The organism is Streptosporangium album (assembly GCF_014203795.1).
GTDB lineage: Bacteria > Actinomycetota > Actinomycetes > Streptosporangiales > Streptosporangiaceae > Streptosporangium > Streptosporangium album.
Window position 1 is genome coordinate 1 of the sequence record NZ_JACHJU010000009.1, and the last position, 57,671, is coordinate 57,671.

The window sequence follows — 57,671 nt, forward strand, 5'->3', positions numbered from 1 at the left end:
GGCCAGACCGTTGTGGAAACGGGCCGAGACGGTCGCCGGATCGGTCCGCTCGCGCAGATCGTCGACGACGGCCCGGACGAGGTCGCCGGCCTGGATCACCAGGAGCTCTCCGGCCTCGCGGAGCCGGACCGGATAGGCGGACTTCTCGGTGGGATCGGCCCGTTGCTCCAGCGCGCTCGCGGCCTGCCCCTCGTAGGTGACGGTGTCCGAGAGCCCCAGGATCGCCGCGACGGCGTCGAACAGCCGCCCGGCGCTGGAGGTGAGAGGGGAGTTGACACCGGACCTGGCCACGGCCAGCACCTCGTCCCAGTCCCGGTGGCGGGAGATCACCGCGAGATCGCCGGGGGGCGCGCCTCCGTAGACCGCGTCCAGGTGGGCGGCGGCCATCCGCCAGGGGTGCCTGATCGCCGCCGTGCCACCGGGCAGCGGCACCGGAGCCAGGCAGCCGGCACGGGTGAAGCCGGTCAGGTCGGCCACGAGCAGCTCGCCGCCCCAGAAGGTGCCGTCGGCGCCGTAGCCGAGGCCGTCGAAGGCCACCCCGATGACGGGGCCGGCCTCCCGGTTGTCCGCCAGGCAGGAGGCGATGTGCGCGTGGTGGTGCTGGACCCCCACCAGGTCGACTCCGTCCATGTCGCGGGCGTACTTGGTGGACAGGTACTCCGGGTGGAGATCATGCGCGACGACCCTCGGCGTGATGCCGAACAGGCGCCGGAAGTGGTCGATCCCCTCGGCGAAGGAGCACAGGGTCTCGTAGTTCTCCAGATCGCCGATGTGGTGGGAGACGAAGGCGCGTTCCCCCTTCGCCAGGCAGAAGGTGTTCTTCAGCTCCGCGCCGCACGCGAGCACGGCCCGCCGTACGGGATGGGGGAGCCGCAGGGGTTCGGGGGCGTATCCGCGTGATCTCCGCAGCGGGAGCCCCTCTCCCCGTGTCGCGAGGACCACCGAGTCGTCGGTACGGACGTGGATCGGGCGGTCGTGGGTGAGGAAGCGGTCGGCGATGCCGGCGAGCCGGGTGAACGCGTCGCGGTCGCGGTAGGCGATGGGTTCGTCGGAGAGGTTCCCGCTGGTGAGCACGTACGGCCCGGTGATCTCCCCGGCGAGCAGGTGGTGCACCGGCGTGTACGGCAGCATGACGCCGAGACGGCGCTCGCCCGGCGACACGGCCTCGGCTATCGGGGCGTCCGGGCGGCGGGGCAGCAGCACGATCGGCCGGCGGGGGCCGGTGAGCAGCCGTTCGGCATCGCCGTCCAGCTCGCACAGCGCGCGCGCGGCGTCGAGGTCGGCGACCATGACGGCGAACGGCCGGTCCTCGCGGTGCTTGCGTGACCGCAGGGTCCGTACGGCCTCCTCGTCACCCGCGTCGACCGCCAGGTGGTAGCCGCCCAGGCCCTTGACCGCCAGGACGCCACCCGAGCGCACCAGCGCGGCCGCGAGCGCGATCGGATCACCGTCACCGTCACCGTCGGTGTCGCCGGGACCGGCCAGCCGCAGCGTCGGGCCGCAGGCCGGGCAGCAGGTCGGCTGGGCGTGGAACCTGCGGTCGTCCGGGTCGAGGTATTCGCGCGTGCACTCCTCGCACATGGCGAACCCGGCCATCGTCGTGGCCGGCCGGTCGTAGGGGACGTCCTGGACGATGGTGAACCTCGGCCCGCAGTTGGTGCAGTTGACGAAGGCGTGGCGGTAGCGGCGGCCGGCCGGATCGAACAGCTCGGCCAGGCAGTCGGCGCAGGTCGCGACATCAGGGGAGATCAGCGCGGCCCGCCCGCCTCCGTCCCTGCTGCCGGTGATGCGGAAGCCGCGGTCTCCGCGTGCGGGCACGGCGGTGGCGGTGACACGGTGGACCACCGCCAGCGGCGGCGCCTGCCCCCGCAGCTCCTCCTCGAAGCGCGCGACGTTCTCCCGCGTGCCCTCGGCCTCGATGAACACGCCCGCCCCGTCGTTGCCCACCCACCCCGACAGCGACAGGCGCCGGGCCAGGGAATGGACATGGGGGCGGAAGCCCACCCCCTGCACGATCCCCTCGACCCGGATCATGATCCGTGTCCGGGGCTCGGTCCGGGCCCGTCCGCTGCTCATGGCCTCATGCTCTCCAGGCCTCCCGGCGGGCCGGTGGTGGACGCGCTTGATTTCGGAGAGAAGGTTACGTCCATGATCAGACCTTTACTCCGGTTTGCAGCTCCTTAGGTGTCGGCTTTGTCGTTACTCATCGTAATCTGGCGACTACCGTAAATAACGGAGTGTCCATATGTCAGTGACATCGACCATGCAACTAGCCGTCGGTGAGGCATTCGATCGGCGTGATCGCGCCGGCCGTGCCCTCGCGGACGACTCCGAGCGCATCGCGCGGGCATGCCACGCCATGGCCGCCCGGTTCCGCCTCGGCGGAAAACTGATCGTCTTCGGCAACGGCGGCGGTGGTGCGGACGCGGCCCACATCGCGGTGGAATTCATGCACCCGGTCATCATGGGCAAAAGGGCGCTGCCCGCACTCGCGCTGAGCAACGACGCCGCGACGGTCACCGGAGTGGGCAACCGCCAAGGGCTCGCCGAGACCTTCGCCCATCAGCTCCACCGTTGGGCGGACCCGGCGGACATGGCGCTGGGCGTCTCCCGCGACGGCCGCTGCGCGAGTGTCCTGCGGGGCCTGGAGATGGCCAAGACACTGGGCCTGTTCACCCTCGCGCTGACCGGCGGCGACGGGGGCCCCGTCGCACTGAGCCCGGCGGTCGACCACGTCCTGATCGCCGCCTCGGACGATCCCGCCGTGGTGAAGGAGATCCACGTGACCACCTACCACGTGCTGTGGGAACTGGTGCACGTGTTCTTCGAGCTGCCCGGCTCGCTCGGCGGCGAGCCGGCGAACGGGGTGACCGCGTGAGCGGGCCCGCGGACTGTTCCGCGGACGCGTGCGTCACCTGCTCCGACGAGGCCATACCGCTGACGGTGATCCGGCTGGTCGAGCCGGGAATGGCAGTGGCCGGCACCGGTGGTGTCGACCAGGAAGTGAGCGTGGCGCTGGTCGACGCGGCCGTGGGCGACGTCGTCCTCGTGCACGCCAAGGAGGCCATCGCGGTGATCGAGAGGGGAGCCGGTGATGAGCACGCTTGAGGAACCGCCCGCCGAGGGGGTGCGGGAGCTGTATCCCTTCCTCTACGAGGGGCGTAACGACATCCAGTCGGTGCTGGCCGAGGCCCGCCGCTCCACCGAGGACAAGGCGGCCGAGATCGTACGGCTGCGCTGGCAGGTGGCCGAGGCGTCGGCCGACGCGCTCATGGAGTGCGCCGGGGAGATGGCGCTGCGGTTCGCCTCGGGCGGGCGGCTGTTCGCCTTCGGCAACGGCGGGAGCAGCACCGACGCACAGGAGGTGGCGACCGCCTTCCTGCATCCGCCCTACGGCCTCTCCCTGCCTGCTCTCTCCCTGACCAGCGACGTCGCCGTGGTCACCGCCCTCTCCAACGACGTGGGATTCGAGGTCGTCTTCGCCCGTCAGCTCGCGGCGCTGGGACGGCACGGTGACATCGCCGTCGGTCTGTCGACGAGCGGGGACTCCTCCAACGTCATCCAGGCCTTCGAGGAGGCGACGCGCCGGGGCATGCTCACCATCGGCCTGGCGGGGGACAAGGGGGGCAGGCTGGCCGAACTCGACCTGATCGACTACCTCTTCGTCATCCCGTCGTCGTCCGTGCACCGGATCCAGGAGGCCCAGACGACGGTCTACCACGTTCTGTGGGAGCTCACCCAGCACGCCCTCGGCGCAGCACAGGTCCACGACCCCGGGTGACCCGCCACCGTCCCCGCGTCATGACCCTCAACGCACAGCTCCCCCGCACCGACAACGATCCATCGCCATCGACGAGGAGTGGGGAGGCGGCATGACAGCGCCGACGGAGACAGCGGGCGGTACGCCGCAGGAGCAGGAAGAACCGGTCGTCCACATTCTCTGGATCAACGGCGGGCTGAGCTGTGACGGCGATTCCGTCGCACTGACCGCGGCCACCCAGCCGAGCATCGAGGAGATCCTGCTGGGCGCCCTTCCAGGGCTGCCCAAGGTCGAGGTGCACTGGCCGCTGCTCGCCTTCGAGTCCGGGCCGGCGCAGGGCGCGGACGTGTTCATCGAGTGGTTCTTCAAGGCCGACCGCGGGGAGCTGGATCCCTTCGTGCTGGTGGTGGAGGGCTCGATCCCGAACGAGGCGATCAAGCAGGAGGGCTACTGGTGCGGGTTCGGCAACAACCCCGATACCGGCCAGCCGATGACCACGAGCGAGTGGCTGGACCGGCTGGCGCCCAAGGCGACGGCGGTGCTGGCGGCCGGCACGTGCGCCACCTACGGCGGGATCCACGCGATGGCCGGCAACCCGACCGGCGCCATGGGGGTGGCCGACTACCTGGGCTGGGACTGGCGGTCGAAGGCCGGGCTGCCGATCGTCAACGTGCCGGGATGCCCGGTCCAGCCGGACAACCTGTCGGAGACGATCCTGTACCTGCTGTACCAGGTCGCCGGGCAGGCACCGATGATCCCGCTGGACGAGGCACTGCGCCCGACGTGGCTGTTCGGCCAGACGGTGCACGAGGGCTGCGACCGGGCCGGCTACTACGAGCAGGGACAGTTCGCCACCGAGTACGGCTCGCCCCAGTGCCTGGTGAAGATCGGCTGCTGGGGGCCGGTGGTCAAGTGCAACGTGCCCAAACGCGGCTGGATGAACGGTATCGGCGGCTGCCCGAACGTGGGCGGCATCTGCATCGCGTGCACGATGCCCGGCTTCCCGGACAAGTTCATGCCGTTCATGGACGAGCCGCCGGGAGCCCGGGTGTCCTCGACGGTCAGCGGCGCCTACGGCAGCGTGATCCGCACCCTGCGCGGCATCACCCTCAGAACGGTCGACAAGGAGCCGAAGTGGCGCAAGAAGGGCCGCGAGCTGCTCACCGGATACAAGGCGTCCTGGAGCTGAGATGAAGACCTCACGGAAATCGAAGCAGGAAGCCCAGAAAGGGCAGCCGCGCGAGCTGGTCGAGATGTCGTGGGATCCCATCACGCGGATCGTCGGCAGCCTGGGCATCTACTGCAAGATCGATTTCAAGAACCGGGAGGTGGCCGAGTGCTACAGCACCTCGTCGATCTTCCGCGGCTACAGCATCTTCATGAAGGGCAAGGACCCGCGCGACGCGCACTTCATCACCAGCCGGATCTGCGGGATCTGCGGCGACAACCACGCCACCTGCTCGGTCTACGCGCAGAACATGGCCTACGGCGCCCGCCCGCCGGCCCTGGGGGAGTGGATCCTCAACTGCGGCGAGGCGGCCGAGTACATGTTCGACCACAACATCTACCAGGAGAACCTGGTGGGGGTCGACTACTGCGAGAAGATGGTCCGCGAGACCAACCCCGGCGTGCTGGCCAAGGCCGAGCGTACCGAGGCCCCGCACGCCGCTGACCACGGTTACAAGACGATCGCCGACATCATGCGCTCGCTGAATCCCCTCGAGGGCGAGTTCTACCGCGAGGCGCTGGCGGTCAGCCGTACCACCAGGGAGATGTTCTGCCTGATGGAGGGGCGGCATGTGCACCCCTCCACGCTGTATCCCGGCGGGGTCGGCACGGTCGCGACGGTGCAGCTGTTCACCGACTACATGACCCGGCTGATGCGCTACATCGAGTTCATGAAGCGCGTCGTGCCGATGCACGACGACCTGTTCGACTTCTTCTACGACGCGCTGCCCGGCTACGAGGAGGTCGGCCGCAGGCGCGTGCTGCTGGGATGCTGGGGCAGCTTCCAGGACCCGCAGCACTGCGACTTCACCTACGAGAACATGAGCGCCTGGGGGCGCGAGATGTTCGTCACCCCCGGCGTGATCGTCGACGGCAGGCTCGTCACCAACGACCTGGTCGACATCAACCTCGGCATCCGGATCCTGCTGGGCAGCTCCTACTACGACGACTGGCAGGGCCAGGAGCCGTTCGTCACCCACGACCCGCTGGGCAACCCGGTCGACATGCGCCACCCGTGGAACCAGCACACCATCCCGCACCCGCAGAAGCGCGACTTCGACGACAAGTACAGCTGGGTGATGTCGCCGCGCTGGTTCGACGGCAAGGACATGCTCGCCCTGGACACCGGCGGCGGGCCGATCGCCCGGCTGTGGTCGACCGCGCTGTCGGGCAAGGTGGACATCGGCTACATCAGGGCGACCGGTCACAGCGTGCAGATCAACCTGCCGAAGACGGCCACCAAGCCGGAGAAGACGTTCGAGTGGAAGATCCCCGAGCGCAACGGCGAGCTGATGTCCAACGCGCTGGAGCGCAACCGGGCCCGCACCTACTTCCAGGCCTACGCGGCGGCGTGCGCGCTGTACTTCGCCGAGCAGGGGCTGGCCGAGGTGCGCGCGGGACGCACCCAGACCTGGACGCCGTTCACGGTCCCGGAGGAGGCGATCAGCTGCGGGTTCACCGAGGCGGTGCGGGGCGTGCTCTCGCACCACATGGTGATCAGGGACGGGAAGATCGCCAACTACCATCCGTACCCCCCGACACCGTGGAACGCCAGCGTCCGCGACGTCAACGGCGTGCCGGGACCGTACGAGGACGCGGTGCAGAACACCCCGATCTTCGAGGAGAACCCGCCGGAGAAGTTCAAGGGCATCGACATCATGCGCGCCGTGCGCAGCTTCGACCCGTGCCTGCCGTGCGGAGTCCACATGTACCTCGGCGACGGCAAGGAACTACGCAAGCTGCACACCCCCCATGCCGCCGGCACCCTGTGACCATCCGGCAGCCGGGGAGCCGACCGCTCCCCGGCCGCCGAGGACGTGAGGAAAGGTAGGTCGGGCACGATGCCGCACGCCCATGACGTCCAGGCGGCCGGGAGCCGCGTCGAGGCGCTGCTCGCCGAGCTCGCCACGCTCAGCGACCCCGTGGCGCGGGCCAAGACCGAGGAGCTCGTCCGGGTGCTGGTCGAGCTCTACGGAGCGGGCCTGGAGCGCGTCGTCGAGATCGTCACCGAGGCCGAGGCGGCGCAGGTGCTCCACAGCCTGGCCGCCGACGACCTCGTCTCGGGCCTGCTCGTCCTGCACGACCTGCACCCGCTGACCACGGCGGAGCGCGTCCACGAGGCACTCGACACCGTGCGGCCTCAGCTCGGCCTGCACGAGGGCGGGGTCGAGCTGCTCGGCGTGGAGGCGGACGGAGTCGTACGGCTGCGCCTCGCGGGCACCTGCCACGGCTGCCCCTCCTCGCAGCTCACCGCCACCCACGCCATCGAAGGCGCCGTGCTGCGGGCCGCGCCGGAGGTGTCCCGGGTGGTCGTCGAGGGAGTGGCCGACGACCGGGCGCCGCTGCTGCAGATCCAGCACCGCCCGCCTCCCGGCCCGTGCCCGCTGCCGGGGACACTGCCGGAGAGGGTCTCATGACGGCCACCGGTCTGCGCCGGTTCCGCGAGCCCCGGCAGGCGGACGTGACGCGGTGCGAGATGTGCGGCGAGCCGCTGGGCGAGGTGCACGGCCACGTGGTGAACATCGAGAGCCGGGCACTCCTGTGCACCTGCCGCCCCTGCCACCTGCTGTTCCCCCACGACGCCGGAGCCCGCTACCGCGCGATGCCGGACCGCTACCTGCACGCCCCGTCGTTCCGGCTGACCGAGACCGACTGGGAGGAGCTGCAGATCCCGGTCCGCACGGCATTCTTCTTCCACAACTCCACCCTCGGCCAGACCGTCGCCCTCTACCCGAGCCCCGCCGGGGCGACCGAGTCACTCCTCCCGCTGGCGACCTGGGAACGCGTCCTGGCGGCCAATCCGGCGCTGGCCGTCGTCCGGCCGGACGTCGAGGCGCTCCTGGTGGACCGCCACCCCGGAGGCGGCTCCGCGTGCTACCTGGTGCCGGTCGCCGCCTGCTACGAGCTCGTCGGCCTGGTACGGCTGCACTGGAAGGGCTTCGACGGCGGGCAGAAGGCGTGGGAGGCCATCGACGGCTTCTTCGCGGAGCTGCGCCGGCGCAGCCACGTCGTCCCGCCCGGGGCCGCCGAAGGAGACGACGATGGCCGATGAGCTCACCTTCACCTGCGTGGGCGCGCGGGCGGAGCCGCACGCGGCCTTCCCCACCCTGGTCTTCCGGCTGCGGATCACCGAACCGTCCCCCAGCGGGCTGCACGCCATCGCGCTGCGGTGCCAGATCCGGGTGGAACCCCATCTGCGGCGCTACGTCCCGGCCGAGGCGGAGCTGCTCGGCGACCTCTTCGGAGATCCCTCGCGCTGGGGCGACACGCTCAAACCCCTGCAGTTCGCCGCCGTCTCCATCACGGTCCCCGCGTTCCGGACGAGCACCGAGATCGACCTGCCCGTGCCCTGCAGCTACGACCTGGAGGTGGCCGCGGGCAAGTATTTCGCCGCGCTCGACGAGGGCGAGGTCCCGCTGCTCATGCTCTTCAGCGGGACGGTGTTCGCCAGGACGTACAACGGTTTCGCCGTGGGACAGGTCCCGTGGCACTGCGAGACCCGCCATGGGCTCCCGGTGACCGTCTGGCGGGAGCTGATGGACCGCTACTTCCCCGGGAGCGGATGGCTGCGGCTGCGCCGGGACACGCTGCGGGCCCTGCACCGCTTCAAGTCCGAGCGCGCCGCGGCCACCTGGGACGAGACCGTGGAACTACTCCTCAAGGAGAACCTGCGATGAGCGTGCCGATGGAGATCGCCCGCAGGGTGGCGGACGCGGTCCTGTACGAGGGCTACCTGCTCTACCCTTACCGGGCCTCGGCGGCCAAGAACCGGGTGCGCTGGCAGTTCGGGGTGCTGGTGCCCCCGGCGTTCACCGCCACCGCCGAACCCTCCGCCAGCGTGACCGAATGCGTCCTCGAACGCGCCGAGGACGCCGTGGTCCGCCTGCGCCTGCGGTTCCTGCACGTCAGGACCCGCAGCGTCGAGCGGGCCGAAGGCGACGACCACCGGCCGGTCGCCGAGCTCCGCAGCGGCGAACGGACCTATCTCACCTTCGACGAGGCGACCGAGCGCGAGGTGGAGGCCGTACTGCCCATCGCGGCCCTGCTCGACGCCGAGCAGACGGTCCAGGTGCGCGTCCCCGGAGACCGGTCGGCCGAACTGATCATCGCGCCGACCGGCCGGCAGGAGGGCCGTGTCGTCTCCGAGCACCTGCCGCTGCGTGCGTCGCTGCGGGCCGTCGCCGAGCGGGTTCCGGGGCCCTACGACCTCGTCAGGCTGCGCGTCCGGGTGGAGAACACCGACGGCTGGGACCAGCCCGACGGGACGCGAGAGCAGGCACTCCGGCGCTCGCTGGTCTCGGCGCACCTGCTCATCGGGGTGACCGGCGGTGCCTTCGTCTCCCTCCTCGACCCGCCGGAGTGGGCCCGGCCGGTCGCCGAGAGCTGCCGCAACGAGCACACCTGGCCGGTGCTCGTCGGCGAGCCCGGCCACCGTGACGTGGTGCTCTCGTCGCCGATCATCCTGTACGACTACCCGGACATCGCCCCGGAGAGCCCGGGCGAGCTGTTCGACTCGACCGAGATCGACGAGATCCTCCACCTGCGCACGCTCACCCTCACCGAGGAGGAGACGCGGGAGGCCCGGGCGACCGACCCCCGGGCGGCCCGGCTCCTCGACATGGTCGGCGACCTGCCGCCCGAGGTGGTCGAGCGGCTCCACGGGGTGATCCGGTATCTGGGCGCCCCCCAGGAGAAGCCACCCGAAACGCCCTGGTGGGATCCGGCGGCCGACGCCGCCGTGTCACCGGAGACCGACAGCGTGATCGTCTCCGGGGTGGCGGTCGCCAAGGGCAGCCGGGTCCGGCTGGTCCCCGGCCGGCGTCGCGCCGACGCCCACGACATGTTCCTGACCGGCAGGACCGCCCGGGTGGAGGCCGTGCTCCTCGACCTCGACGGAGCGCGGCACCTGGCCGTCACCCTCGACGACGACCCCGGCGCGGACCTGCACCGCTCCCACGGGCGTTTTCTCTACTTCGCCCCCGACGAGGTGGAGCCGCTCGGCGACGAGGTGGCCGGATGAGGATCCTCATCGCCGGCGTCGGCAACGTCTTCCTCAGCGACGACGGCTTCGGCGTCACGGTGGCGGGACGGCTGGCGGCCATGGACCTCCCCGACGGGGTCAGGGTCGCCGACTTCGGCATCCGCGGCATCCACCTCGCCTACGAGCTCACCGGCGGCGGCCACGACACCGCGATCATCCTCGACGCCGCGGCGCGCGGCAGCCCGCCCGGCACGCTCTACGTGCTGGAGCCGTCGCCGGGTGAGTGCCCGGGCTCCTTCGTCGACGCCCACGCCATGACACCCGAGTCCGTGCTGGCCCTGGCGGGCACGCTCGGCGGCGGGACCGGCCGGGTCCTGCTCGTCGGCTGCGAGCCCGCCGACCTCTCACCCGGCATGGAGCTGAGCGCGCCGGTCGCGGGCGCGGTCGGGGACGCGGTGGAACTCGTCCTGGAACTGGTCAGGCAACAGCTCGGGCCGGTGTGCGCCGGCGCGGGTCACGAGGAGGAACGGCCATGGTGAAACGTCTGATCGTCGGAGCGCTGTTCGTCGGGGTGGGGGCACTGGTCGTCCAGTCGATCCCCGACATCAGGCGCTACCTGCGGATCAGGAAGATGTGACGGCCCGCAGGGGACCCGCACATCGCAGACGGGCCGTGACACACGGCCCGATATGACCACATGGAACGAGAGGAGTGCAGTCATGCATGAATTCGGGATCGCCGAGGCGATCCTCGACGCGGTCGAGAGACGCGCGGAGGGCCGGCGGGTGGAGCGGGCACGGGTGCAGGCGGGCGCCATGCTCCGCATCACCGAACCCGCGATCAACCAGGCGTTCGCCCTGATCGCGGACGGATCACTGGCCGAAGGGGCCCGGGTCGACCTGGTCATCGTCCCGGTGCAGCTCATCTGCCGGTCCTGCGGCCAGACGGCCCAGTCGGCCGACCCCTTCGCCACCTGTCCCGAGTGCGGTGGCACCGATATCGACACCGAGGGCGGCGACGACCTCGTCCTCGAATCCATCCAGATGACGGAGGCCGCTCATGTGCCTGGGAATCCCCGGCGAGATCGTGGAAATCCTGACGGGCCATCCTGACCTGGCCATGGTCGACGTCAGCGGGGTACGGCGCGCGATCAACATCGGCCTGCTGGAGGAGGAGTCCCTCACCCCCGGTGACTGGATCCTCATCCACGTCGGATTCGCCCTGTCGAAGATCGACGAGGTGGAGGCCAGGGCCGCGCTCGACTTCCTCGAAAGCATCGGCCCGGCCTACGAGGAAGAGATCGCGGCCTTCCGAGAATCCATGATCGAAAAGGGGTGAGATCCGATGCGCTTCGTCGATGAGTATCGGGACGCCGGGAAGGCGCAGACGCTGGCCGCGCAGATCGCCGCGCTGTGCGAGCCCGGTCGCGCCTACAAGTTCATGGAGGTGTGCGGCGGGCACACCCACACGATCTACAAGCACGGGCTGGAGGACTACCTGCCCGAGGCCGTCACACTCGTGCACGGCCCGGGCTGCCCCGTCTGCGTCATCCCGATGGGACGGGTGGACGACGCCATCCACATCGCCGAGCAGCCAGACGTGATCATGACGTCGTTCGGCGACATGATGCGCGTGCCCGGCGGGAACGGGTCCTTCCTCGACGCCAAGGCGCGAGGCGCCGACATCCGCATGGTCTACTCCCCGCTGGACGCCCTGAAGATCGCGCGGAGCAACCCGGACCGGCGCGTCGTCTTCATGGCGATCGGCTTCGAGACCACCGCGCCGTCGACGGCGATGACCGTCCTGCGCGCGCAGGCCGAGGGGATCGAGAACTTCTCGATCTTCTGCAACCACGTGACGATCATCCCCGCGATCAAGGCGATCCTGGACTCTCCGGACCTGCGCCTGGACGGCTTCGTCGGGCCGGGCCACGTCTCGGCCGTCATCGGCTGCCGGCCGTACGGGTTCATCGCCCGTGACTACGGAAAGCCCCTGGTGGTGGCCGGGTTCGAGCCGCTCGACGTGCTCCACACGGTCTACCGGATCCTGGTGCAACTGGCCGAGGGCCGGGTGGAGGTGGAGAACCAGTACACCCGGGTGGTGCCGTGGGAGGGCAACCCGAAGGCCCTCGGCGTCATCAACGAGGTGATGGAGCTGCGGCCGTACTTCGAATGGCGGGGACTGGGGTTCATCTCGCAGTCGGCGCTCAGGATGGGGGAGCGCTACGCCGCCTTCGACGCCGAGCGGATCTTCCAGATCCCCGGCGGGCGGGTGGCCGACCCCAAGGCCTGCCAGTGCGGCGAGGTGCTCAAGGGCGTGCTCAAACCCTGGGAGTGCAAGGTGTTCGGCACCGCCTGCACCCCGGAGACCCCGATCGGCACCTGCATGGTGTCGTCGGAGGGCGCGTGCGCGGCGTACTACAACTTCGGCCGCTTCTCCCGCGAGCGCGTCAAGGAGGCGACCCACAGGTGAACACCGAGGAAGGCGCCACCCTCCGGGTGGAGATCCCAGGCCGCCGGAGCGGTCGTCCGGACGGTGAGGCAGGGGAGGCGGACGGGAGCCCCCCGAGCCGCGAGAGCGGCCTCACCGGCTCCGATCCGGGAAACGCGGCGGTGGGACCGAGCCGCGAGCAGCAGGTCCTGCGGCGGATCGAGCGGGTGCGCCGCCGCAGGCCCCGCGTGCGGGAGGACCGCATCACCCTCGCGCACGGCGCCGGCGGCAAGGCCACCCACACCCTGATCGACGCGGTGTTCCTGGAGTCCTTCCGCAACCCGCTGCTGGAACCCCTGGAGGACGGCGCGGTCGTCGACGGGCTCGCCTTCACCACCGACTCCTACGTGGTGACGCCGCTGTTCTTCCCGGGCGGCGACATCGGCGACCTGGCCGTCAACGGCACCGTCAACGACCTGGCGATGTGCGGGGCACGCCCCCGGTACCTGTCGGCCGGTTTCATCATCGAGGAGGGCTTCCCCGTCGCCGACCTGCGACGGGTCACCGCCTCGATGGCGGCGGCGGCGCGGGCCGCGGACGTGTGGATCGTCACCGGCGACACCAAGGTCGTGGAGAACGGCAAGGCCGACGGCTGCTACATCACCACCTCGGGCATCGGGACGATGGACCGGCCGGTCCGGCTGAGCGCCGCCGCCGCCCGGCCCGGCGACGCGGTCATCGTCTCCGGCCCGATCGGCGAGCACGGCATCACCGTCATGCTCGCCCGGGGAGAGCTCGACATCCAGGCCGACCTCGTCTCCGACACCGCGCCCCTGCACGAGCTGACCGGCCGGCTGCTGGACGCCTGCGGCGACGGGCAGGTGCGCTGCCTGCGCGACGCCACCCGCGGCGGGGTGGCGACGGTCGTCAACGAGATCGCCGAGGCCTCCAAGGTCGCGGTCGTCCTGGAGGAGGACGCCATCCCGGTGCGCCCCGCCGTACGCGGGGCGTGCGAGCTGCTGGGGATCGACCCGCTCTACGTCGCCTGCGAGGGCCGGATGGTCACGGTGGTGGACCAGCGCTCCACCGGGGCCGCGCTGGCCGCCCTGCGCTCCCATCCGCTCGGCTCCGCCGCCGCCGTCATCGGGCGGATCAACGACGACCCGCCCGGACTGGTCCTGCTGAGGACCTCCTTCGGCGGCACCCGCATCGTCGACCTGCTGGTCGGCGACCCCCTGCCCAGAATCTGCTGAGAACGACATCCGACGGGAGCGCCGGGCGATGAAAGAACCAAGCTGATCAGACGACGTGGGCCAGGCGAGCGAAGAGGCGGTCCGAGGCGCCGCCGCACCGGCCGGACGCGATGGGCGCGGGTCAGCCGAGCAGCCCGGTGATGATCCGGTCCAGTGCCATCAGGTCGGCATCGCCGAGCTCCAGCAGCGGAGGGGGCGGCTCGCCCAGAATCGCCTCGGCGAGCTCGGCCGCCCTCGCTCCGTCGGCGGTCACGGTTACGATCTTCTGGCGACGGTCGTCCGGGTGGACGTCGCGCACGACCATGCCTCGCCGTACGAGATCGTCGACGACGATCGTGGTGTAGGGCGCGTCCGTGGCCAGTTCGGCGGCCAACTGCCGCATCGTCAGCGGGGTCGAGGCCAGCCGGCGCAGTGCCTTGGCCCGGATGAAACTCATGTCGAGTGCGGCGCAGACCTCTTTGCGCCTGTCGTGGCGGTCGAGGACCAGCGCGCGCATGCCGTGCCACACACGGGCGGCTACCTGGGGATCATGGCTCATATCGCGACGGGAATCCTCGTGTCCTCGGCGGTGAGGCGCGCCGCGGTCCTGTCCGCGGTGCCCTTCGCCCATCTGCCCGTGGTGATGATACCCAGCAGCAGCACGACGGTCCCGTACCCGACGGTGATCCACCAGGCGGGACGGCTGGCTCCGGTGAATCCGTCGTGCAGCGATCCGGCCGCGCTCCACGCGAGCGCCGCCCCGGCGACGGCGACGCCCAGGGACTGGCCGATCTGCCGGCTCGTCGAGGCGACCGCCGCCGCGACCCCGGCCTGTGCGCGCGGCATGCCGGAGACCGCGGTGTTGGTAATGGGAGCGTTGACCATGGCGAGTCCGAGGCCGAAGACGGTGTAGCTCGCGAGCAGCCAGGGCAGGGGCGTGTCAGGGGTGATCCTGGTGAGCATGAGCCCGCTCGCAGTGATCGCGATTCCTGCCATGACCAACGAGGGCCGGGGCCCGCGATCGCCCACCAGCCGTCCCGACAGCGGGGCGAACACCAGGGTCATCGCCGCGATCGGCAGCGTGCACAGGCCCGCGTGCAGCGGCGACATGCCCCGCACGTCCTGGAGGTACAGGGTGTTGAGGAAGAGGAACCCGCCGAGCCCCGCGAACGCGCTGATCGCGATGATCGCGGCTCCCGAGAACGGTGCGCTGCGGAAGAAACGCAGGTCGATCAGCGGATCCCGGCGGCGGGGCTCGTACAGGAGCAGGCCGATCAGCGCGGCGACGGCGGCGGCCGAGAACCCGACGATCACCGGTGACCCCCAGCCCTTGCTCGGCGCCTCGATGATCGCGTATGTGAGGGAGGCCAGCATGACGATGACCAGCACCTGGCCCACGGGGTCGACGCGGCGGGGGCGCGGTGCCCGGGATTCGGGGACGAACAGGGCGGTGAGCAGCAATGCGGCCAGGGCGACCGGCACGTTGATCCAGAAGATCGCCCGCCAGCCGACGGAGTCGACCAGCGTCCCGCCGACGACGGGGCCGAGAGCCATGCTGATCCCGATCACGCCTCCCCACACACCGATCGCGCGGGCCCGCTCGCGGGGGTCGGTGAAGGTGTTCGTGATGATCGACATGGCCACGGGGTTGAGCATCGAGCCGCCGATCGCCTGCAGGATCCGGAAGGCCACCAGCCAGCCCAGGGTCGGCGCCAGACCGCAGAGCAGGGAACCGGCCGCGAACGCGACGAGGCCGATCTGGAAGGTGCGGCGACGCCCGATGCGGTCCCCCGTCGAGCCGGACAGCATCAGAAGGCTCGCCAGCACGAGGGTGTAGGCGTCGATCGTCCACTGCAGGCCTGAGAGAGGCGCGTGCAGGTCACGCTCCAGTGCTGGGAGGGCGACGTTCACGATCGTGTTGTCGAGCCCGACGATGAGCAGGCTCATGCAGCAGATCAGCAGGACGAGCATGCGCCTGCGGTGGCTCAGCTCGGTCACGTCTCCCCCGGAAGGTTGTAGGAACACAACGGTTATAACCGTACAACTGATGCGCCCACGGCCCGGCCTCACGGTCGCCTTTACGGCTTCTTGCGCCATGAAGTGATTTACCGGCAGCCCGCCGCCGGGATGGACCGAGCCGCCCACCAGGTACAGCCCGTGCCGCGGGCCCCGGTTGCCGGGCCGGGCGAAGCCGAGCACGAACGTGGAGATCAGCCGCTCGACCCGGGCCACCTCGGCGTCGGGAACGCCCGCGTCCAAGGAGCGCCTCCTTGCTGGAGATGTGCGGTTGAACTCCTCCCCGGCCTGGAGGCCGGAGACTCTCCCGTCGCGTCGCGGTTAAGCGGCGCGCGGGGGTTGACGCTTCACCGACCGGGTAACCCCGAGGTCTCCACGCCCTGACACCGGCATTCCGACGGCGTTCTTGATATTGATCGCGGCATTGGTATCGGCATGGCCGACCCAACCGCACGCGGGGTTGGTACAAGCGAACACGGTTCTGTTGCGGCCGGCCGCATCACGGTGACCGCATCGGTGACACGTCTGTGAGGTGCCCGGGGCGGGAACCTTGACGACCTGTCCGCCCCGGTCGGCACTCTTGTATTCGAGCAGGGTGACGGTCCGGCCCCACGCCTCGCCGCTGATCGACCGGTTCAGCCCCGCCTTTTGGGCGACGTTCCTGCCCGGGGCTTCGATCGTGCCCTTGGCGGATTTGACCATGTTGAGAATGGAGAGTTTCTCCACCTTGATCACAGCGAACGTGTCGGCGAGTTCGGTGGTGGTCCGGTGCCGCCAGTCGACGGCTCGGCGCTTGGCTCTCGCGCGCAGCCGGGCGATCTGATCGTAGGTGCGCTGCTCCCGCCCCGAGGGGCGGGTCCTCTTCGGCCGGGCCGCACGCCGGCGAGCCGACGTCTTCTCCAGCCGGCGCAGGTGTTCTTTCTCCCCAGGCGTGAGCCAGGGGGCGTGCTCACGCATCGTGCCGTCCGACAGGGCCGGCGCGACGGTGACCCCCCGGTCGATCCCCACCGTGTGGCCCGGGTGCACGGTAGGGACCGGCGCGAGCAGGGTTTGGGTGCGAAACACCACCTGCCGGCCGTGGGCATCCTTGACCAGCCGCGCTCCCGTGATCCGTCCGGCAGCACCGCCCCTGGTGAGGCCGGGCAGGTCCTTGGTCCAGCGAAACCGCACCCGCCCGACCTTGGGGAGATTGATCGCGCCCCAGCGCCGGTTGACCCGCTTGATCTGCAGATCGCGGGCTTGGGGGACGTCCACGGCCAACCGGGTCCGCACCCGGCCCTTGAACGTGGGCCGGTGGGCGGGGTGGTCGGGGTTGAAGAAATTCGCCCACGCCTGCCGATACGTTTTCAGCACCGCTTGCGCCGCCTGGGCGGGCAGTTGTCCCATCCAGTCGATCTCGCGGCGGGCTGTCCGGATCGCCTCGTCGCAGTCCTTCAACGTAGCGAACCGGCCTTGGCGGAAGGTGAAGTACTCATGCAGCAGGTTCCACAGCGCGCGGGCGGTGTGCGCCTGGCCGTCCAGCACAGCCACCTGGTCTGCGCCGAGGTCGAGTCGCGCCACGTGCGCACGAGCCCGCTTCACCAACTCCACACCGTGATCGTATCGTCTGGTTTATGTCACCGTGATGGCATCCAAACCCCGAGGTGCGCACCGGACGCCGTGTTGTCCGCACCCTGCACGCACACGTGGTGTCCGTGACGAGGTACCGGCGTGTGGGGTTCAGCGACCCGAGGCCGGTGCGCTGCGAGGAACTCATGCGCGAGGTCTGCGCCGGCTTCGAGGCCGAACTTCGCGAGTTCAACGGCGACCACGACCACGTCCACCTGCTGGTCCACCACCCGCCGAAGGTCGCCCTGTCCACGCTCGCCGGCTCACCGAAGGGCGTCTGGGCGCGGATGCTTGGCAAGGAATACGGCGCTCACGTCCGCCGGTGCCTGTGGGGCGGGCATCTGTGGTCCGGTTCCTCCTTCGCCGCAAGCGTGGGCGGCGCACCGCTTGCGGTCCTTGAGCAGTACATCGAACAGCGGAAACGACCCGTGTGAGCCGGCCTGCTCACGGGCACGGAAGGCCAGGGCACGCTCGCGCCCTGGCGGGCACTCCCGCGTGGGCCTTCACCCCCGGCGTGAACGCCGGAGCACTGGCCCACAGTTCGGTAGAGCACTATGCGGACCAGTGCTCCTTCGAGTCTCCGGCTTGACGCCTGGGCAAAGTGCAGATGAGCACGAAGAACTTCAAACGCTTTGTGCGCACGGTCAGGTCGCCGGTGATGACGCCGAGTCCTCATAGCTCCTGCGAGGGGGCGCAGTACGCAGGGAGGTGGTCTGCCCGGCGCTTTCGACACGCCCGTTAATGCGTTGTGATCGTCGTACGGCGCCGCCTACGATGCCTCATATGTGCTCCTGATCCGGCTGCGGTCCCACCCCTTTCTCGCGCGATGACGTGCTGACACGCCGCGCGTCTCCGCCGCCGGATGCCGTTCCCTCTCGTTTCCCGGTGGCCGTCCATGCCCACCGTCGGGAAACCGGAGGTTGAACCCTTGACCCATCCGTCACAGCTCACCGTCGCCCATGTCACCAAGGCCTATGCGGGCCACGCCGTACTGGAGGATGTCTCCTTCACCGTCGCCGCAGGCGAGCGGGCCGGTGTCATCGGTGAGAACGGCTCGGGCAAGTCCACCCTGCTGCGTCTCCTCGCGGGCCAGGAGAAGCCGGACGACGGCGAGGTCGTCGTCGTGGCCTCCGGCGGGGTCGGCTACCTCGACCAGACGCTGGACCTGCCTGCCACCAGCAGCGTTCAGGACGCCGCGGACGCGGCGCTGGCCGATCTGCGCGACCTGGAACGCCGTATCCGCGAGGCCGAGAACGCGCTGGCCGGTGCCTCGCCGGAGGAGTTGGCGGCCTACGGCGACCTGCTCGCGGCCTATGAGGCGCGTGACGGCTACGGGGCCGATGCGCGGATCGACGCGGCCATGCGCGGGCTTGGTGTCGCCCATCTCACCCGGGAGCGGCGGCTCGGCGGCCTGTCGGGCGGCGAGCGGTCCCGGCTGGCGCTGGCCTGCGTGCTGGTCGCCGCGCCTGAGTTGCTCCTGCTCGACGAGCCGACCAACGACCTGGACGAGGCGGCGGTGACGTGGCTGGAGAACCGGCTGCGTGCCCACCGCGGCACGGTCGTGACGGTCACCCACGATCGGACGTTCCTGGAACGGGTCGCCACCACGATCCTGGAGGTCGACCACGACCGCCGTACCGTCACCCGGTACGGCGACGGCTGGGACGGTTACCTGGCGGCGAAGGCCGCGGCCCGGCGCCGCTGGGAGCAGGACCACCAGGAGTGGCTGGCTGAGATCGACCGCCAGACCGACCTCGCCGGCACGGGCGCCGTACGGCTGGCCTCCAGCGTCAGGTCCGGCAGCCGTCCCCGTACGGCAGGACACCGCCGCTCGCATGAGGCAGGGCTGTCAGGCCAGGTCCGCAAGGCCCGGGAGCGGCTGCGTCGCTTGAGTGAGGAGCCGGTCCCACGTCCGCCCGACCCGCTGCGCTTCACCGCCCGGTTCGGCGGCGACGCGGGTGACGCCGGCGATGCCGTCCGGAGCGGTGGTGAGGCAGGCGACGCGCCGCTGGCCGCGCTGAACGGCGTCAGAGTCGGCGACCGGCTCGCCGTCGAGGAGTTCACGCTCGCGCCCGGTCAGCGGGTGCTGCTCACCGGCCCCAACGGGGCGGGCAAGACGACGTTCCTGCGGGTGCTCGCCGGGGACCTCGCCCCGGACGCCGGCACCGTGCGCCGTCCCGGGCGGATCGGCTACCTACGCCAGGAGATACCCGTCAGACGGTCCAGGGGCGCGGTGCTGGCCGCTTTCGCCAAAGGACTGCCGGGGCCGCCGGAGGAGCACGCGGCGGCACTTCTCGCGCTGGGACTGTTCCAGCGCGAGGACCTCGTCAAGCCGCTGGCCGCGCTCTCCATCGGGCAGCAGCGCCGCCTGGAGCTGGCGCGGCTGGTGAGCCGCCCCGTTGACCTGCTGATCCTGGACGAGCCGACCAACCATCTCTCGCTCACCCTCGTCGAGGAACTCCAGGAGGCGCTGGCCGCCTACCCGGGCGCCCTGGTGGTGGTCTCCCACGACCGTCGTTTCCGCGACGACTTCGTCGGGTCGCATGCCGTACTGCGCGCGGGCAGGCTGCTGAGCCGAGGGTCCGCCCGGTCGTGGTCGTCGGCGGGCGAGGTTTCCGCTCAGTGACGGGCGGAGGGGATCACAGACGTGACGGCGGACGTCAGCCGCCGGGCCGCCACTGTTCCGTGGGCCAGGTCTCCCGGTGCCAGGCGCTGTCCCAGAACATCCACTCGTACTCCGTGGCCTGGACGAACGCCTCGGTCATGGCCGCGCGCGTCTCGCCGTCCGCCCCGGCCGCCAGCCGGTCGGCGATCTCCTTGGCCCGCTCGACCGACTTGGCGAAGTCCGGATCGGCGTAGGTGGAGATCCACGCGCGGTAGGGGTGGTCGGCGACGTCGCCGACCTGCTGCAGCAGCGCCGCCCCCACGTCCTGGTAGACCCAGAAACACGGCAGGAGGGCGGCCACGAGCACCGGGTACGGCGCGGCCAGCGCGACGGCCTGGAGGAAGGAGGAGTAGCCGAGGCAGGTGGGCGAGGTGCGGATGCCCGAGAGGTCGGCGGCGCTCAGGCCGTACTCCTCGATGTAGCCCTCGTGCAGGGTCCGCTCGGCGGCCAGTGCGGCGTGCGCGCTGGCCGACCAGAACGCGGCCTCCTCGGGGTCGCCGGCCCGCACCGAGGCGGTGGCGAGCGCCTTGGAGAACGCCTCGAGGTATCGGGCGTCCTGCACGATGTAGAAGGCGAACCGCCTGCGGTCGAGTGTGCCCTCGCCGAGCGCGGTGTTGAAAGGGTGCTCGTGGATGGCCCGTAGCAGTGCGGTGGAGTGTGCCCAGACGTCGTCGCAGAACATGACGTCCCTTCGCTAGTTCGAACTAGATCAGGTTCGACGGGTGTGCTCTCAGCCCCGGACCTGCCGGGGCACCCCGCGTCGCGAGTAGGGTAACAGCTCGCTCGTCCGCGGCGGCTACCCGGTGGTGCCGTGGGTCGGCTCCCGAAATGGCCGGTCGGCGGGATACCGGGCTGCTTCCGGGCGGCTCCGCCCCGAGGAGCCGCAGCGGGGGGCTGCGGCGGGGAGAGCGCCGCCGCCCAGGGACGCCAGGTCCTGGGCGACGTCGGGCTCAGCAGTGCTTGCCCAATGACATGTGCTTGATGAGCGGGTAGAGCCTGGCGTTGAACCGGCCGGAGGCGAACCACCGGTATCGCTGGGTCTTGCTGGGCAGATTCTTGACGAACTTGGTCCAGTCGGAGCGGTCCTGGACGTTGTAGTTGGTCAGCGTGCCGAGCACGGCGCCGTGGCCGTCCCGGTGGTCGGGAACCCCAGCCCGATGGTCAGGGCCGCCGTGGCCGCGGTCGCGCCCACCATCTTGCGGATTCTGTACGGCCGCCTTCTCCGAGGTCGGCCGGGACGGCGTCACGGGGCTCGGATGGCCCACGACCCTCCTGCCGGCCTCCACGATTGAGATGGGGGAGCACCGCGGCATCCCGGAGCTTCCGGGCCCTCCACCCTGCCGGATTGCCGTTAGCGATCCGACAAGCCGATTTTCCGACGACACAACCGATCTATCGTGTGCCGGGCATCGCACTGACGGATATGCGGCAGACTGGCATGGTGACTGACCTGGCCCAGGCGGCCCACGCCGTCCCCCAGCCGTTCGCTCACCTCAGCGCGCCCAACGCGCTGCTCTACCGCCGGGTGCTGCGCACGTTCGCACGGGCCAAGGAGCGCTTCATCGTGCACCTGCGCCCCGAGGACGTCGCCGCCGAGCTGCGCAGGGGGAGCCTTGAGCAGCAGCCCACCCAGACGGACGAGCAGCTCGCCCAGGCGCTGGAGAAGCTGGTCGAGTGGGGAAACCTGCACGCCGACGCCGACACCGGCCGGGTCACCTCGGTCGAGGACTTCCACCGCAAGCGGTTCCTGTTCCAGCTCACCGCGGCAGGGCAGGCGGCGGAACAGGCCATCGCGTTCTATGAGGAGGCGATCGGACGGCGGGGCGCGCTGCAGTCGGTGGCCCTGGGCGACATCGCCGAGCAATTGCAGTCGCTGAAGGCCCTGGCGGAGACGGCCGACCCCGATCCCGGCAAGACCCACCTGCTCCTGCTGACCCTGGCCGAGCGGTTCTCCTCGCTCGCCGACAACGCCCAGGCGTTCATGGCCTCGCTGCGTCGTGCCCTCGACTTCTCCGACGGCGACGTCGAGGGGTTCGTCGCCTACAAGGAACGGTTGATCGACTACATCAACCGCTTCATCGCCGATCTCGCCAACTCCGGCGCCCGGATCGCCGCGCTCCTGGCCGAGCTGGAGGACCGCGACCACCACAGGCTGCTGGCTCTGGCCGCACGGCGGGAGGCCGCCGACGCCGTGCCCGAGGGGGCGGACGCGGCGGCGGCGTACGCCAGGGCCGAGGCGGCGGCGTCCGACTCCTGGGAGAACCGCTGGCGAGGTCTGAAAGACTGGTTCGTCTCCCGCGACGCCGGACGCCCGTCGCAGGCCCGGCTGCTGCGGCAGGCCGCGGTGACGGCGATCAAGCAGCTCATCGACGCGGTCGGGCTGCTCAACGAGCGGCGGTCGGGCCGTTCGGACCGCTCGGCGGACTTCCGCGCCCTGGCCCGCTGGTTCGCCGAGGCTCCCGACGACGCGGCGGCGCACCGCCTGTGGCGGGTCGCCTTCGGTCTGTCGCCCGCCCGCCATCTCACCGTCACCGCCGAGACGGTGGCCGAATGGCGGCAGGAGGACCTCGCTCCGGCCACCCCCTGGCAGAAGGCCCCACCGGTCAGGATCTCCCCGCAGCTGCGCAGGACCGGCTCCTACGAGCGCCGGGGCAAACCGAACGGCGTGCGGGACCGGTCGGCGGCCCGCAGGCTGCTGGCGGAGCAGGCGGAGCGGGAGGCCGCCGAGACGGCCGCGGCGCGGGCGAGGCTGTGCACGGACGGCCCGGCCCGCCTGTCGGAGCTGGATGTGCTCGACCCGAAGGCGTTCCGGCTGTTCCTCGGGCTACTCGGCGACGCGCTCTCTGCCCGCTTCCCCGGCGAGTCCGAGGTCAAGGTCGTCACCGGCGACGGTTCCATGGAAGTACGGCTGTCGCAGGTGGCGGGCGGGGGCCAGGTGGAGATCCGTACGGAGGACGGCGTGCTGACGGGCCCGGAGCACCTCATCGAGATCACCGACCTGATGGCGGCCTCATGACGGATGCCGGAGAGGGACGACGTGTGACAGGAGAGAATGATGCGTGACGAGGATGTGGCGCAGCGCCGTACGGCTCTCCGCGCCCTGCTCGCCAGGCCGTTGCTCACCGCGGAGAGCGACCCGGCCACGCTCGTGCTCATCCGCCGCCACATCACGGAGCTGCGCGACTGGCTGAACCGTGAGACCGGATGGCGGCTGCAGGCCGACGCGGAGACGGCGCGGCTGTTCAAGACGGCACCCGCCGGCTCCGACGCCACCTACCCCGCCCGGGGACGGGTGGGCGAACCGTTCGGCCGGCGGCGGTACGTCGTGCTGTGCCTGGCGCTCGCCGTGCTGGAACGGGCCGACGCGCAGACCACCCTGGGCCGGCTCGCCGAAGAGGTGCTCAACGCGGCGGCCGGGCCCGAGCTCGCCGAGGCGGGCTTCACGTTCGGGCTGGATCACCGGGCCGAGCGCTCCGACCTGGTGGCCGTGGTGCGCGCGCTGCTCGACTGGGGCGTGCTGCGCAAGGTCGCCGGCGATGAGGACGCCTATCTGTCCGCCACCGGTGACGTCCTCTACGACGTACGCAGGCCGGTGCTCGCGGCGCTGCTCACCGGCGCGCGGGGACCGTCCACGGTGCGGGCGGCCTTGTTCGAGGAACGGCTGTCGGAACTGGCCGCCGAGTCGGTCCCCGACACCGACGACCTCCGCAACCAGGCGATGCGCAGGCGGCTCACCCGTCGGCTGCTGGAGGACCCCGTCGTCTACTACGACGATCTCGACGACGCCGAGCGCGGCTATCTCGTCTCCCAACGGCACGCGATCACCCGCAGGATCGAGGAGGCGACCGGTCTGCTGCCGGAGATCCGCGCCGAGGGGATCGCGATGGTCGACCCGGACGACGAGCTGACCGACGTGCGCATGCCCGAGCAGCGTACCGACGGGCACGTCACCCTGCTGGTCGCCGAGCACCTGGCCACCCGGGGTGAAGTATCCCTGGAGGAGCTGCACGCCTTCGTACGGCGGGCGGCCGAGCGGCACGTCCCCTACTGGCGCAAGGGAGTGACCGCACCCGGAGCGGAAGAGGAACTGCTCGCCGTCGCGCTCGGCAAGCTGACGGCGCTGCGGCTGGTCGAGATCCTGCCGGGAGCGCCGTCCCGGGTGCGCGGCCGACCGGCGATCGCCCGTTACGCCATCGAGGAACCGACCATCCGAGAAAGAGGACAGGCCAGCCGTTGATGCTCCCGATCCCCACCACCGAGCGGTGGAAGCCGCTCCGGGCCGGACTCGTCGACATGTTCTACTACGACGTCGAAGAGTTCCACTTCCACGACGGCCGCCTGCTGCTGCGAGGCAACAACGGCACTGGCAAGTCGAAGGTGCTGGCACTGACCCTGCCGTTCCTGCTCGACGGTGAGCTCGCGCCACACAGGGTCGAACCCGACGGCGACCGGCAGAAGAAGATGGAGTGGAACCTGCTGCTGGGCGGCAGACACCCGCACAACGAGCGGCTCGGCTACACCTGGCTGGAGTTCGGCCGCCGTGCCGCCGACGGCACCGTGGAGTTCCGGACCCTCGGCTGCGGGCTGAAGGCTGTCAAGGACCGCGGCATCGCCCGGCACTGGTTCTTCGTCACCTCGCAGCGGATCGGCGCCGAGCTGTCGCTGCTGTCGGCCACCCGGGTGGCGCTCACCCGGGAGAAGCTGCGCGACGCCGTCGAGGGCCACGGCATGATCTACGACCGGGCGTCCGACTACCGCAGGGCGGTGGACGAGGCACTGTTCGGCCTCGGTGAGCACCGCTACGAGGCGCTGGTCAACCTGCTCATCCAGCTCCGCCAGCCGCAGCTCTCCAAGAAGCCGGACGAGAAGCTGCTCTCCCGGGCGCTGACCGAGGCGCTGCCCCCGCTGAGCCCGGCGCTCATCACCACGGTGGCCGAGGCGTTCCGCGGCCTGGACGAGGAACGCGACGCGCTGCGCGCTCTGGAGGAGGCACGTAAGGCCGCCGGCGACTTCCTCGGTCATTACCGCAGGTACGCGGCCATCGCGGCCAAGCGCAAGGCGGCCGGTCCCCGGGTGGCGCAGAGCCGCTACGAACAGCTGGGCAGGGACCTGATCGAGGCCGAGAGCCGTCATGCCGCCGCGCAGACCGAGCTGGATACCGCGCAGCGGCTCCTCACGGAGCTGGCGTCGGAGAAGAACCGGCTGGAGGCGCGCAGAGAAGCGCTGCGGCAGAGCCCGCAGATGCGAGACGCCGAACGTCTCAAGCAGATCGGTGAGGAGGCGCACCGGCAGGCGGAGACCGCGCGCCTCCGGGAGCGGGACCGTGATCACCTGGTCGTCGAGACGCGGCGCAGGCAGCAGCGGGCGGACGAGCACCGGATCAAGGCCGACCGGGCCGCCGCGACGCTGGACGCCGCGCGGGACCGGGCCGCCTCGGCGGCGCGCCGGGCGCTCTGCGAGGACGCCCACCTGACCGTCGCCGGCCGGTGGGAGGAGGATTTGGGCGGAGCCCGCCGTGACGCCGACGCGCTCGCCGACCGGCGATCACGGGCCGCCTCCGAGCTGGACCGCCTGCTGAACCTGGCCGGACGGGCGCAGGCCCGGTGTGACGCCGCCCGTGAGGAGGTCGACCGGCTGACCCAGGAGCTGCAGGCCGCGGCCGAGCGGATCGCCGCCGCCGAGCAGGCTACGCGGGCGGGGGCGGCCGAGCTGGTGGGCGCCTACATCTCCTACCTCACGGGCACGGTCGAGCTCCGGGTCGCCGCCCCGGACGAGGTGGTCGCCGCCCTCGAGTCGTGGGCGTCGACAGCCGACGGTCACAACCCCGCGGCGGTGGCCGTCGACGACGCCGCCCGTGCGGCGACCACCGAGCTCGGCCGCAGGCAGGCGGAGCTGGAGGCGGAGACGCATGCCCGGCGGCAGGCGGCCGGGTCTCTGGAGGAGGAGATCAGCCGGCTGGAGGCCGGCGGCCACGACGCCCCGCTCGTTCCGTACACCCGGGAGCCAGGTGCGCGGGCCGGCCGTCCCGGTGCGCCGTTCTGGAAAGTGGTCGACTTCGCCGACGAGGTCCACGCCGACCACCGGGCCGGACTGGAGGCCGCGCTGGAGGCCGCGGGGATCCTCGATGCCTGGATGACCCCTGAGGGCACGCTCGTCGCAGCCGACGACACCGTCATCCTCCCTGCCGAGGCCGTCACCGGCCCCGCGTGCTCCGCCGTACTCCGTCCCGCGATCGACCACGCCGATCCGCAGGCGCAGACGCTGCAGGACGCCGCCGTCCACGCGGTGCTCGCCTCGATCGGGCTCGGCCCGGGGGCGGCGAGCTGGGTGGCAGCGGACGGCCGATGGGCCAACGGGGTCCTCGGCGGGTCCTGGCACAAGGCGAGCGCCGACCACATCGGCGAGGGCGCGCGGGAGGCGGCCCGGCGGTCCCGGCTCGTACGGCTCCGCGCCGAGCTCGCCGCCGTACGGGCACGCCTGGACGACCTGCGCGAGGCGGTGGCGGAACTCGCCGTGCGGCAAGGCGCGCTCGCCGCGGAACACCGCGCGCTGCCACCGGACGCGGAGCTGCGTGAGGCGCACGTCAGGCTGGCCGGCGAGCACGGGCGGCGCCGCGAGCTGAACGCCGTCCATCACACGGCCACCGAGGTGATGGGCGCCCGGCAGGAAGAGATGACGGCGGCACGCACGCGGGCGTCCGAGTTCGCCGGAGACGTCGGCCTGCCGATGGAGGCGTCGGAGCTCGCGGCGGTCAGGGAGGCCGTCTCCGACTACCGTCTCGCGCTGGCGGAGCTATGGCCGACCGCCCAGGCGCTGCTCGTCGCACGCGAGGCGGTGATCGACGCCGAGAAGGAGCTGGACCTCACCCGCGACAGGTCCGAGGACGCGGCCGTGCAGGCGGCGGAGGCGCGCGAGCGGGCCGAGGCGGCGGCGGAGACGTACCGTGCGCTGATGGAGACCGCCGGTGCCGCAGTGGAGGAGCTCCACCGCAGACTCGACGCCGTACAGCAGGCCATGCTGGACAGGGACGCGGCGGAGCGGGCCGCACGTACGGCCGAGCGGGACGCCCTCGGCGAGCGGGGAAAGGCGGAGGGGAGACGCGACGCGCTGCGGGGTGAGATCGGACAGGCGGGACAGGTCCGCGACGCGGCCGTCGCCGAGTTCCGGGCGTTCACCGCCACAGGACTGCTCCGCGTCGCCCTGCCCGAGCTGGACGTGCCCGACCCGGGCGAGCCGTGGGCGGCGACCCCGGCGGTCGTCCTCGCCCGTGCCGTGAACGCCGAGCTCGACGACGTCGACGACGCCGAAGGTCCCTGGGACCGGGTGCAGAAGCGGGTCACCGAGGAGCACAAGCTGCTGTCGGACGCCATGGCGCGGCACGGCCACTCGGTGGGGCTGACGTTGCGCGATGGCGTCATGGTGGTGGACGTCCTGTTCCAGGGACGGACCAGGGACATTCCCGGCCTCGCAGAGGCACTGGAGACCGAGACCGCGCACCGGGGGCGGCTCCTGTCGGCCAAGGAGCGGGAGATCCTGGAGAACCACCTGCTGAACGAGGTGGCCGGCACGCTGCACGAACTGATCGCGGCCGCCGAGGAGGAGGTGCGGGCCATGAACACCGAACTGGAGTCGCGTCCCACCTCGACCGGCATGCGCCTGCGCCTGGTCTGGAAGACGGCGAAGGACGCGCCCGACGGGCTTGATCGGGTGCGCGAGAAGCTCCGCCAGACCGTGGACGCGTGGTCGGATGCCGACCGGGCCGCAGTGGGGGCCTTCCTCCAGGAGCAGATCGCCAGGGAGCACGCGGAGAACGCCGCGGCCGGCTGGTCGGAGCAGCTGACCAGGGCGCTCGACTACCGCACCTGGCACGCGTTCGCGATCACGCGGCTGCAGGACGGCCAGTGGCGGACCGCCACCGGGCCGGCCTCCGGCGGCGAGCGCGTCCTGGCCGCGTCCGTGCCGCTGTTCGCCGCGGCGTCGGCCCACTACAAGTCTGCGGGCAACCCGTACGCGCCACGGCTGGTCGCCCTCGACGAGGCGTTCGCCGGGGTGGACGACGACTCGCGCGCCAAGTGTCTGGGACTGCTCGCGACGTTCGACATGGACGTGGTGATGACCAGCGAGCGGGAGTGGGGCTGCTACCCGCAGGTACCGGGTCTGTCGATCTGTCAGCTGTCCAGGCGCGACGGCATCGACGCGGTCCTGGTCACCCCGTGGCGCTGGGACGGCCACGAGCGCCGCCGGGTCGAACGGCCGGTCACCGGCCCGGCGCATGCCGGTTCCTCACCGGGCGTGTCGCCTGATGCCGCCCCGTCGGGTCCGGACCAGGAGGGCCTGTTCACGTGAACGCCGGGGACGGGCCCTCCGAGGGACCGGCAGGAAACACCCACCAGGGCACAGACGGGTCTCCGGAGGCGGGTGCACGGCTGAGGCGGTTGCTCGGCGGCCAGGAGACCGCGTGGCTGGTCGAGCGGGCACGCCGCCGGTTGGAGCTCGGCAAGTCGCTGACCGGGGCCATCACGCTTGCCTCGGCCTCGCCGGAGCAGCGCCGCGCGCTGGAGCGGCTGCTCGGCCGTCGCGCGGGCGCGGGGTCCTCGCTGTCGGTCTCCCTGGCCGAGGTGGACCGCGTGCTGCGCGGCAGCGGCGCCTCGCCCGACGGCCTGGCGGCGGCCCTCGAGCTGCTCGGCGGCCCGGTGCGTGACCTCGCGCGCGAGGAGGCGGACCGGGCCGCGGCCTGGCGCGACGCACACGCGCGGCTCGACGCGGTCGTCGCCGACCGGCCCGATCTGTCGGGCTGGCGCGCCTGGCTGGACACGACAGGCCTGGTACGGCGGATCACGCCGGACACCGACGAGGCACGGACCCTTCTCGACCGGCTGGCAGCCGTCCTGGGCCGCCTGCCGTCGCCCGGAATCCCGATCGGCAGGCTGGCCGCCGAGACCTGCGGGGACGCCCACGCCCTCGACGACGGCGAGCCTCTGGGGACGCTGGCGCTGTCGGCGGCCCGCGCTCTGGGCGGATCGCCCTACGCGGGTGAGGGTACGGCCGACGCCCGCCGGCGGGCGTGGGCGGGCGTCGGGGTCCATCTCGACGAGCTGTCGTCGCTCGTCCTCTGTCTGGGCCTGTCCGGGGACGACCGCACCGCGACCGGTCGCGTGCTCGCGGCGGCACGCGCCGCGGGTGAACCGTGCGTGCTGACCCTCCGCCAGTTACGCCGCCACGAGGGGCCCCTCGTGGCGGACATGGTCCGGATCTGTGAGAACCCGATCGTGGTCGCCGCCGCCGCCGACGAGCTCGGGCCGGGCTGTCCTCCTCTCGTCTGCGTCAACGGCAGGCCGTCGGTGGCGGTCTGGGCGCTGCTCGACCTGCTCGCCGCCGGAGGCGCCCGGTTCGCCTACCACGGCGACTTCGACTGGGGCGGGATCGGCATCGCGGGCGCCGTCCACGAGCGGGTCGGATGGCAGCCCTGGCGGTATGACGCCGCCTGTTACGGGGCGGTGGCCTCTTCGAGCCCACTGACCGGCCGCCCGCGGCCGACGCCATGGGACCCCGCCCTGGCGTCGGCGATGGCACGCCGGGCCGTACGGGTCGAGGAGGAACTGGTCCTCGGCGACCTCCTCGCCGACCTGGCCGCGGCCACTTAGCGGGGAAACACCGCCTGTCCGGTCATCATGTGCTCGCTGGGCCGCCGGCCCCTGCTCGGCGTTCCGGCATCGGCGACATGTGGCCGTAGGCGCCGGGGAGGAGCGACTGCAGCGCCGCGAGGCCGCCGGACTCGACCGGTGACGGTGGTGCGGTCTCCGGCGCGGTGCAGCGGAACGTGGTCGGCGCCATTCCGTAGATCGCGCGGAATCGGCGGGAGAAGTGGTACGCGTCGGCGAAGCCGCACTGTACGGCGATCGCGTGCATGGACAGGTTGCTCTGCCACAACAGCGGTTCGGCTCTGGCCAGGCGCAGCAGCTCGATCGCGGCGACCGGACCGACGCCGAACCGCCGGCGGAACGTGCGGCACAGTGTGCTCGGCGAGACCTGGGCGGCCGTGGCGAGCCGCCGCATCGGGATCGGCCTCGCCACCCCGTCGGACCAGTGCTCGCGCACCGCGCGCATCATCGCGACGACCGGTTCCGGCAGGGTCGCCGGTGTGGAGTCCGTCGGCGCGGGACCGGCCAGGAAGGTCAGCACCAGCAGGCGGAGCGTTTCGCCGGCGTGGACCTGCCACGCCGGCGGGCACTCGGTACCCAGCCGGAGCAGGTACTGACACAGGGCTCCCATCGGGTCGTGCCGGCCGGTCAGGTCCCGCACCAGCGGCCAGTCGGCCTGCGCGTGACCGGTGATCGTGAAGTGCACGTACGCGTGCCGGGTGGGGGTGCGGGGATCCCAGCGGAACGAGTCGCGCATTCCCGGCCGGACGAGCAGCAGCTTTCCCGGGGTCAGCGGTAGCAGGACGTCGTCCCACAGCCAGGTGGCGCTGCCGCGGAGGAGCCAGACGAACTGGTACGACCTGGCGTCCCGTGGGCCGAAGGCCGAGCCCGGCGGGTAGTCCGCGACGGTGGGCCCGAGGCGGGGCACCAGGTCGACGGAGATCATCTGTCAGCCGTCATCTGTCACAACCGCCGTCCCGGTTCGGGCGGACCCGTGGCCGGCGCGCCTCCTGGAGACCTTTGTACTCGTACGGGTCGGTGCCGGCAACGAGGACGATGTCCCGGTAGTCGGCCTGTGCCATGTTCGTCCCCTCCGGCGGGGCATCCCACGGCAGCAGCGACTCCGCGCTCATGTAGTGGTTGACCAGCGCCCGCCGGTAGCCGTGCCGGCCGGTGTTGGGCAGCGACCTGTGCAGCAGGTAGCCGTTGAACACGAGCACGGAGCCGGCCGCGATCTCGACGGGCACCGCGTCGGAGTCGTCGAACGGGAAACCGTAGGACTCCACCGTGCAGTCGTAGCGCGGGTCGTCGTGCTCGCGGTTCGGGTAGAGCACGCCGGACCGGTGCGATCCCGGCAGCACCCAGAGGCAGCCGTTCTCGATGGTGGCGTCGTCGAGCGCGAGCCACGCCGCCGCGAGCGAGCGGTCCCGGGTCGGGATGAACATCTCGTCCTGGTGCCAGGCCTGTCCCGGCTCTCCCTCGGACTTGATGAACAGCATCGACTGCATCGCCTTGACGTTCGGACCGATCAGCGAGGTCAGAGCCGAAACGATCGCCGGATGGCGCATCGTGGCGAGCATCAGGCCGGAGAGCTTGTGCGGGTAGTGAATGCACAGGAACCTGCGCAGCACGTCGTCGTCGGTGTCGGCGGATCCGGCGGGGAGCGCGCCGTGGATGTCGCCGAGTTCGCCACGGCAGATGCGGACGGCCTCCTCGACCAGCGTGCCGACTTCGCCGGGGTCGAAGGCGCGCTCGAGGACAAGATAGCCGTCGCGCTCGTACCGGGTCTTCAGATCAGTGTCCGTCACCGCTCGATCATGACCTCCGCGGCCGTGTCCCGGCCATGGTGAGAGCACGCACCTGGATGGCGAATCGAGTCATCTATTGACGCTCACCGAAATCGCTGGTTAACATTTCGACTCGCTTCCTAATACGTATTAATAGGAGTTGATGTGGCTCCTCCTCCACGACAACGTCGGGCTACCCAGGTGGACATCGCCAAGCTCACCGGTGTCTCGCAGGCGACGGTGTCGCTCGTCCTCAGCGGCGGCGCGGTCAGTGACCAGATCGCCGAGTCGACGCGACAGGCGGTCCTCGCGGCGGCCGCCGAGCTGGGCTACTCGGTCAACGTCGCCGCCCGCAGCCTCAAGCGCGGTCGCAACCACCTGCTGGGCCTGTACACGTTCGAGCCCGTCTTCCCGACCGACCAGCGCGACTTCTACTTCCCGTTCCTGATGGGCGTCGAGGAGGAGACCGCGCGGCAGGGCTACGACCTGCTGCTGTTCAGCTCGGTCGGCTCGGGCGACCGGGCGATCTACACAGGCGGGGTGAACCGCCTGAAGCTCGCCGACGGCTGTGTGCTGCTTGGTCGCAACGTGCGCCGCGAGGAGTTGGCCGAGCTGGTCCAGGAGGACTTCCCGTTCGTCTTCATCGGCCGCCGCGAGCTCGAGGGCGCCGAGCTGTCCTACGTCGGGGCCGACTATGTGGCGGCCACCAGCGACCTCGTCGCGGAGCTGGTCCGCCTGGGGCACAGGCGGATCCTCTACTTACGCGCGGTCGAGGACACCGAGCCCACCCGCGACCGCGAGGCGGGTTACCGGCAGGGCCTCGCCGCGGCCGGGATCACGGTGGACGAGTCGCTGATCCGCAGGCTCGCCGACCCCGCCGACCTGTCGCCCGAGTCCGTCGAGCACTGGACGGACACGGCCGGCGTCACCGCGATCCTCGTCGAGCCGAGCGAGGACAACCGGCTGACCACCGTGCTGGACACGACCAGCGCGGCGGCCAGGGTGCGCTTCCCCGGCGACTGCTCGATCGCGTTGCTCGGTGACCCGCCGTCGTGGACTCCGGAGCTGCGGGACTGGACCCGCTTCTCCCTGCCCCGTGCGGAGATGGGCCGCACGGCCGTGCAGATCCTGGTCGACCTGCTCGGCGATCCGCTTGGTGCACCCCGGCAGGTCACCGTGCCGTGCAGCTTCGTGCCCGGCGATTCCATCGGTCCCGCTCCCGACCGGATGTGGTCGCGGTGACCCGCATGGTGGCGCGCCGTCTGCTGATCGGCGTGTTCGTGATGTGGGGCGCGGCGTCGGTCATCTTCGTCATCGTGCGTGCCGCGCCGGGCGACCCGGCGACGGTGTTCCTCGGCCCGGACGCGAGCAAGGAGCAGATCGACCGGCTCACCGCGACGCTCGGGCTGAACCGGCCGCTGTACGAGCAGTACTTCGGCTACCTCGGCGACGTGCTCCGCCTGGACTTCGGCCAGTCCTACCGGCTCGGCCGCCCGGCGATGGACGCGGTGCTCGAACGGCTGCCGGCGACGATCGACCTCACGCTCACCGCGACGGCCATCGCCGTCGTCGTCGGTCTTGCACTCGGACTCATCGCGGGCAGCCGGTCCGGCGGCGTGGTGGACCGGGTGGTGTCCGCGGCGACGATCGCGCTGCAGTCCTTCCCCACGTTCTGGGTGGGGATCATGCTGGTCCTGACCTTCGCGCTCGGCCTGCGACTGCTGCCGAGCGCCGGGGTCGGCACGCCCGCACACCTGGTGCTGCCGGCGGTGACGCTGGCCTTCCCGTTCACCGCCATCGTCGCCCGCCTCACCAGAAGCAGTGTCACGGAGGCGATGCGCGAGCCGTATGTCCATACGGCACGGTCCAAGGGGCTCACCGAGCGACAGGTCCTGTTGGGACACGCGCTGCGCAACTCGCTCATCCCGGTCGTGACGATCGTCGGGCTGCAGATGGGCGCGCTCATGGGCGGCGCGGTGATCGTGGAAAACGTCTTCGCCTGGCCGGGGCTCGGCTCACTGGTCGTCGGCGCGGTCGCCAACCGCGACTACGCCGTGGTGCAGGCGGTGACCCTGCTGATCGCCGGCATCGTCATGGTGCTCAACATCGTCGCCGACGTGTTCTACACCCGGCTGGACCCGCGCATCCGGACGGAGGCCAGGTCATGAGCGAACCTGCGAGCGGACCATGGACACCGGGCGACCGCGAGAGGCGTCACCGAGCCTGCGAGGGGACGTCATGAGCCAGACCGTGGCCCTGCCCCGGCAGGTTGCGACGCGCCGGTGGCGCCGGGGCGCACTGGCCCGCGTGCCGTACGTGGTGATCGCGCTGTACGTGCTGGTGGCGGTGATCGGGCCGCTCGTCATCGACTACGACCCGGTGCACACCCCGTTGCCCGACCGCCTGCTCACCCCTGGCGCGCGGACCGCCTCCGGCGGCGTCGCCTGGCTCGGCACCGACGCGCTCGGCAGGGACATCCTCGCGCAGATCGTCTACGGCGCCCGCACGTCGCTGTCGATCGGACTCGCGACGGTGCTGGTCGCATGCCTGGTCGGGGTCGCGATCGGCATCGTCGCCGGCTATGCCCGCGGCTGGCTGGACGCGGTGCTCGCCCGGATCATCGACGTACTGCAGGCGTTCCCGGCGATCCTGCTCGCGATCGTGATCGCCGGCGTGTTCGCCCGCAGTGTCCTGGTGGTGGTCCTCGCGCTGTCGGTGACGGCCTGGATCTCCTTCGCCAGAGTCACCCGCGGCGTCGCGCTGTCGCTGCGCGAGCGGGCCTGGGTCGACGCGGCCCGGGTGATGGGCGTGCCGGTCTTGTCGATCATGGTCAGGCACGTGCTGCCCTTCACCATCGGCCCCGTCGTCGCGCTGGCCACACTCGAGTTCGCCCTCGTCGTGCTGGCCGAGGCGGGCCTGAGCTTCCTCGGCATCGGCCTGCCGAACACGGCCGTGTCGTGGGGACAGACCATCGCGAACGGCCAGCAGTACCTGGAGACCGCCTGGTGGATCTCGACGCTGCCGGGCATCGCGCTCTCCCTGCTGATCATCAACATCGGCATTCTCGGCGACCAGCTCACCGCCCGTTACGGGCACCGTCGCCGCCGGACCTGACCCCCCTTTTTTTCCTGACGGGAGAACTCATGATCGAGTTCCGCAAGAGAACGGCGATCTCGGCCGTGGCCTTGCTGCTGCTGACCGGCTGCTCCACGACCACCGGCGGCGCAGGCGGCGCGGACCCCGCCAAGCGGGATCTGACGGCCGCGGGCACCTACCCGATCGAGAGCCTCGACCCGCACGGGGCGCAAGGCGCCGCGACCGGCACGCAGCTCGCCGCGCAGGCGATCTTCAGCCGGCTCGTACGGCCCGGCGCCGACGGCAAGGTCACCGGCGACCTCGCCGAGAAGTGGGAGCCCGGGGCAACCGCGGCGGAGTGGACCTTCCACCTGCGCGCCGGCGCCACCTTCTCCGACGGCAAGCCGGTGACCGCAGCCGACGTGGTCGCCTCGTTCGACCGGATGATGAAGCTGGACGGCCCGAACGCCGGCAACTTCCCCGGCTACAAGATGACCGCGCCGACCGGCGACGAGGTCATGCTGGCCGCGCCGGCCCCGGACGCGTCGATCCCGCGCAAGCTCGGCCTCTTCTACGTCGTCCCTGCCGGCGTCAAGGCCGAAGACACCGCGTTCTTCGAGCACCCGGTTGGCTCCGGCCCGTTCACCGTGGACCGGTTCGCGCCGAGCGAGGTGCTGGCGATGGCCCCGAACAAGAAGTACTGGGGCGGCGCTCCGCAGCTCGACCACCTGCAGATCCGCAACATCCCCGACCTGTCGGCGCGGTTGACCGCGCTGCGCACCGGTGAGGTGGACGTGGTCTGGGGCATCCCCGACGACCAGTTGCCCGTGCTGCGCGGCGAGGCCGGCGTGACCGTCAAGACGGTGCCCAGCACCGCGGTGTTCACGATGTGGTTCAACTCCTCGACTCCCGCGCTGAAGACCCCGCGGGTGCGCCGCGCCCTGTGGCAGGCGGTCGACTTCTCCACGATCATCAAGCAGTTGTACCCCGAGACCGGCGCCCTCTCAGAGGCCCTGGTGGCGCCCCCGGTGCTCGGCTACGCCAAGCAGAAGCCGGTCGGCTACGACCCGCAGGCCGCGAAGGCCGCGTTACAGGCCGCCGACTTCGACTTCGGCGGCAAGCTGCGGCTGCAGTTCTCCGACGCCGAGTTCCGCCCGTTCGTCCAGGCGGTGGCCTCCGGGCTCGCCGAGATCGGCGTGAAGGTGGACGTGCTGGAGAAGGAGAAGGCGGTCTTCACCAAGGACCTGCTGGCGCTCAACTGGGACATCAACTTCCAGCAGCTCGCTACGCCGACCTATGACGCGGCGAGCAACCTCGGGCGGCTCTACCCGTGCGCGGCGGGCCGTACCGGATACTGCAACGCCGAACTGGACAAGTTGCTCGCCAAGGCGGGCGCGAGCGCCGACGAGGCCGAGCGAGCCGAACTCTACGGCCAGGCCGGCGAGATCATCTGGCAGGACGCGGTCGGCATGTACCCGATGACGGTGAACCTCGCCTACGCGTGGAACAAGAGAATCGACGCCTTCACGCCGGAACCGAGCGGGCTGCCCGACTTCTCCGGCGTCCGGCTCGTCGGCGCGTGATGGGCGGCCGGGTGACAGCGCAGCGGCCGCAGGAGGCCGGCCCGGCGGGCCCGGTGCCGGACGGCCCCCTGCTACAAGTCGACGGGCTGGTCGTCGACCTGCCCCCTCCGGACGGCAGCGCCGAGGACGCGGTCCGCGTCGTGGACGGCGTGTCGTTCGACGTGCCGGCGGGCACCACGGCCGGCCTGATCGGCGAATCGGGCAGCGGCAAGACGATGACCGCGCTCGCGGTGATCGGCCTGCTGCCCGACGGCGCCGCCACCGGCGGTGAGCTGGTGTGGCGCGGAGAGGACCTGCTGAGGGCCGGCGCCGAGCGGCGGCGCAGAGTCCGCGGCCACGAGATCTCGATGATCTTCCAGGACCCGCTCGCCGCGCTGAACCCGAGCCTGACCATCGGCCGGCAGGTGGGCGAGATCCTGCGGCGGGACGGGCGGCCGCGCGCCGAGGTCCGGCGCGCGGTGATCGACCTGCTCGACCGGGCCGGGGTGCCGGAGCCGGAGCGGCGGATGGACAGCTATCCCCACCAGTTCTCCGGCGGGCTGCGGCAGCGGGCCATGATCGCCCTCGCCCTGGCAGGCAGCCCGTCGCTGCTGCTCGCCGACGAGCCGACCACCGCGCTCGACGTCACCGTGCAGGCCAGGATCCTGCGCCTGCTCCGCTCCATCCAGCAGGAACAGGGGCTGGCGATGCTGCTGGTCAGCCACGACCTCCGGGTGGTCGCGCACGTCGCGGACCAGGTCGTGGTCATGTACGCGGGACGCGTCGCCGAGCGCGGGCCGGCCGGCGCGGTGCTGCGGCGCCCCGCGCATCCCTACACGCGGGCGCTGGTCGCCAGCGTGCCGGCGGTGCGCACCCGCACCGCGCTCGCCGACCCGCTGCCCGGAGCGCCCGCGACACCGGCCAACCGGCCGTCCGGGTGCGCGTTCCACCCGCGGTGCCCGCTCGCCGGGGACCGGTGCCGCGTCGAGGTGCCGGCCACCCGCGAGGTCGCGCCGGGCCGGTGGAGCGCCTGCCATTTCGCCGAGGAGGTGCTCGACCGGTGAGCGACATGCTCGAGGTGTCCGACCTGCGGGTCACCTTCGGTGGCCGTGGCCGCCGCCGCAAGGGCGGCCTGGCCGCCGTCGACGGGGTGAGCCTGCGGGTCGCGCCGGAGGAGACGCTCGCGGTGGTGGGCGAGTCCGGCTCGGGGAAGACCACGGTCGCCCGCTGCGTGGTCGGGCTGCAGCGGCCGGACTCCGGGTCGGTGACCTTCGACGGGCAGCCACTCGGCCCGGCCGGCCGGCGCCCGCCCGAACTGCAGCGCGCGATCCAGATGGTCTTCCAGGACCCGCGCTCGTCGCTCAACCCGCGGATGCCGGTGGCCGAGCTCATCGGCGAGGCCTGGCGGACGCATCCGGCCTCGGCCCCCGCGGGCGACCGGGCCGAGGCGCTGCGCCGGGTGCTGGCCGACGTCGGTCTCGACGCCGACGTGGCCGACCGGCGCGCCGGCGACCTGTCCGGCGGCCAGTGCCAGCGGGTCAGCATCGCCCGCGCGCTCGCGGTCGGGCCACGGCTGCTGGTGTGCGACGAGGCGGTCTCGGCCCTCGACGTGTCCGTACAGGCGCAGATCCTGCGGCTGCTCGTGGACCTGCGGCGCAGCCACCGGCTCGCGCTGCTGTTCATCTCGCACGATCTGGGCGTGGTCCACCAGATCGCCGACCGGGTCGCGGTGATGCGGCGCGGGACGGTCGTGGAGGAAGGACCCGCCGGCGAGGTGCTCGGCGCACCCCGGCACGAGTACACCCGGACCCTGCTGGACGCCGCCCTCGATCTGGGAGTTGAAGCATGACCGCAGGCTGGAACACCTGGGACGTCACGACCCACACCGGCATGGTCCACCTCCCGTCCGGGCTGCGGATCCGGTTCGGCGTGCCCGGCGCCCCCCTCGACGGGTTCACCTGGCGCGACGGGCTGGTCCGGCTCGGGCACCACACCGTCGACGGGAGCTACGCGGAGGTCACCGTCGAGGCGGCCGGCGGCCGGATGCACCTGGTCATGGCCGGCGGACCCGCAGACGCGCTGCATGTCAGAGCCGAGGGGACCGCGGGCGTGCTCGTGGTCATCGACGGCTGGCGTGACACCGGCGTGGCCGCCGAAGGCGGGCTCATCCGGGCCGGCGGTGAACTCTGGCGGATCGACGGTTCGGTGCCGGCGGACGGCCTGGTGCTGGAGTCCGCCGACGAGATCGACCTGTACGTGGCTCCGGCCGGAGCGCCGGGCGGCGCCCGCGACGTGGGCGCGGTGCTGGAGCGACGGCGGGCCGAGGCCGAGCGCACCGCACCGCGGTCGGGCGGCTGGCTCGGCGACGCCGCCGCGGCCGCGACCCGCGCCGTCACCTGGAACACGATCTACGCGCCCGATCTCGGCCGGGTGCTCACGCCCACCTCCAGGGACTTCGTCTCCGCGCAGCGCAAGGGCTTCTACGGCAGCTGGGCGCTGCACGCGTGGGACACCTTCTTCACCGGACTGGTCGCCGCCACCGTCGACCGCGACTACGCTCGCGCGATCTTCGGCCAGATCCTGCCCTTCGCCGACGCGGCGGGCATGGTCCCGAACCGGGTGTCCGACGACAGGGGCACCACCGCCGACCGGTCGCAACCCCCGGTGGGGGCGCTGACCGTCCACAAGGCCTACCTCGCCGGCGGACTGTCGGACGACACCCGCGACCGGGCGCTGCTCACCGACACGTTCCCGGCGCTGCTGGCCTGGCACGACTGGTGGCTCCGCGCGCGCCGCGGCCCGCACGGCCTGCTCACCTGGGGCTCGGACCCCATCCCCGGCGACCCCGGGTCGGCGACCCTGGACCGGACGAAACGGGAGTCCGGCCTGGACGACTCGCCGATGTACGACGAGGCGGCCTACGACCAGGACACGCACACGATGGACCTCACCGACGTCGGGCTCGTCGCGCTGCACATCGCCGACGCCGACGCGCTCGCCGAGATCGCCGGCGTGCTGGGCGAGACCGAGGTGGCGCGGCGGCTGCGGGCCGAGGCGACGGCGGCGCGGGCCGCCGCGGACTCGCTGCTGTGGGACGCCGACCTCGGCGGCTACCGGAACCTGCGGGCCGACGGGAAGCACGACCCGCACGTCTCGCCGACCATGCTGTACCCGCTGCTGGCCGGGATGCCGGACGCCGAGCGGGCCGCCGGCCTGGTCGCCCGGCTGCTGCGGCCGGAGACGCTCGGCGGCGATCCGCCCCTGCCGAGCGCCGCCCGCGACGATCCCGGCTATGCGGCGACCTACTGGCGCGGGCGCATCTGGGCGCCGATGGCGTTCCTCGCGATCGAGGGCCTGCGCCGCTACGAGCTCACCGAGGCCAGCCGCCCGCTGGTCGCCGCGCTGCTGCGACTGTTCCTGTCCGAATGGGACGCCCACAGCCACGTCCGCGAGAACTACCCCGCCACCTCCGGCGAGGACGTGCGGGCGTTCCAGGCGCGCTCCGACGGGCTGATGGCCTGGGGCGGCCTGCTCGCCTACCTCGCGTTCGGCGAGCTCGCCGACGCCCAGCGGGACGGCTGGCGGTTCGCCCACCCCGGAGAGCCCGGCGAACTGGCCAACCTGCCGCTCGGCGACGGCCGGCTCACCGTGGTCGCCGGCGACCGGCTGACCGTGACGCTGGACGGGCACCTGCTGCTCGACGCCGGACCGGACGTCGTGGTCACCGCCTACCGGCGCACCGCCGGCGAGGTCACCGGGATCGCCCGCGGCAGCGGCGATCTCTACATCAGCCCGCCTGGAGCCGGTGACCCGGTCCGGGTGCCGGTCACCGAGAAGCCGGAGCGCTTCCGGCTGTACCCGAACGACGATCACGACAACGATGGGGGAACGCCCGCGTGACAAGGGAATCCGAGACGACGGCCGACATCCTCGTCGCCGGCGGCGGGCTCGGCGGGGTCGCCGCCGCGCTGGCCGCACTGCGCCGGGGCCGGTCCGTGGTCCTGGTCGAGGAGACCGACTGGATCGGCGGCCAGCTCACCAGCCAGGGCGTGCCGCCCGACGAGCACACCTGGATCGAGCAGTTCGGGTGCACCCGCAGCTACCGCCGGCTGCGCGACGCGATCAGGGACCACTACCGGACGTGGTATCCGCTGACCGACGAGGCACGCGCCCGCCCCGACCTCAACCCCGGCGAGGGCCGGGTCTCCAGGCTGTGCCACGAGCCCAAGGTCGCCGCCGCCGTGCTCGACGCCATGGTCGCGCCGTATGTGTCGGCCGGCCGGCTGCGCATCCTGTACGGCCACAAGGTCCTCGGCGCGGCCGTGGACGGCGACCGGGTCCGCGCCGTCACCGTCGAGGGGGCCGACGGGCACCGGCTCGACGTGACCGCCCAGTACGTCGTGGACGCCACCGAACTCGGCGACCTGCTGCCGCTCACCGGCGCCGAGCACGTCACCGGCTTCGAGTCCCAGCGCGACACCGGTGAGCCGAGCGCCCCCGACGAGGCCCAGCCGGCGAACATGCAGGCGTTCTCGTGGGTGTTCGCGGTCGACCACCGGGCCGGGGAGAACCACACGATCGACCGGCCGGCGGGCTACTCGGCCTGGGCGCGCTACCAGCCGCCGAAGTGGCCGAACCCGCTGCTCAGCCTGAGCGCGCCCGACCCGAGGACGCTCGAGAACGTGCGACGCGAGTTCATCCCGAACGCCGGGTCCGGCCCGGTCGTCGCCGACCAGCGCGCCGATCCCGGCGACAAGGAGCTGTGGGCGTTCCGCAGGGTGCTGTCCCGCAACGTGTTCCGGCCGGGGTTCGCCGGCAGCGATGTGACCATCGTGAACTGGCCGATGATCGACTATCTGCCCGGCCCGCTGATCGGGGTGAGCGACGAGGAGCGGGACAAACACCTGGCCGGCGCCCGCGAGCTGAGCATGAGCATGCTCTACTGGCTGCAGACCGAGGCGCCTCGCCAGGACGGCGGCACCGGCTGGCCGGGACTCCGGCTCCGCGGCGACGTGATGGGCACCGCCGACGGGCTGGCCAAAGCGCCCTATATCCGGGAGTCCCGGCGGATCGCCGCCCGCTACCGGATCGTCGAGCAGGATCTGTCGATGGCGGTGCGCGGCGAGGCCGGCGCGGTGAGCTACCCCGACTCGGTCGGGATCGGCATGTACCGCATCGACCTGCACCCCTCGACCGGCGGCGACACCTATATCGACGTCGCCAGCTGTCCCTTCCAGATCCCGCTCGGCGCGCTGCTCCCGGTACGGCTGCGCAACCTGTTGCCCGCGGCCAAGAACATCGGCACCACCCACATCACCAACGGCTGCTACCGCCTGCATCCGGTGGAGTGGAACATCGGCGAGGTGGTCGGCGCGCTCGCCGCGCACTGCCTCGAACACGAGCTGGAGCCCGAGCAGGTGCACGCCGACGGCGCGCGGCTGCGGGTGTTCCAGGGCGAGCTGGCCGCCGACGGCGTCGAGCTCGCCTGGCCCGAGATCAAGGGGTACTGATGCCGACCGACGGCCGGCGGCTCCTCAGCGGCGTGATGATCCCGCTCGTCACCCCGATGAGCGAGCCGGGAACACCGTCCGCCGCGGCGGCGACGGGGCTGCTCCACGCGCTCGCCGCAGCGGGTGCGCGCAGCCTGATGTTGTTCGGCAGCAACGGCGAGGGCTCGCTGCTGCCGGTCTCCGCGCTCGCCGAGTTCGCCGAACAGGCGGCGGAGCAGTGGCGCGAGCTCACCGGCGGGCCGGTGCTGTGCAACGTCACCGCGGCCGGCACCGCGGAAGCGCTCGAGCGCGCGGCGGCGGTCGCGCCGGCCCGGCCCGACGCGCTCGTGCTCAGCCCGCCCATCTACTTCCGGCACCGCGACGACGAGATCGCCGCTCACTACGCGGCCCTGGCCGGTCTCGGTGTCCCGGTGGTCGCCTACAACGCGCCGCGCTACAGCAACCCGCTCGGCCCGGCGCTGATCGACCAGCTGGTGGCGATGCCGCACGTGGTCGGCGTCAAGGACAGCTCCGGCGACCTGGACCTGTTGGGCCACATCGTTTCCGCCGCCGGGCGCCGGCCCGACTTCGGCGTGAGCCAGGGGGCGGAGACCCAGCTGCTGGCCGCGCTGCGGCTCGGCGCCGACGGCATCGTCCCCGGCATCGCGAACCTCGCGCCCCGGCCGGCCGTCGAGCTGGTCGCCGCCCACGAGGCCGGGCGAGACGCCGACGCCGAGGACGCGCAGCGGGTGCTCGACCGGCTGCTCGCACTGCACTCCGTGCGGCCGGGGGTGCCCGCGGTCAAGGCGGTGCTCGACGACCGTGGGCTGTGCCCACCGCACGTGGCCGCGCCACTCCTGCCGTGCACCGAGGCCGAACGGCGCGACCTGATCGCCTTACTCGACGACGACGACGCATATCTCTTACCCCGGAGGTAGAACGTGGCACAGCCCGATCCCCAGCACACCCACATCGGCCGCAGAACCTTCGGCATCGGGGTCGCCGCGGCGTCACTGGCCGCCGCGATCGGCACGACCGCACCGGCCGCGAGCGCGGCGACCGCCCGGCGGCGACCGGTCTCCTTCGACGACACCACGCTGTGGGACAACACCGTGGACCCGCTGGAGAGCTACCACGTCCACGGGCTGACCGTGTTGCCGGACGACACCATCCTCGTCGCCACCGAGGGACGGCACGAGGTGTGCGACGCGGGCCCTCGGGACCTGCTGGTGCGTCGTAGCCATGACGGCGGCGACACCTGGGAGCAGACGCAGACGCTGGTCGCGTCGGTCGGCGGCCAGTCGTGGGGCAACCCGGCGTTCGTCGTCGACCGGACCACCGGCGGGATCTTCCTGTTCTACATGCTGTCCGTCCGGCTGCCGGAGAACACCGGCTGCTCCGGTGACATCGGCGACCTCTACATGATCTCCAGCGCCGACGGCGGCCGCACGTGGAGCGAGCCGCGCGAGATGTCCGGCCTGTTCGACCACTTCCCCTACGACTGGGCGCTGCACGGCCCCGGCCCCGGCCACGGCATCCAGCTGGACAACGGCCGGCTGCTGCTCAACTGCTCCCACCGCCGGGTGATCATCGGCAACACCGTCGAGCAGCGGTACTACGGCGTGGCGTCGATCTACAGCGACGACCACGGCGAGACCTGGCAGACGACCTCGGAGGTGCCGGTCTCCGTCGACTATCCGATCAACGAGGCCAGGGTGGTCCAGCGATCCGACGGCACGGTGCTGGTCAACGGCCGCGCCGCGTCGGGCGGTAACCGGCAGCGGATCGTGTCGGTCAGCGCCGACCGCGGGCTGACCTGGTCGCCGCCGCGGCTGGACGGGTCCACCGGCACGTTCAACGCCGTGGACGCGAGCCTGTTGCGCTACACCGGCGGGCCCGGCACGTCCGAAGTGGACCGGGTGCTGTTCAGCCGCCCCGACTCGCCGGTGCGCACGAACCTGACGGTCTCGGTCAGCTACGACGAGGCGCACTCGTTCCGCTACAGCCGGGTGATCAACGAGGGCCGGTCGTACTACTCCGAGCTCGCCCGGCTCTCCGACGGCACGATCCTGCTGGTCTACGGCTGCGACGGCGACAACCCGAGCTTCCCTCGCCGGGTGGCCGTCTGCCGGTTCTCCCTCGAATGGCTGACCCACGGCCGAGACGGCCTGCACAAGGGCCCCCGTTACGACGAACGCCTCGTCGACCTCTCGACCGGCGCGTACGCCTCCGGCGGCACCATGTCGACCGTCGCGGATCCGGTGGCCCGCGGGGGAAGCCGGGCCGTGTTCACCCCGGACCGGACCGGCGCCCACGTCGAGTACACCGTGGACGTCCGGCGGTCGGGGTCCTATGAGCTGCTGCTGCGCTACTTCCGCGCCGCTGCCGGCGGTCTGGTCACCGTCACGGTCAACGGTCGCCGGCCCCGGACCGCGGTGCTGGACACCACGGCGGACCGGGCCGACGGCTACGACATCGCGCAGCTCGGCACCGTTGACCTGAAGGCCGGCCGGCACAGGATCCGGTTCACCGCGTCCGGGGCGGGTCGCGGAGGCGGCACGCTGGTCTCGCTGGACGCGCTGAGCCTGATCGACGCGCCGTCGCAGGCCGATGTGCGCGACGAGGTGGTGGTCGACAACGACGAGCTCGGCTACGAGGTGGCCGGCGGCGCCTGGTCGGCGGGAACGAGCGTGGCCGGCTACCGGGGCGGCAACTACCGCTCGGCGCCCGCCGGAGCGGGCGAGCGGGTCGTCCGGTGGCGTCTGGTGGTTCCGCACGACGGCGACTACGAGGTTCAGGTTTCCCATACCGCGCACGAGAACCGCGCGAGCAACGCGCCGTTCACGATCACCCACGCGGGCGGGACCAGCGTGGTCCGGGTCGACCAGCGGGTGCCCGGGGTGACGGAGCCGCGCGGCGGCTCGTGGGTGTCGCTCGGCACGTACCGCATGGCCGAGGGGCTGACCACGATCGAGCTGAGCAACGCCGCCGACGGGGTGGTCATCGCCGACGCCGTCCGGCTGCTCCGCTAGGTATCGGCCGTGGTGGCGGCCACCGGCGGATTCTCGAACGCCGGTGGCCGCCGGAACTCTCATCCGCGCCGCGCGCCACGGGGGATGCGGACATGCGATGGTCCTTCGCCGTCAATGACGCATGCGCTCGCCCGGCTGTCGTGGGCGGGCGGAAGGGGGGCGCTCAGGAAGGACGGCGACGCCGGGCGCCGGCGACCCGGCAGAGGTCGACGTGCGCCCGCCGGGTCAGGCCCGTTCCCGGGACTGTCTGGCTCCTCTGACTCATGGTCACGACGCTAGGCTCGCCACATCGCTTTTGAAATACTTCCTACGCCGTCCCCCGCGCGGGACGACGGCGGCCGGGGCCCGTAGGGCGTCAGCAGCCCAGATGGGGCAGGGTGACGTCGCGCCGCACGTCGCTGTGCGGCAACGGCCGTACGGTGAACGTCGAGGAACGGTGCCCGTCGGCCGTGACGGCCACCTCGGCCTGCGGCAGCCCGCCCTGGATCCAACCGGCGTACCGGCCGTCGGCATCGGTGCTCAGGGTCCACGAGTCCCGGCCCCGCACGACGGTCACCGTCGCCCCGGCCAGGGGTGCCGTCTTCCCGTCGCAGGCCTTCGACAGCACCTGGCCGGACAGCCGAGCCCAGTTCCACGGCGCCTCGGCCTTGAGGGTCACACCGATGCTGGGTGCCTTGTAGGGGGTGTCCTCGTTCACGGTCAGCATCGCCTTGTACGTGCCGGGCTGGGCGACCTGGCGGGCGTCGAGGGTGAGGGTGACCCGTACGCTGTCGCCGGGGGCGAGCGTGCCCCGCTGCGGGTGCACGCTCAGCCACGGCGCGTCGGTGCCCGCCGGATCGCAGCCGTCATAGCCGGGCAGCACCTCGTTGAACGGCGTCACACGCGGGCCGTTCGCCCCGCCGATCTTGTAGAAGCCACAGGCTCCGGTGCCCCGGTAGAGGGCGTCGCCGGAGTTCGGCATGGCCGTCCAGGTGTCGGCGTCGGCGTCGTACGCGAACGCCTCGTTGGTCAGTATGCTGCCGTCCTTCGCCGCCCCGCCCGCGACCAGCAGCTTCCCGCTGGCCACCGCGTAGCTGCTCGCCCACATGTCGAGCGGCAGATCGGCGACCCGGGTCCACGTGTTCCGCCCGGGTTCGTAGACGTAGGAGTGCTGCGTGCCGTGCGGACCCGCGGCCAGCCCACCGGCACAGTAGACCTTGCCGTCGACGCCGCCGCAGGCCGCCCAGGAGATCGGCTCGGGGTACGGCGCGGCGGCCGTGAAGCTGTCGCTCGCCACGTCGTACACCGTGACCTGGTCCGTGGCGCTCTGGCACTCACCGGTACAGCCCCCGACAGCGTAGATCTTCCCGTCGAGTACGGCGGAGCCGACCGCCCCCCAGGGGTGCGGGTTGTCCGCGCCGGTGCTCCAGCGGTCGGTCTTGGGGTCGTAGATGAGAGTGGTGGCGGCGGGGGCACCCTGGGGACCCCACCCGGTGACGACGTAGAACTTGCCGTCGACGAATGCCGACGCGGGCTTCTGCCGGGCCTCCGGCATGTCGGCGAGCGGCGTCCACGACGTCGAGACCGGGTCGTAGACGTACGACGCGGGCGTCCCGCCTTCGCCGCGGAGCGAACCTCCGAAGGAGTACACCCGGCCGTCGTGGTACCCGGCGGCGTTGTCCCTGATCGTGGTCGGGTAGTCGGTGATCGTGGTCCACGGGGCGGCGGCCGTGCCGCTACGAGACGCGGCCTCCTCGCCGGCGGCGGGCTCCGTGACCGCGCCGGGGGAGATGCCGGTCGCCTCGACTCTGCGCGGGGGCGCGCCCCGCGAAGGCGCCGGAGACGCGGAGAGGCCGGTGCCGTCGGCACGCTGGATCGCGGAGCCGCGCAGCGACTCCGCGAAATCGTAGGTGAGCGGCGCGGTGCCGCGGTTGGTGACGGTCAGGCGCGTCTTCGTCTCCTTCCCGAGCAGGACCTTCTCCGATACGTCGCCCGATTTGAGGGCGAGCAGGCCCGCGGTGAGGGTGAAGTCGATCCTGGACACCGCGTCCGCTCCGGCCTTCACCGGAGCGGACGCGGACCGGTAACCGCGCTGGGCGGCGGTGAGGACGCGCTTCTCCGACATGGGGGAGAACACCCAGTAGAACCCGTCCGGCAGCGCCGGATCGTCCGGGGTGGCCGCGGTGTCGTTCGCCGGCCCGCCGTCGCTCGTGACGGTCGCGGTGTCGACCGGCTTGCGGGTGTTGGCGTCGGTCACGGTGCCGTAGACGAGCCCGCCGGCTACCGGCCGGCAGGTCCCGCCGCCGGCGGAGTAACCCGGGGCGGAGCAGGCCGTGGGGTCGATCTCCGCCGCGAAGTCCGCGGACGTGTCGCCGCCGACCGTGATCTGGCCGGTCACCGGCCGGTATCCGGGGTAGCGCGGGGTGACGGTGACCTGGTAGGTGCCGCCCACCGGCAGGTCGACGGCCACCCGTCCGTCGCCGGGAGCCGTGAACCAGGTGCGCGGTGTCCCCTCGACGGTGAGCGCCGCGTAGATCGGCCAGCCGTGTCCGGAGCCGTCCGTGACCCGGACGGTCGCGGTCGCCCGCGGCGTCGGGGAGAGCTTGGTGTCCCGCGTGGTCGTCTTCTCGCCGGTCACGCGCACGCTTTTGACGGCCTGGGTGCCGTAGCCGAAGAACGAGACGCTCAGGTCGTAGTCGCCCTCGTCGAGGTAGAGGTGGTACGTGCCGTCCTCGGCGGTCGTGGTCTCCAGCCCGCGCGGCCCGGTGGCGGTGACCCGCGCCCCTTCCACCGGCTTGCCCGTGCTCGCGTCGGTGACCGTGCCGGTCAGCTCGCCGGTCCCCGTACGGGGCGACGCGCCGACGGCCAGGTAGACGTCGAGCATGCCCTCGCCGTAGACGTTGTTGTCCTCGGCGGTGCCGCCGCAGGTGGTGTCGGCGTGGTCGTGGGCGGTCCGGTCGAGGATGGCCCGGGTGGCGGCGATGTCGCCGACCAGCTTGGGCGCGGCGGACCACATGAGCGCGACCGCGCCGGCCACGTGCGGTGTGGCCATCGACGTGCCGTTCTGCACCTGGTAGCCCCCGCCCGGCACACTGGACCGGACGCGCTGGCCCGGCGCGACGATGTCCGGCTTGCTGTCGGCGGTTCCGGCCGTGCCGCGAGAGGAGAACCTGGCCACGACGCCGTTCTGGTCGACGGCCCCGACGGCGTAGGACTCGGGGTACTCACCTGGCGCGTGCTGCGTGGCGCACGCCGGCCCGTCGTTGCCGACGGCGAAGGCGGGGAAGATGCCGGCTGCGACCCACTGGCGGACGTAGTCCTGGTACCACGGGTCTCCCTGGGCCGAGGACCAGGAGTTGTTGAGGATGTTGGGCCGCTTGGACGGGTCGGGTCCGGAACCGTCCGATGCCGTCGGGGCGAGCATCCACTGCGCGGAGAGCGCCAGCGTCAGATCGCCGCACTGACTCTGCGCGCAGCCTTTCGCCGCGATCCACCGCGCGCCGGGTGCGACGCCGATCTGGTTCCCCGCACCGCCGTCGCCCACCATCGTGCCCATGGTGTGCGTACCGTGGCCGAAGTTGTCGCACGGAGCGGACGGTGACGCGCCGCAGGCCCCGGTGGGGTCGAACCAGTTGTAGTCGTGGGTGAAGGTCCCGTCGCCGTTGTCGCCCCGGTAGGACGCGACGAGAGCGGGGTGGTCGAAGTCCACCCCGGAGTCGATGTTGCCGACCACGATGCCGCGCCCGGTGGTGCTGTATTCACTCCACACCTTGTCGGCGTGGATGGCGCTCAGTCCCCATTCCACCGAGCCGGCCGAGGCGACGCGCTCACCCGGCGACGGCTCCGGCAAGGCGTACGTGCGCGGCATGCGGATCCGCTCGACCCCCGGATCGGCGGCCAGCTTCTCCGCCAGATCGGGAGAGCCGCCGTACACGTAGATCGCATTGTTGATGTACAGGGACGTGTGGCGGACCTTCGCATCCCGCAACAGGCCGAGCACACCTGCCTGGCTGGACTCCGCGGTCGACCGCAACGAGGTCACCACGGCCTCACCCCGCGCCGACCAGTCCCGGATCCCCGCCGCGGACTTCAGTCCGGCCTTCGCCTTGAACTCCACCCAGAAGTCGGTGCTGCCGCCGGCGGCGAACCGCGCGGACAGTTCCGGCTGGATCGCTCCCGCGGGGGACGGCTCGGTCGCCGCTCCGGCGGGGGACGGCGCGACCATCCCGGTCAGAGCGAGCAGCCCGGCGAGCATGACCAGCCCGGTACGGCGCAGCCCGCCGGCTCTCATCTCCCGACCTGATGGCGGCCCCACCGAAGAGATGTCCTGTTGCACCGAGCCTCCAAACACAAGACGCCCGGCCATCGGATTCGACGGCGCCACGAACGCCGCCGAGCAGTCTGATCCACGCTCCGTGCCCGGATCAAGTCCCGGTCAAGGCGATATCATGACATGACGTAAACCAGACGTTCTGTGGCGAAGTGGGCGGTCAGGGACTTGCCCTTGTCGCGGAGGCGGCGGACCGCCTGCCAGGTGGCGCCGTCGTCGTACGAAACCTCGGGGGCCACGTCCTTGACCGGGCTTTCGTCCGCACCGGGCTGGTGGTGGAACGTCAGGCCGAGCCGGGACGAGCGGGCGCGGTTGTGCAGGTCCACGGGAGCGTCGTAGTCGGCGAACAGCAGCGGGGCCACCGCGGTGGCTCCGTCGGCGGGGCGTTCGGAGGTGAGGTTCCAGACCGTCCGGGCCCGAGTGGACAGCTGGGTCCCCGGCGTGTGGTTCTCGGTGTCGTACTCCATCCGATAGGAGGCCTTGCCGGCGGGGAGGCGGATGGTGCCCGTCGGCTGGGCGGTCGTCTGGGCGATCAGGTCCTCGCCTCGGTAGAAGCGGAAGCCGGACTTTCGGCTGTTCGTGAGGTCGCCGGCGTGGAACTCGCCGTAGTTGCCTCCGGCGTCGAGGAGCCCCTGTAGATCGACTCGCAGTAGATCGCCACCAGTTTGGCACCCGCGGCCGCGGCGGCGTTGGACTGGACCGCCACGGGGATCCCCTCGGTGCGGCGGATGAGGGCCAGCCTGCCGCGCAGGTTCTTGCCCTTGAGGTCCTCGGGTGTGCCCCTTCCGGCGTCCACGGCCGTGAGGAGCGCCGACCCGTCCAGGCGCGGATACTGCGGAGAAAGGTCGCTGAACCACACCGGATTGTAGTATTCCGGTTCCAGCTTGATGTCGGCGGTCCTCATCGTGATCTGGGGCGCTTCGAGCCGCCAGCGGGTGGCGACCGTGAAGCCGCCCTTGGTCACGCGCCTGGTCGGCTGGATGAAGAACCGCTCCTCGGCGTTCGAGGCGCCCGGCATGCTGGAGCACACCCGTGCCGCGATCGCGGGAGGCGAGCAGGCCCGCCTGGGCCCGGTCCCCGTCAAGGTCGTCATCGTCGACGCCCGCGTCGCGATGTTGCCCCTCGTCTCCGACAAGGACAAGGCGGTGGAGAGCGCCCTCGTCGTTCATCGAAAACCTCCAGCGTGGAGACCCCGGGCTTTGGCCCTGGGGAGGAAACGCGGCACGGTGCCGCACGGTTTAAATCGAACATGCGCGCGATTTTCAGCTGATCGTTCGGTACGATGCGAGGCGTGGCGCAGATCGTGAAGCGGGCGTTCAAGTTCCGCTTCTACCCGACCCCCGAGCAGGCCGATGAGCTTGCCCGGACGTTCGGCTGCGTCCGCCTCGTCTACAACAAGGCCCTGCAGGAGCGGACCCGCGCCTACCGGTCGGAAGGCCGCAAGGTCTCCTACGTGGAATCGTCGGCCGCGCTGACGGAGTGGAAACGCACCGAGGAGCTGGATTTCCTGGCCGAGGTGTCGTCGGTGCCGTTGCAGCAGGCGTTGCGGCACCTGCAGACGGCGTTTGCGAACTTCTTCGCCCAGCGGGCCGGGTACCCGGCGTTCAAGTCCCGGAAGAAGTCCCGGCTGTCGGCCGAGTACACCCGCTCGGCGTTCCGCTACCACGACGGGCGGCTCACCCTGGCGAAGATGGACGCCCCGCTGAACATCGTGTGGTCGCGCCCGCTGCCCGAGGGGGCCGATCCGTCCACGGTGACCGTGTCGAAGGACGCGGCCGGGCGCTGGTCGGTGTCGATCCTGTGTGAGGACACCGTCCGGCCTCTGGACCCGACCTCGGACATGGTCGGGGTGGACGCCGGGATCACCGCGCTGGTCACCCTGTCGCGTCCGATTCCGGGCGTGACCGACGACGACGGCAAGGTCACCAACCCCCGCCACGAACGCGCCGACCGCAGGAGACTCGCCCGCGCGCAGCGGATACCGGCCCGCAAGGAGAAGGGGTCGGCGAATCGGGACAGGGCGAGGGTGAAGGTCGCCCGGGTGCATGCCCGGATCACCGACCGCCGCCGCGATGTCCTGCACAAGCTCACCACCGCGATCGTCCGCGAGAACCAAGTGGTCGTGATCGAGGATCTCACCGTGCGTAACCTGGTGAAAAACCACAGCCTGGCCCGCGCGATCTCCGATGCGAGCTGGCGGCAGATGCGCACCATGCTGGAGTACAAGGCGCAGTGGTACGGGCGGGAGCTGCTGGTGGTGGACCGGTGGTTTCCCTCCTCGAAGCTGTGCTCGGCGTGCGGCGCGCTCCAGCGGTTCATGCCGCTGAACGTCCGCGACTGGGTGTGCGCCTGTGGCGTGGTCCATGACCGTGATGTGAACGCCGCGAAGAACATCCTCGCCGCCGGGCTGGCGGAGAGGTGAAACGCCTGTGGAGCCGGTGTAAGACCTCAAGGGCGCAGGCCCGGCGGGCGACTGGCGGTGAAGCAGGAAACCCCACCCGTGAGGGTGGGAATCCCCCGGCTTCAGCCATGGGGAGGAAGTCAACCCTCGGCTCTGCTCGACGCCCTTGTCGGGCTCTTCGAGGTGCTGTGGCAGTCCGCCGTCCCCTTGCACGTGACCGCGACCCCCGCCGGAGAGACCCTGGAGCCTGAGCGGCGGTTTCAGCCGGCCGACATCGAGGTCCTCGCGCTGCTGGCGGCGGGCCTGAAGGACGACGCCGTCGCCCGCCAGCTCGGCATCAGCCCTCGTACCGTGCAACGGCGGGTGCAGGTCCTCTGCGAGCGGCTCGGCGCCCGCTCGCGGTTCCACGCCGGACTCCTTGCCAGCGAGCAGAACCTCCTCGGCCGTTGACGGCGCGGCCCTGACCCGTCCACGTACGCTCCAGCATGCTTGTCGCGGTTCCCGCGCTCCCGTCGACCGTTCGGACCGAATGCCCCGGCATGGGGAGAACAGGGCCACCATGCATGGCACGCCCACATTATTTATGCGCTATTACGAAATATGCGGATATTTAGGTGATTTGTCCCTTGTTGTCGACTCTTGACAGCCGGATTTCCTCAGATCACGCTGTTGCGTATAGCGCTGACTGTTCTGTTCTACGAAACCGGGGTTGGTTGCGATGATCCCTGCATGCACCCTTGTTGCCCTCCCGCCAGGTGAGGCCTACCGGCTCGACACCGACCCGCCCATCGCCGTCTTCCACACCGACGACGGTGAGATCTACGCCGTCGACGACACCTGCACGCACCAGGACGCCTCCCTCGCCGACGGGTGGCTGGAAGGCTGCCAGGTGGAGTGCCCGTTGCACGCCTCGCGCTTCGACCTGCGGACGGGGAAGGTGGACGGCCCGCCCGCCAAGCTGCCCCTGCGCACCCACCGGGTGGTCGTCGAGGACGGCACCGTCTACGTCGTCCCCTCGAAGGAGCCGCCCGGCCCGCCTCCCGGAGTCCGAGCCGGAAACGCCGGAACAGCCGGGACGGAGGCGCCGTGACCACGAGAGACCTGCCGCCCAGCGTGATCGCCACTCTGCCCGGCGGCCACTACACCGATGAACGCCTCTTCGCCCTGGAGCAGGAGCACATCTTCGAGTCGATGTGGTTCTGCGCCGTCCGTGCCTCCGACCTGGGCAGGCCGGGCGCCTTCAGGACGGTTCAGGTGGGGCGGGAGAGCGTCCTGGTCACCCGGGCCCGGGACGGTTCGGTCCGCGCCTTCCTCAACGTCTGCCGCCACCGGGGCGCACGGCTCCGCACCGAGGAGTCCGGCGAGGTGAAGCGGGCGTTCCAGTGTCCCTATCACGCCTGGACCTACGACCTCGACGGCAGGCTGGTCGCCGCTCCGAACCTCACCCGGATGCCCGACATCGACCGGGTCGAGTACGGCCTGATCAACGTCCACGTGCGCGAGTGGCTCGGCTACGTCTGGGTGTGCCTGGCCGGTGAGCCGCCGTCGTTCGAGGCGGACGTGGTCGGCGAGGTGAGAACCCGGCTGGGCGACGAGGAGCTGATCGGCAACTACGGCGTCGACGCCCTCGCGGTGGGCCGCAGGATCGTCTACGACGTGAAGGCGAACTGGAAGCTCATCGTGGAGAACTTCATGGAGTGCTACCACTGCGCCACCATCCACCCCGAGCTGACCGAGGTGCTCCCGGAGTTCGCCGGCGGCTACGCCGCGCAGTCCTTCGTGGGGCACGGCGCCCGCTTCGGCGAGGACGTCCAGGGGTTCACCGTCGACGGGTCCGAAGGCGTGGAGCGGATCCCGGGCGTCAGCGAGGACCAGGACCGCCGCTACTACGCGATCACCATCAAACCGCAGGTGTTCGTCAACCTGGTGCCCGACCATGTGATCATCCATCGGATGTTCCCCCTGGCCGTCGACCGGACGGTCGTCGAGTGCGACTGGCTGTTCCGCGAGGACGTCGTGGCGGAGGGCAGGGACCTCGGACCGTCCGTCGAGCTCTTCCACCGGGTCAACGCGCAGGACTTCGAGGCCTGCGAGAGATGCCAACCGGCGATGAGCTCCCGTGCCTACGCCCGAGGTGGGGTGCTGGTGCCGAGCGAGCACCACATCGGGGTGTTCCACGACTGGGTGCTCGGCAGGCTGGCGCGGGCGTCGGTGTGAATCAGGCACCGGAATGGACCGGATGTCCGGGCCCTCGTGACCCCGAGGACCCCGCGCCCCGGGTGGGGCACCCGCGTGGCATGATCCCATGACAGAGTGCACAGGCCGCGTACCAGCAGAAGGAGCCGCCGGAATGGTCAGGAAGGCCCCGCGTGAGGACGTCAACGACGACGGCCTCACGGTCGGCCCGCCCAAGGAGTGGGCGGCAGGCATGCCGGGAGTGACCCGGTCGCTGCTGGCGTCCCACGCCCAGATGGGCGCCGGCCGTACGCTCCTGACGCTGGCCCGCGTCAACCAGAAGGACGGCTTCGACTGCCCCGGCTGCGCGTGGCCCGAGGGGGAGCACCGCAGCCCGGCGGAGTTCTGCGAGAACGGCGCCAAGGCGGTGGCCGAGGAGGCCACCACGCGCAGGATCACCCGCGACTTCTTCGCCGCGCACACCGTCGGCGAGCTGGCGGAACGCACCGACTACTGGCTGGGTCAGCAGGGACGGCTCACCGAGCCGATGCACAGGCCCGCCGGATCCGACCACTACGTGCCGGTGACCTGGGAGAAGGCGTTCGCCATCGTCGCCGAGCACCTGCGCGCGCTCGCCGGTCCGGACGAGGCGGTGTTCTACACCTCCGGCCGCACCTCCAACGAGGCCGCGTTCGCCTACCAGCTCCTGGTGCGCCGGTTCGGCACGAACAACCTGCCGGACTGCTCCAACATGTGTCACGAGTCCAGCGGCTCGGCGCTCAACCAGACGCTGGGCATCGGCAAGGGCACGGTGTCACTGGAGGATCTGCACCGCGCCGACCTCGTCTTCGTCGTCGGCCAGAACCCCGGCACCAACCATCCGCGCATGCTGTCCGCCCTGGAGCGGGCCAAGCGGAACGGCGCGCGGATCATCGCGGTCAACCCGCTGCCCGAGGCGGGGCTGCTGCGCTTCAAGAACCCGCAGCGGCCGTCCGGGCTGATGGGACGGGGCACGACGCTGGCCGACCGGTTCCTGCAGATCAGGCTCAACGGCGATCTCGCGCTTTTCGCCGCCCTGTCGCGGCTGCTGCTGGAGGCCGAGGACGCGGCCCCCGGCTCGGTGGTCGACCGCGACTTCGTCGAGACCCACACCCACGGCTTCGACGACTGGGCCAGGAGCGTCCGCGACCTCGACTGGGCCGACGTCGAGGAGGCGACCGGGCTGGAGAGGTCCGCCATCGAGGAGACGGCGGGCGACGTGCTCGGGGCGCGGTCGGTGATCGTGTGCTGGGCGATGGGCCTCACCCAGCACAAGAACTCCGTCGCCACCATCCGGGAGGTGGTCAACTTCCTGCTGCTGCGCGGCAACGTGGGACGGCCGGGGGCCGGGGTCTGTCCGGTGCGCGGGCACTCCAACGTCCAGGGTGACCGCACGATGGGCATCTACGAGAAGCCGCCGGAGCACTTCCTCGACGCGCTGCGCGAGGAGTTCGGCTTCGAGCCTCCCCGCCACCACGGCCTGGACACCGTGGAGGCGATCAGGGCGCTGCGGGAGGGGGAGGCGAAGGTGTTCTTCGCGATGGGCGGCAACTTCGTGGCCGCCACCCCGGACACGGCGGTGACGGAGGCGGCGATGCGCCGGGCCCGGCTCACCGTGCAGGTGTCGACCAAGCTGAACCGCTCCCACGCCGTCTGCGGCGAGCAGGCGCTCATCCTCCCGACGCTGGGACGCACCGAGCGCGACGGCGACCGGTCCGTCACGGTCGAGGATTCCATGGGCCTGGTGCACGCCTCCCGGGGACGGCTCCGGCCCGCCTCGGCGGAGCTGCTGCCCGAGGTGGCGATCGTCTGCCGGCTGGCACGGGAGCTCTTCGGCGCCGACCCCCACGTGCCCTGGGAGGAGTTCGAGACCGACTACGACGCGATCCGGGACCGCATCGCCCGGGTGATCCCCGGGTTCGGCGACTTCAACGCCCGCGTCCGCGAGCCCGGAGGGTTCGCGCTGCCCAACGCGCCGCGCGACGAGCGGCGTTTCCCGACCGCGACCGGGAGGGCCAACTTCACCGTCAACGCCCTGGAGGTGCTGCGCGTCCCGGCGGGGCGGCTGCTGCTGCAGACGGTCCGCAGCCACGACCAGTACAACACCACGATCTACGGCATGGACGACCGCTACCGGGGTGTGCGCGGCGGCCGCCGCGTCGTCTTCGTCCACCCCGACGACCTGGCCGAGCGGGATCTGGCCGACGGGGACATGGTGGACCTCATCGGTGAGTGGCCCGACGGAGAGCGCCGGGCCGAGGGGTTCCGCGTCATCGCCTATCCGACCGCACGCGGCTGCTGCGCGGCGTACTTCCCCGAGACCAACGTGCTCGTGCCGCTGGACTCGGTCGCGGAGACCTCCAACACCCCCACGTCCAAGAGCGTCGTGGTCAGGCTCAGCCGGTGTGACCTCGGTGGCTCTCAGCCGGAGTAGCCCAGGCGGTGGCCGATGTCCTCGGCCCCCATGGTCAGGACCGGGGCGAGCTCGTGCATCCGCTTCTCGCTGAAGCGGTAGGCCGGCCCCGAGGCGCTGACCGCGGCGACGATCTCGCCGTCATGGGACCGGATGGGCGCGGCGATGGCGTTCAGCCCGAGCTCCAGCTCCTCGGCGGTGACCGCGTAGCCCCGGCTCCGGGCCTCGTCGAGCTGCTCCTCGAGGACGGGGACGGAGGTGATCGTGGCGGGTGTGTAGCCTTCGAGGCCCGCGGCGGCGAGTAACCGGGCCCGGTGCCGGTCGTCGAGGTGGGCCAGCAGGACCTTCCCGCTGGAGGTGGCGTGCAGCGGGGTGAGCTGCCCGACCCAGTTGTGCGCGGTGACCGCCGACGGCCCGCGCACCTGGTCCAGGTTCACCGCGTAGTGGGACCGCAGGACGGCGAGGTTCACCGTCTCCCCGATCTCGTCGGCGAGCCGCCGGCAGACGGGACGGCTCTGCTGGGTGAGGTCCAGCCGGGCGACCACGCCGCCCGCGAGACGGATGATCCCGAAGCTGAGGCGGTATTTCCCCCGGTCCTCGGCCTGTTCGACCAGGCCGCGGGTCTCCAGAGCCCCGAGCAGCCGGAAAGCGGTCGACTTGTGGACGCCGATCTCGACGGCGACCTCGCTGACTCCCGCCTCGCGGCGCCGGGAAAGGATCTCCAGGATGCTGATGGCCCGGTCGACTGACTGCACCCCGCCGCCGTCGGTCCGATCACCGGAGGAAATGTTGCCCATAGCCGGACTGTAGGCGCTGTGCGGAACGCCCGTCCAACGGATCCCGGTCATATTGGTTGCGGATGGTGCACTATATTGCGCCATTCGATACGATCTTCGTTATCACCCCTCTGCTGCGCGAGACGAGGCAGACATGTACGACTTCGTCATCATTGGGGGCGGATCAGCCGGAAGCGCCCTGGCGAACCGGCTGTCCGCCGACCCCGCCAACCGCGTGCTGGTGCTGGAGGCCGGCCGCTCCGACTTCCCCTGGGACGTCTTCATCCACATGCCGGCCGCGCTGACCTTCCCGATCGGCAGCCGCTTCTACGACTGGAAGTACGAGTCCGAGCCGGAGCCGTACATGAACGGCCGCCGGATCTACCACGCCCGGGGGAAGGTGCTGGGCGGCTCCAGCAGCATCAACGGCATGATCTTCCAGCGGGGCAACCCTCTGGACTACGAGCGCTGGGGAGCCGACCCCGGCATGGAGACCTGGGACTTCGCGCACTGCCTGCCGTACTTCAAGCGGATGGAGAACTGCCTCGCCGCCGATCCGGACGACCCGATGCGGGGGCACGACGGGCCTCTGGTGCTGGAGCGCGGGCCGGTGCGCAACCCGCTGTTCGCGGCCTTCTTCGAGGCGGTGCAGCAGGCCGGATACCCGCTGACCGACGACGTCAACGGATATCGCCAGGAGGGATTCGCCCGGTTCGACCGCAACATCCGCCGGGGGCGCCGGTTGTCCGCCGCCCGCGCCTACCTGCACCCCGTCAAGAGACGCCCCAACCTCGAGGTCCGGACGCGGGCGACCGTCACGAGGATCCTCTTCGAGGGGCGGCGGGCCGTCGGTGTGGAGTACGACGGCCGGACGGTCCGCGCGGGTGAGGTCATCCTCTGCGGCGGCGCCGTCAACTCGCCGCAACTGCTCCAGCTCTCCGGTGTGGGCAACGCAGGAGAGCTGGAGGCCCTGAGCGTCGACGTCGTGCACGACCTGCCGGGAGTAGGGGAGAACCTCCAGGACCACCTGGAGGTCTACATCCAGTACGGCTG

49 protein-coding genes, 1 pseudogene and 1 riboswitch (1 of these 51 running past the window's edge) are annotated in these 57,671 nt (G+C 71.4%); of the genes and pseudogenes, 37 read left to right on the top strand and 13 right to left on the bottom strand.

Annotated elements, in window-relative coordinates; genetic code table 11:
* A partial coding sequence (gene hypF, locus FHR32_RS42155; protein WP_184760176.1) for a carbamoyltransferase HypF occupies positions 1-2,076 on the bottom strand: 2,076 nt, incomplete at its 3' end.
* Positions 2,077-2,245: 169 nt separating this feature from the next.
* Here hypF and FHR32_RS42160 point away from each other — a divergent pair.
* From FHR32_RS42160 to hypE, 15 genes are all read left to right on the top strand, one after another.
* Entirely contained in the window at positions 2,246-2,878 is a 633-nt protein-coding gene (locus FHR32_RS42160; RefSeq protein WP_184760177.1) for a D-sedoheptulose-7-phosphate isomerase, read from the top strand.
* The gene (locus FHR32_RS42165; protein WP_184760178.1) at positions 2,875-3,108 is read left to right on the top strand and encodes a HypC/HybG/HupF family hydrogenase formation chaperone; all 234 of its coding nucleotides are present in this window, start codon (positions 2,875-2,877) and stop codon (positions 3,106-3,108) included. The genes FHR32_RS42160 and FHR32_RS42165 overlap by 4 nt, the downstream gene beginning before the upstream one ends.
* A complete protein-coding gene (locus tag FHR32_RS42170) occupies positions 3,095-3,781 on the top strand; it encodes a D-sedoheptulose-7-phosphate isomerase (protein WP_184760179.1) in 687 nt (228 codons plus the stop codon). Before FHR32_RS42165 ends, FHR32_RS42170 begins: the two co-directional genes overlap by 14 nt.
* 91 nt (positions 3,782-3,872) lie before the next feature.
* A complete protein-coding gene (locus tag FHR32_RS42175; protein WP_184760180.1) occupies positions 3,873-4,949 on the top strand; it encodes an NADH-quinone oxidoreductase subunit B family protein in 1,077 nt (358 codons plus the stop codon).
* Between the two features lies 1 nt (position 4,950).
* Positions 4,951-6,759, top strand: coding sequence for a nickel-dependent hydrogenase large subunit (locus FHR32_RS42180; protein ID WP_184760181.1), 1,809 nt, complete (start codon positions 4,951-4,953; stop codon positions 6,757-6,759).
* Positions 6,760-6,804: 45 nt separating this feature from the next.
* Positions 6,805-7,404, top strand: a complete 600-nt coding sequence (locus FHR32_RS42185) for a NifU family protein (protein ID WP_312882952.1) — start codon at positions 6,805-6,807, stop codon at positions 7,402-7,404.
* A complete protein-coding gene (locus FHR32_RS42190; RefSeq protein WP_184760182.1) occupies positions 7,401-8,039 on the top strand; it encodes a DUF5947 family protein in 639 nt (212 codons plus the stop codon). The genes FHR32_RS42185 and FHR32_RS42190 overlap by 4 nt, the downstream gene beginning before the upstream one ends.
* Positions 8,029-8,664: a DUF6084 family protein gene (locus tag FHR32_RS42195; protein WP_184760183.1), complete on the top strand. Its 636-nt coding sequence runs from the start codon at positions 8,029-8,031 to the stop codon at positions 8,662-8,664. Before FHR32_RS42190 ends, FHR32_RS42195 begins: the two co-directional genes overlap by 11 nt.
* Entirely contained in the window at positions 8,661-10,007 is a 1,347-nt protein-coding gene (locus FHR32_RS42200) for a hypothetical protein (RefSeq protein ID WP_184760184.1), read from the top strand. Before FHR32_RS42195 ends, FHR32_RS42200 begins: the two co-directional genes overlap by 4 nt.
* Positions 10,004-10,507 carry a hydrogenase maturation protease gene (locus FHR32_RS42205; protein ID WP_184760185.1) on the top strand — a complete coding sequence of 168 codons (504 nt, stop codon included), beginning with the start codon at positions 10,004-10,006 and terminating at the stop codon, positions 10,505-10,507. The genes FHR32_RS42200 and FHR32_RS42205 overlap by 4 nt, the downstream gene beginning before the upstream one ends.
* Complete coding sequence (locus FHR32_RS47615) at positions 10,501-10,605, top strand: DUF6893 family small protein (RefSeq protein ID WP_376773464.1); 105 nt, start codon at positions 10,501-10,503, stop codon at positions 10,603-10,605. Before FHR32_RS42205 ends, FHR32_RS47615 begins: the two co-directional genes overlap by 7 nt.
* An 82-nt stretch (positions 10,606-10,687) precedes the next feature.
* Entirely contained in the window at positions 10,688-11,080 is a 393-nt protein-coding gene (locus FHR32_RS42210) for a hydrogenase maturation nickel metallochaperone HypA/HybF (protein WP_184760186.1), read from the top strand.
* Complete coding sequence (locus FHR32_RS42215) at positions 11,055-11,306, top strand: HypC/HybG/HupF family hydrogenase formation chaperone (protein ID WP_312882953.1); 252 nt, start codon at positions 11,055-11,057, stop codon at positions 11,304-11,306. The genes FHR32_RS42210 and FHR32_RS42215 overlap by 26 nt, the downstream gene beginning before the upstream one ends.
* A 6-nt stretch (positions 11,307-11,312) precedes the next feature.
* The gene (hypD, locus tag FHR32_RS42220; RefSeq protein ID WP_184760188.1) at positions 11,313-12,440 is read left to right on the top strand and encodes a hydrogenase formation protein HypD; all 1,128 of its coding nucleotides are present in this window, start codon (positions 11,313-11,315) and stop codon (positions 12,438-12,440) included.
* Positions 12,437-13,651: a hydrogenase expression/formation protein HypE gene (gene hypE, locus FHR32_RS42225; protein ID WP_312882954.1), complete on the top strand. Its 1,215-nt coding sequence runs from the start codon at positions 12,437-12,439 to the stop codon at positions 13,649-13,651. Before hypD ends, hypE begins: the two co-directional genes overlap by 4 nt.
* Positions 13,652-13,772: 121 nt before the next feature.
* Here the strand turns inward: hypE and FHR32_RS42230 are convergent, their stop codons facing one another.
* The 3 genes from FHR32_RS42230 to FHR32_RS42240 all read right to left on the bottom strand — a co-directional run bounded on the left by FHR32_RS42230 (position 13,773) and on the right by FHR32_RS42240 (position 17,236).
* Complete coding sequence (locus FHR32_RS42230; protein WP_184760189.1) at positions 13,773-14,189, bottom strand: MarR family winged helix-turn-helix transcriptional regulator; 417 nt, start codon at positions 14,187-14,189, stop codon at positions 13,773-13,775.
* Complete coding sequence (locus FHR32_RS42235) at positions 14,186-15,889, bottom strand: MFS transporter (protein WP_246468773.1); 1,704 nt, start codon at positions 15,887-15,889, stop codon at positions 14,186-14,188. The genes FHR32_RS42230 and FHR32_RS42235 overlap by 4 nt, the downstream gene beginning before the upstream one ends.
* Positions 15,890-15,967: 78 nt before the next feature.
* Positions 15,968-17,236 carry an RNA-guided endonuclease InsQ/TnpB family protein gene (locus tag FHR32_RS42240; protein ID WP_312882955.1) on the bottom strand — a complete coding sequence of 423 codons (1,269 nt, stop codon included), beginning with the start codon at positions 17,234-17,236 and terminating at the stop codon, positions 15,968-15,970.
* A gap of 53 nt (positions 17,237-17,289) precedes the next feature.
* Between FHR32_RS42240 and tnpA the strand changes: the two genes are divergently transcribed.
* Both tnpA and abc-f read left to right on the top strand, forming a co-directional pair.
* The gene (tnpA, locus tag FHR32_RS42245; RefSeq protein WP_184760190.1) at positions 17,290-17,688 is read left to right on the top strand and encodes an IS200/IS605 family transposase; all 399 of its coding nucleotides are present in this window, start codon (positions 17,290-17,292) and stop codon (positions 17,686-17,688) included.
* A 461-nt stretch (positions 17,689-18,149) separates the two neighbouring features.
* Positions 18,150-19,880: a ribosomal protection-like ABC-F family protein gene (gene abc-f, locus FHR32_RS42250; protein WP_184760191.1), complete on the top strand. Its 1,731-nt coding sequence runs from the start codon at positions 18,150-18,152 to the stop codon at positions 19,878-19,880.
* A gap of 34 nt (positions 19,881-19,914) precedes the next feature.
* Here the strand turns inward: abc-f and FHR32_RS42255 are convergent, their stop codons facing one another.
* Positions 19,915-20,601 carry a TenA family protein gene (locus tag FHR32_RS42255; RefSeq protein ID WP_184760192.1) on the bottom strand — a complete coding sequence of 229 codons (687 nt, stop codon included), beginning with the start codon at positions 20,599-20,601 and terminating at the stop codon, positions 19,915-19,917.
* A riboswitch (TPP riboswitch) is annotated at positions 20,589-20,687 on the bottom strand. (Overlaps the previous gene by 13 nt.)
* A 182-nt stretch (positions 20,688-20,869) precedes the next feature.
* Positions 20,870-21,184, bottom strand: coding sequence for a DUF6294 family protein (locus FHR32_RS42260; RefSeq protein ID WP_184760193.1), 315 nt, complete (start codon positions 21,182-21,184; stop codon positions 20,870-20,872).
* Between the two features lie 173 nt (positions 21,185-21,357).
* Here FHR32_RS42260 and FHR32_RS42265 point away from each other — a divergent pair, with 173 nt between their 5' ends.
* From FHR32_RS42265 to FHR32_RS42280, 4 genes are read left to right on the top strand one after another with little or no spacing between them, the layout of a single operon-like run.
* On the top strand, positions 21,358-22,935 hold the full coding sequence (locus tag FHR32_RS42265) for a TIGR02677 family protein (protein ID WP_184760194.1): 1,578 nt from the start codon (positions 21,358-21,360) through the stop codon (positions 22,933-22,935).
* Between the two features lie 36 nt (positions 22,936-22,971).
* Complete coding sequence (locus FHR32_RS42270; RefSeq protein ID WP_184760195.1) at positions 22,972-24,156, top strand: TIGR02678 family protein; 1,185 nt, start codon at positions 22,972-22,974, stop codon at positions 24,154-24,156.
* On the top strand, positions 24,156-28,265 hold the full coding sequence (locus tag FHR32_RS42275; protein WP_184760196.1) for a TIGR02680 family protein: 4,110 nt from the start codon (positions 24,156-24,158) through the stop codon (positions 28,263-28,265). Before FHR32_RS42270 ends, FHR32_RS42275 begins: the two co-directional genes overlap by 1 nt.
* The gene (locus tag FHR32_RS42280) at positions 28,262-29,563 is read left to right on the top strand and encodes a TIGR02679 family protein (protein WP_184760197.1); all 1,302 of its coding nucleotides are present in this window, start codon (positions 28,262-28,264) and stop codon (positions 29,561-29,563) included. The genes FHR32_RS42275 and FHR32_RS42280 overlap by 4 nt, the downstream gene beginning before the upstream one ends.
* 25 nt (positions 29,564-29,588) lie before the next feature.
* Here FHR32_RS42280 and FHR32_RS42285 read toward each other — a convergent pair whose 3' ends face one another.
* A complete protein-coding gene (locus FHR32_RS42285) occupies positions 29,589-30,506 on the bottom strand; it encodes a helix-turn-helix transcriptional regulator (protein ID WP_184760198.1) in 918 nt (305 codons plus the stop codon).
* A 10-nt stretch (positions 30,507-30,516) separates the two neighbouring features.
* On the bottom strand, positions 30,517-31,368 hold the full coding sequence (locus FHR32_RS42290; protein WP_184760199.1) for a phytanoyl-CoA dioxygenase family protein: 852 nt from the start codon (positions 31,366-31,368) through the stop codon (positions 30,517-30,519).
* A gap of 180 nt (positions 31,369-31,548) precedes the next feature.
* Here FHR32_RS42290 and FHR32_RS42295 point away from each other — a divergent pair, with 180 nt between their 5' ends.
* The 10 genes from FHR32_RS42295 (at position 31,549) to FHR32_RS42340 (ending at position 44,505) form a co-directional block, all read left to right on the top strand.
* Entirely contained in the window at positions 31,549-32,589 is a 1,041-nt protein-coding gene (locus FHR32_RS42295) for a LacI family DNA-binding transcriptional regulator (protein ID WP_221466959.1), read from the top strand.
* A 5-nt stretch (positions 32,590-32,594) separates the two neighbouring features.
* On the top strand, positions 32,595-33,515 hold the full coding sequence (locus FHR32_RS42300) for an ABC transporter permease (protein WP_246468793.1): 921 nt from the start codon (positions 32,595-32,597) through the stop codon (positions 33,513-33,515).
* A 70-nt stretch (positions 33,516-33,585) separates the two neighbouring features.
* Positions 33,586-34,461: an ABC transporter permease gene (locus FHR32_RS42305; RefSeq protein ID WP_184760202.1), complete on the top strand. Its 876-nt coding sequence runs from the start codon at positions 33,586-33,588 to the stop codon at positions 34,459-34,461.
* 29 nt (positions 34,462-34,490) lie between these two features.
* Complete coding sequence (locus tag FHR32_RS42310; protein ID WP_184760203.1) at positions 34,491-36,005, top strand: ABC transporter substrate-binding protein; 1,515 nt, start codon at positions 34,491-34,493, stop codon at positions 36,003-36,005.
* An 11-nt stretch (positions 36,006-36,016) separates the two neighbouring features.
* Complete coding sequence (locus FHR32_RS42315) at positions 36,017-37,048, top strand: ABC transporter ATP-binding protein (protein WP_312882956.1); 1,032 nt, start codon at positions 36,017-36,019, stop codon at positions 37,046-37,048.
* Positions 37,049-37,053: 5 nt separating this feature from the next.
* Positions 37,054-37,833 (top strand): ABC transporter ATP-binding protein, encoded by a 780-nt coding sequence (locus FHR32_RS42320; protein ID WP_184760227.1) that lies wholly within the window; start codon positions 37,054-37,056, stop codon positions 37,831-37,833.
* Complete coding sequence (locus FHR32_RS42325) at positions 37,830-39,884, top strand: MGH1-like glycoside hydrolase domain-containing protein (protein WP_184760204.1); 2,055 nt, start codon at positions 37,830-37,832, stop codon at positions 39,882-39,884. Before FHR32_RS42320 ends, FHR32_RS42325 begins: the two co-directional genes overlap by 4 nt.
* Positions 39,881-41,494, top strand: coding sequence for an FAD-dependent oxidoreductase (locus FHR32_RS42330; RefSeq protein ID WP_184760205.1), 1,614 nt, complete (start codon positions 39,881-39,883; stop codon positions 41,492-41,494). The genes FHR32_RS42325 and FHR32_RS42330 overlap by 4 nt, the downstream gene beginning before the upstream one ends.
* Complete coding sequence (locus tag FHR32_RS42335; RefSeq protein ID WP_184760206.1) at positions 41,494-42,411, top strand: dihydrodipicolinate synthase family protein; 918 nt, start codon at positions 41,494-41,496, stop codon at positions 42,409-42,411. Before FHR32_RS42330 ends, FHR32_RS42335 begins: the two co-directional genes overlap by 1 nt.
* 3 nt (positions 42,412-42,414) lie before the next feature.
* Positions 42,415-44,505 (top strand): golvesin C-terminal-like domain-containing protein, encoded by a 2,091-nt coding sequence (locus FHR32_RS42340; RefSeq protein ID WP_184760207.1) that lies wholly within the window; start codon positions 42,415-42,417, stop codon positions 44,503-44,505.
* 163 nt (positions 44,506-44,668) lie between these two features.
* Here the strand turns inward: FHR32_RS42340 and FHR32_RS47620 are convergent, their stop codons facing one another.
* From FHR32_RS47620 to FHR32_RS42355, 4 genes are all read right to left on the bottom strand, one after another.
* Positions 44,669-44,770: a putative leader peptide gene (locus FHR32_RS47620; protein WP_376773465.1), complete on the bottom strand. Its 102-nt coding sequence runs from the start codon at positions 44,768-44,770 to the stop codon at positions 44,669-44,671.
* Between the two features lie 90 nt (positions 44,771-44,860).
* Positions 44,861-48,775 carry a S8 family serine peptidase gene (locus FHR32_RS42345; protein WP_184760208.1) on the bottom strand — a complete coding sequence of 1,305 codons (3,915 nt, stop codon included), beginning with the start codon at positions 48,773-48,775 and terminating at the stop codon, positions 44,861-44,863.
* A 155-nt stretch (positions 48,776-48,930) separates the two neighbouring features.
* Positions 48,931-49,281: a hypothetical protein gene (locus FHR32_RS42350; protein WP_184760209.1), complete on the bottom strand. Its 351-nt coding sequence runs from the start codon at positions 49,279-49,281 to the stop codon at positions 48,931-48,933.
* A gap of 65 nt (positions 49,282-49,346) precedes the next feature.
* On the bottom strand, positions 49,347-49,907 hold the full coding sequence (locus FHR32_RS42355) for a hypothetical protein (protein ID WP_184760210.1): 561 nt from the start codon (positions 49,905-49,907) through the stop codon (positions 49,347-49,349).
* Between the two features lie 189 nt (positions 49,908-50,096).
* Here FHR32_RS42355 and FHR32_RS42360 point away from each other — a divergent pair.
* The 5 genes and pseudogenes from FHR32_RS42360 to FHR32_RS42380 form a co-directional block, all read left to right on the top strand.
* A pseudogene (locus FHR32_RS42360) lies at positions 50,097-51,305 on the top strand (RNA-guided endonuclease InsQ/TnpB family protein); the annotation flags it as partial.
* A 9-nt stretch (positions 51,306-51,314) separates the two neighbouring features.
* Positions 51,315-51,665, top strand: coding sequence for a helix-turn-helix domain-containing protein (locus FHR32_RS45650; RefSeq protein WP_312882957.1), 351 nt, complete (start codon positions 51,315-51,317; stop codon positions 51,663-51,665).
* 268 nt (positions 51,666-51,933) lie between these two features.
* The gene (locus FHR32_RS42370; protein WP_184760211.1) at positions 51,934-52,305 is read left to right on the top strand and encodes a bifunctional 3-phenylpropionate/cinnamic acid dioxygenase ferredoxin subunit; all 372 of its coding nucleotides are present in this window, start codon (positions 51,934-51,936) and stop codon (positions 52,303-52,305) included.
* Positions 52,302-53,432 (top strand): aromatic ring-hydroxylating oxygenase subunit alpha, encoded by a 1,131-nt coding sequence (locus FHR32_RS42375; RefSeq protein ID WP_184760212.1) that lies wholly within the window; start codon positions 52,302-52,304, stop codon positions 53,430-53,432. Before FHR32_RS42370 ends, FHR32_RS42375 begins: the two co-directional genes overlap by 4 nt.
* Before the next feature lie 133 nt (positions 53,433-53,565).
* Positions 53,566-55,863, top strand: coding sequence for an FdhF/YdeP family oxidoreductase (locus FHR32_RS42380; protein WP_184760213.1), 2,298 nt, complete (start codon positions 53,566-53,568; stop codon positions 55,861-55,863).
* On the opposite strand, the gene FHR32_RS42385 is transcribed toward FHR32_RS42380, so the two are convergent.
* A complete protein-coding gene (locus tag FHR32_RS42385) occupies positions 55,851-56,639 on the bottom strand; it encodes an IclR family transcriptional regulator (RefSeq protein WP_184760214.1) in 789 nt (262 codons plus the stop codon). The genes FHR32_RS42380 and FHR32_RS42385 overlap by 13 nt on opposite strands.
* Positions 56,640-56,772: 133 nt before the next feature.
* On the opposite strand from FHR32_RS42385, the gene betA reads away from it, so the two are divergent.
* A protein-coding gene (gene betA / locus FHR32_RS42390; protein ID WP_184760215.1) for a choline dehydrogenase crosses the window boundary here: on the top strand, positions 56,773-57,671 show its 5' portion. Its footprint extends 733 nt past the window's final position; only the first 899 of its 1,632 coding nucleotides appear in the window; the start codon lies at positions 56,773-56,775; the stop codon falls past the right edge of the window.

Coding starts and splice junctions, on each gene's coding strand:
- FHR32_RS42380 (WP_184760213.1), top strand. CDS start 53,566: ATGGTCAGGAAGGCCCCGCGTGAGGACGTCAACGACGACGGCCTCACG.
- FHR32_RS42285 (WP_184760198.1), bottom strand. CDS start 30,506: ATGATCTCCGTCGACCTGGTGCCCCGCCTCGGGCCCACCGTCGCGGAC.
- FHR32_RS42325 (WP_184760204.1), top strand. CDS start 37,830: ATGACCGCAGGCTGGAACACCTGGGACGTCACGACCCACACCGGCATG.
- FHR32_RS42310 (WP_184760203.1), top strand. CDS start 34,491: ATGATCGAGTTCCGCAAGAGAACGGCGATCTCGGCCGTGGCCTTGCTG.
- FHR32_RS42270 (WP_184760195.1), top strand. CDS start 22,972: ATGATGCGTGACGAGGATGTGGCGCAGCGCCGTACGGCTCTCCGCGCC.
- FHR32_RS42320 (WP_184760227.1), top strand. CDS start 37,054: ATGCTCGAGGTGTCCGACCTGCGGGTCACCTTCGGTGGCCGTGGCCGC.
- FHR32_RS42195 (WP_184760183.1), top strand. CDS start 8,029: ATGGCCGATGAGCTCACCTTCACCTGCGTGGGCGCGCGGGCGGAGCCG.
- FHR32_RS42255 (WP_184760192.1), bottom strand. CDS start 20,601: ATGTTCTGCGACGACGTCTGGGCACACTCCACCGCACTGCTACGGGCC.
- FHR32_RS42265 (WP_184760194.1), top strand. CDS start 21,358: ATGGTGACTGACCTGGCCCAGGCGGCCCACGCCGTCCCCCAGCCGTTC.
- hypD (WP_184760188.1), top strand. CDS start 11,313: ATGCGCTTCGTCGATGAGTATCGGGACGCCGGGAAGGCGCAGACGCTG.
- abc-f (WP_184760191.1), top strand. CDS start 18,150: ATGCCCACCGTCGGGAAACCGGAGGTTGAACCCTTGACCCATCCGTCA.
- FHR32_RS47615 (WP_376773464.1), top strand. CDS start 10,501: ATGGTGAAACGTCTGATCGTCGGAGCGCTGTTCGTCGGGGTGGGGGCA.
- FHR32_RS42205 (WP_184760185.1), top strand. CDS start 10,004: ATGAGGATCCTCATCGCCGGCGTCGGCAACGTCTTCCTCAGCGACGAC.
- FHR32_RS42370 (WP_184760211.1), top strand. CDS start 51,934: ATGATCCCTGCATGCACCCTTGTTGCCCTCCCGCCAGGTGAGGCCTAC.
- FHR32_RS42350 (WP_184760209.1), bottom strand. CDS start 49,281: ATGGAGTACGACACCGAGAACCACACGCCGGGGACCCAGCTGTCCACT.
- FHR32_RS42175 (WP_184760180.1), top strand. CDS start 3,873: ATGACAGCGCCGACGGAGACAGCGGGCGGTACGCCGCAGGAGCAGGAA.
- FHR32_RS42200 (WP_184760184.1), top strand. CDS start 8,661: ATGAGCGTGCCGATGGAGATCGCCCGCAGGGTGGCGGACGCGGTCCTG.
- FHR32_RS42355 (WP_184760210.1), bottom strand. CDS start 49,907: ATGACGACCTTGACGGGGACCGGGCCCAGGCGGGCCTGCTCGCCTCCC.
- FHR32_RS42190 (WP_184760182.1), top strand. CDS start 7,401: ATGACGGCCACCGGTCTGCGCCGGTTCCGCGAGCCCCGGCAGGCGGAC.
- FHR32_RS42335 (WP_184760206.1), top strand. CDS start 41,494: ATGCCGACCGACGGCCGGCGGCTCCTCAGCGGCGTGATGATCCCGCTC.
- FHR32_RS47620 (WP_376773465.1), bottom strand. CDS start 44,770: ATGAGTCAGAGGAGCCAGACAGTCCCGGGAACGGGCCTGACCCGGCGG.
- FHR32_RS42300 (WP_246468793.1), top strand. CDS start 32,595: ATGGTGGCGCGCCGTCTGCTGATCGGCGTGTTCGTGATGTGGGGCGCG.
- FHR32_RS42275 (WP_184760196.1), top strand. CDS start 24,156: ATGCTCCCGATCCCCACCACCGAGCGGTGGAAGCCGCTCCGGGCCGGA.
- FHR32_RS42160 (WP_184760177.1), top strand. CDS start 2,246: ATGTCAGTGACATCGACCATGCAACTAGCCGTCGGTGAGGCATTCGAT.
- FHR32_RS42180 (WP_184760181.1), top strand. CDS start 4,951: ATGAAGACCTCACGGAAATCGAAGCAGGAAGCCCAGAAAGGGCAGCCG.
- FHR32_RS42210 (WP_184760186.1), top strand. CDS start 10,688: ATGCATGAATTCGGGATCGCCGAGGCGATCCTCGACGCGGTCGAGAGA.
- FHR32_RS42305 (WP_184760202.1), top strand. CDS start 33,586: ATGAGCCAGACCGTGGCCCTGCCCCGGCAGGTTGCGACGCGCCGGTGG.
- FHR32_RS42385 (WP_184760214.1), bottom strand. CDS start 56,639: ATGGGCAACATTTCCTCCGGTGATCGGACCGACGGCGGCGGGGTGCAG.
- FHR32_RS42170 (WP_184760179.1), top strand. CDS start 3,095: ATGAGCACGCTTGAGGAACCGCCCGCCGAGGGGGTGCGGGAGCTGTAT.
- FHR32_RS42345 (WP_184760208.1), bottom strand. CDS start 48,775: ATGAGAGCCGGCGGGCTGCGCCGTACCGGGCTGGTCATGCTCGCCGGG.
- FHR32_RS42230 (WP_184760189.1), bottom strand. CDS start 14,189: ATGAGCCATGATCCCCAGGTAGCCGCCCGTGTGTGGCACGGCATGCGC.